Genomic DNA, 54098 nt, shown 5'->3' with positions numbered 1-54098 from the left:
ACTGGTCCGCGCGTGCGCGGCGGCCGGCACACCGCTGCTGGGCGTGTGCCTGGGCCACCAGGCGATCGGGGTGGCCTTCGGCGGAACGGTGGATCGCGCGCCCGAGCTGCTGCACGGCAAGACCAGCACCGTCTACCACACGAACACCGGTGTGCTGCACGGTCTTCCGAACCCCTTCACGGCCACCCGGTATCACTCGCTGACGATCCTGCCCGAGACGGTGCCGGCCCAGCTCGAGGTGACCGGACGGACGAAGAGCGGGGTCATCATGGCGGTGCGGCATGCCGAGCTGCCGATCCACGGTGTTCAGTTCCACCCGGAGTCGATCCTGACCGAGGGCGGTCACCGGATGCTGGCGAACTGGCTGGGCTACTGCGGGACGGCCCCCGAAGAGACGTTGGTGCGCCGCCTCGAGCAGGAGGTCGCCGACACGGTGCGGCACGCCCTCGGAGGGCAGGAGCTCTCGGCTACGACGCAAAGCTGAGGGTGATCGGGTCACCGAATTTCAGCGGTGTACCCGCCGGTGGGCTTTGTGTGACCACGGCGTTGGAGCGCTGACCGCTGTTCTGCACGTCGGGACCCTTGATCAGCTGGCCTGTCCAGCCGTACGCGTTGCGCAGGTTGGCCTCGACGTCGGTCCAGAACCCGCCACGGACGTCGGGCATCACGAACTGGTTGCCCTTGGACACCCGCAGCTGGATGACGGTGTCGATCGGCGCCATCTGCCCCGCGGGCGGATCGGTGTCGACGATCTGATCCTTGGGGTCGGCGCTGTCGACCGGGACCACCACGCCGGGCGGAAAACGCGACGCCTGCAGCACCGTGTTGGCGGTGTCGACGGTCTGGCCCTTGAGGTCGGGTACCAGAGCCGATTCCGGTCCGTTGCCGACGACGATGGTGATCTCGTTGGTGATCGGCGCCGACTGGTTGGCCGGCGGCACCGTACCGAGAACCTTGTCCTTCTTCTCCGGCGTGGACGGCGAGTCCGCCCGCTTGAACTTCCCGAAGCCGGCGTCGGTGAGCTTCTTGACGCAGTCGGCGTAACTCGAGCTGGTGCTGCAGTCCGGCACCTCGCGCTGCGGGGGGCCGCTGGACACGTTGATGGTGATGTCGTCACCGGCGCTGGCCATCGAGTTGGCCGGCGGATCGGTCCCGACCACCTTCTCCGGCGGCACGGTGTTGTCGCTGGTCGGCTGGGTGCGAATCTTGAAACCCTTGTTCTGCAGGGTGGCGATCGCATCCTGCTGCGACTGGCCGCGCACGTCGGGGATCTGCACGTCGCGCGGGCTGCCGCTGACCATGTTGATGGCGACGGTGACTACGACGGTCAGGATCGCCAGCACCGCCACCGCGATCAGCCAGCGCCCGATCGATCCGCTGGCGCGGTCGGTGTCGACCACCGCACCCTGGCGGGGGATCTCGTCGGTGTGATCGCCGTGCGGGGCGCGGGGGGTGGCCGACAGCAGCGAGGTCCGCTCGGCGGCGCTGAGCACCTTGGGCGCCTCGGGCGCTTCGCCGTTGTGCACCCGGACCAGGTCGGTCCGCATCTCGGCGGCCGTCTGGTAGCGGTTGTCGGGGTTCTTGGCCAGCGCCTTGAGCACCACCGCATCCAACTCCGGCGAAATCCCCGGATTCTTGTGTGACGGTGGTACCGGATCCTCGCGGACGTGCTGGTAGGCCACCGCGACCGGGGAATCGCCGACGAACGGCGGCTCACCGGTGAGGATTTCGTAGAGCACGCAGCCCAGCGAGTAGACGTCGGAGCGGGCGTCGACGGGCTCGCCGCGGGCCTGCTCGGGCGACAGGTACTGGGCAGTGCCGATCACGGCGGCGGTCTGGGTGACGCTGTTGCCGGCGTCGGCCAGCGCCCGCGCGATCCCGAAGTCCATCACCTTCACCGCGCCGGTCTTGGAGATCATGATGTTCGCCGGCTTGACGTCGCGGTGGATGATGCCGTGCTGGTGGCTGAAGTTCAGGGCCTGGCAGGCGTCGGCGATGATCTCGATCGCCCGCCGAGGCGGGATCGGGCCGTCGGTGTGCACGATGTCGCGCAGGGTCACCCCGTCGACGTACTCCATCACGATGTAAGGCAGCGGACCGTTGCTGGTCTCGGCCTCGCCGGTGTCGTAGACGGCGACGATCGCGGGATGGTTCAGCGCCGCGGCGTTTTGTGCTTCGCGGCGAAACCGCAGATAGAAGCTGGGATCGCGGGCCAGGTCGGCGCGCAGCACCTTGACCGCGACGTCCCGGTGCAGCCGGGTGTCGCGGGCCATGTGCACCTCGGACATGCCACCGAAGCCGAGGATCTCGCCCAGTTCGTAGCGGTCGGACAGGTGCTGTGGGGTGGTCATCGCGGTTTCTCGTCGTGTCGATCAGGCTGCGTCAGGGCAGCAATAGCCACGCTGGCGGAGGTGAATCGGATTGGCCCGATCTGCCCTCCAGGATTACCGGTGCGGGGGCCTTCCGTCCAACCGCTCGGAGCCGCTTCGCTGGTGGGGGTCACGGTGTCGGTGACGGTCTGCTCGACGGGCCGGTTGTCTTTGCGGTCTTTGTCGGCGAGCACGATCAGGATGGCGCTGATGATCGCCAGCGCCCCCAGCACGCCGGCCGCCCACAGCAGGGCCCGCTGACCCGACGAGAACGTGCGCCGCGGCGGCGGCGGACGGTGACTGCCGGTGTTGGCGCGCGGCCGCATCCCGGTGGCGGGGGCGGCGGGCAGCCGTGGCGAGCTGCCCGGGATCGCCGCCGGGGTGGCACGGATGGTCGGCGCGGAGTTCGGCCGGGGCGGCCGGCGTCCGGCCCGCACCGCGGCCACCGCGTCGGCGAACTGGCCGCCGTTGCGGTAGCGCATGCCCGGATTCTTCACCAGGGTGATCTCGATCAGCTCGCGCACATTGGGCGGCAGGTCGGCCGGCAGCGGCGCGGGCGTCTCCTTGATGTGCTTCATCGCCACCGTCAGCGCACCGTCGCCGATGAACGGCCGCTTGCCCGAAACAGCCTCGTAGCCAACAACTCCCAGCGAATACACGTCGCTGGCGGCGGTGGCGTCATGGCCGAGTGCCTGTTCGGGGGCGATGTACTGCGCGGTGCCCATCACCATGCCGGTCTGGGTGACCGGTGCCGCGTCGACGGCCTTGGCGATGCCGAAGTCGGTGAGCTTCACCTGGCCGGTCGGGGTGATCAGGATGTTGCCCGGCTTCACGTCGCGGTGCACCAGTCCGGCAGCGTGCGCCACCTGCAGGGCGCGTCCGGTCTGCTCGAGCATGTCCAGGGCGTGCCGCAGCGAGAGCCGGCCGGTGCGCTTGATCACCGAGTTCAGCGGTTCGCCGTTGATCAGCTCCATCACCAGGTAGGCGGTGCGTCCCTCGCCCTCCATGTCGGTCTCGCCGTAGTCGTGCACGGCGGCGATGCCGGGATGGTTGAGCATGGCGACGGTGCGGGCCTCGGCGCGGAACCGCTCGACGAACTCCGGATCCGAGGTGAACTCCTGCTTGAGCACCTTGACGGCGACCCGGCGCCCCAGGCGACTGTCGACGGCCTCCCAGACCTGGCCCATCCCGCCGGTGGCGATCAGCCGCTGCAGCCGGTAGCGGCCCGACAGCGTGACCCCCACGCGCGGGCTCATTGCTTGCCTCGCTTCGCTCGCCTGCTGAGGCTCATTGCTTGCCTCGCTTCGCTCGCCTGCGCGGACTCATGACGCCCCCTGCAATGCCGCTGCGATCGTCGCCCGGCCGACCGGGGCGGCCAGCGCGCCGCCGGTGGCGTTCAACCGGTCGCCACCGTTCTCGATCAGCACCGCCACCGCCACCTTGGGGCTCTGCGCCGGCGCGAACGCGATGTACCAGGCGTGCGGCGGGGTGTTGCGCGGGTCGGTGCCGTGCTCGGCAGTGCCGGTCTTGGATGCGATCTGCACGCCGGGAATCGCCCCCTTCTGCTGGGTCATCTGCTCGGCGCCGATCATCAAATCCGTTAGCTTAGCCGCGACCTGTTGGGACACGGCCCGCCTGCTCTCCTGCGGCGCCGCAGTGCTGATGTTGGACAGGTCGGGCCCCTTGAGGCTATCCACCAGGTAAGGCCGCATCATCACCCCGGAATTGGCGATCGTCGCCGCCACCAACGCGTTCTGCAAGGGTGTCACCGCCACGTCTTTCTGACCCATGCTCGACATTCCCAGGGCAGCGGCGTCGGAGATCGGGCCGATTGTCGACTCCGCGACTTCCAGCGGGATCGGCGCTGGTGGGCTGTCGAACCCGAACGCCTGCGCGGTGTTGCGCAGGGCGTCGGCACCCACTCGGATACCCAGTTCGACGAAAGCTGTATTGCAGGATCGGGCGAACGCCTCCCGCAGCGAGGCCGTCGGACCGCTGCCGCACGGCGTGCCGCCGTAGTTCTCCAAGGTGGCGGTGCTGTTCGGCAGCTGGATCTGCGGCGCGCTGGTCAGCTGGTCGTTGTCGGTCATACCGGATTGCAACGCCGCCGCGGTGGTGATCACCTTGAACGTCGATCCCGGGGGGAACGTCTCGGCGATGGCGCGGTTGGTCAGCGGTGAGTTCGGGTCGTCGCGCAGTTGCTGCCAGGCGGTGCCCTGCTCCTCGCTGTCGTGGGTGGCCAGCAGATTGGGGTCATACGACGGGGAGGACACCATGGCCAGCACCTTGCCGGTGGACGGCTCCAGCGCCACCACCGAACCGCGGCAGCCTCCGCTGCAGCCCTGCTGCATCGCCTCCCAGGCGGCCTGCTGAATCCGCGGCACAATCGTGGTGTCGACGTTGCCGCCGCGCGGGTCGCGCCCGGTGAAGAAGTCGGCCAGCCGGCGGCCGAACAGCCGTTGGTCCGAACCGTTGAGAATGCCGTCCTCCGCGCGCTCCAGCCCGGCGCTGGAGTAACGCAGCGAGTAGAACCCGGTGACCGGGGCATAGACGTAGGGATTCGGGTAGACCCGCAGGAACCGGTAGTGGCCGTTGGTGGACACCGAATAGGCCAGCAGCTGCCCGCCCGCGGTGATCTGGCCGCGTTGACGCGAATACTCGTCGAGCAGCACCCGCTGGTTGCGCGGGTCGGCTCGCAGGCCGTCGGCCCGGAACACCTGGGTGATCGTCGCGTTGACCAGCAACAGCACGATCAGGGCCATGATCATCACCGATATCCGGCGCAGGGAGGTGTTCATACCCGCTCGATCACCTCCGTGCTGGAGGCCGCGATGGAGGTGGGCGGGTTGGTCATGAGCGGGCGACGGGCGGCGTGCGAGATCTTCACCAGGATCGCCAGCAGGATGTAGTTGGCCACCAGCGACGAGCCGCCGTAGGACATCCACGGTGTGGTCAGGCCGGTCAGCGGGATCAGCCCGGTGACACCGCCCACGACGATGAACAGCTGGATCGCCAGCGTCGAGGCCAGCCCGGCGGCCAGCAGCTTGCCGAAACTGTCCCGCACGGCGATCGCGGTGCGCAGGCCGCGCACGATCACGATCGTGTAGAGCATCAGCACCCCGGCCAAGCCGACCAGGCCGAGCTCCTCACCGACGGCGGCGATGATGAAGTCGGTCGAGGCGGCCGGCACCGTGCCCGGCTGACCGTTGCCCAGTCCGGTGCCGAAGATGCCGCCGGTGGCAAAGCTGAACTGCGACTGCACCATCTGGTAGCCGGCGCCCTCGGGGTCGCTGAACGGGTCGAGCCAGGTCTGCACCCGGACCCGCACGTGGCCGAACAGGTAGTACGCCGCCACGCTGCCCGCGGCGAACAGCGTCAGGCCGATCACCACCCAGCTGATCCGCTCGGTGGCGATGTAGACCATCACCAGGAAGGAGGCGTACAGCAGCAGCGAGGTACCGAGATCCTTCTCGAAGACCATGACGCCGACCGAGATGATCCAGGCCGCCAGCAGCGGGGCCAGATCGCGCGGTCGCGGCACGTCGGTGCCCAGGAAATGCTTGCCGGCGCCGGTGAACACCTCGCGCTTGGCCACCAGCACGGCGGCGAAGAAGATCAGCAGCAGGATCTTGGAGAACTCGGCGGGCTGAATACTGAAGCCGGGGAACCGAATCCAGATCTTGGCGCCGTTGGTCTCGGAGAAGCGGGCGGGCAGCAGCGCCGGAATCGCCAGCAGCACAAGCCCGGCCAGTCCGCAGGTGTATCCGTAGCGGGCCAGGATGCGGTGATCCTTGAGGAACACCACGACCAGCGAGAAGCCGACGACCCCGACCAGGGTCCACAACATCTGCTGCTCTTCGCTGGGGCCGCGCTGCGGGGACAGCGCGCCGCCGATCAGGTCGAGGCGGTGGATCATCACCAGGCCCAGGCCGTTGAGCAGCGCCACCACCGGCAGCAGCACCGGGTCGGCGTAGGGAGCGAAGCGGCGCACGGCCAGGTGCGCGCAGACGAACAGGGTCAGGAACGCCAGCGTGGAGCTGGCCAGGTCCCAGCTGATGCCCTGCTCCTGGTTGGCTTCCACGATCAGCAGCGCCACGACGGTGATCAGGGTGGCGAAGCAGAGCAAGGCGAGCTCGGCGTTGCGGCGGGTCGGTGTCGCCGGCGCCAGCGTGACCGGAGCCTGGGGCTGGGTGCTCATGCCGCCGTCCGGCAGTCGGTGCCCGGTTTCTGCGGCGCCGCGGGCAGCTGCGTCACGGTCGGCGCCGGGCTGGGCGGTGGCAGCGGGGTGGCGGAACCCGTTGTGGTGGTAACGCTTTCACTCGGCGCTGCGCTGGGTGTGGCGGACGGCGTGGTCGACGGCGCGGGGGCCGGCGCCGACGTCGTCACCGTGGTCGTGGCCGGCGCGGGCGACGCAGGGGTGGGCGACGGTCCCGGTGCGGCGGTTGCGCTCGGCGCGGGAGTGGGCGCGGGCGCCGGGGGGGCCGGCGCCTTGGTCGGCGGCGGTGCACACGGTGGTAACAGCGAGCTGTGCGCCAGCTCGCGCAGCTGACCGATCGCGTCATCGAGGCTGCCGGCGGGCAGCCCGGCCGACACCTGAGCGCGCTCGGAGGGCCGCAGGTCCTGCAGCCGCATCAGCTGGCAGCCGAGTGCGGAGGTGGCCTGGTCGTAGCTGATCTGGGACAGCTCGTTGCGGTCGTTGAGGCAGCCCAACAGGTAGGGCTCCTGGAGCGGATAGCCCAGGATCGACCCTTCGATCCCGCGCATGATCGCCACCGTGCCGTCGTAGGCGCTGACGTAGTAGTTGCTGCGGATGATCTGGCGGCCCACCGCGAGACCGGCCAGCGCCAGCAGCAACACCACCGCGACGGCGATGATCATCCGTCTGCGCGAGCGCGGCTTGGCCGGCGGCTCGGGTTCGGCCACCACCCGCTTGGCGGCCGGGGGCCTGGGCGTGATCGCCGAGGCCCGGCCGGCGGCGGTGTTGGGCGGCGCGGCGTTGTCGTCGTCGCCGGAGACCGCTCCGGCCAGGATCGGCTGGGTCTGGCCGCCGTAGTCGTGGTCGACGACATCGGCGACCACCACGGTGACGTTGTCCGGGCCGCCGCCGCGCAGCGCCAGCTCGATCAACCGGTCGGCGCTCTCGGCGACGTCGGGGATCTGCAGCGCCTCCAGGATGGTCTCCTGGCTGACCGGGTCCGACAGGCCGTCGGAGCACAGCAGGTAGCGGTCGCCTTCCTTGGCTTCCCGCATGATCAGCGTCGGCTCCACCTCGTGGCCGGTCAGCGCCCGCATGATCAGCGAGCGCTGCGGGTGGCTGTGGGCTTCCTCGGCGGTGATGCGGCCCTCGTCGACGAGGGTCTGCACGAACGTGTCGTCCTTGGTGATCTGCGTCAGTTCGCCGTCGCGCAGCAGATAGCCGCGCGAGTCGCCGATGTGGACCAGCCCAAGTCTGTTGCCCGCGAACAGGATTGCGGTCAGGGTGGTGCCCATGCCCTCGAGCTCGGGCTCGAGTTCGACGTGGGCGGCGATCGCCGAGTTGCCTTCGTGCACCGCATCGTCGAGCTTGGACAGCAGGTCGCCGCCGGGCTCGTCGTCGTCGAGGTGGGCCAGCGCGGCGATCACCAATTGGGAGGCCACCTCGCCGGCGGCGTGCCCGCCCATACCGTCGGCCAGTGCGAGCAGCCGGGCGCCGGCGTACACCGAGTCTTCGTTGTTGGCGCGCACCAGACCGCGGTCGCTGCGGGCGGCGTAGCGAAGGACGAGGGTCACGGGCGCAGCTCGATTACCGTCTTGCCGATGTGTACCGGCGTGCCAATCGGAACCCGTACTGCCGTCGTCACCTTCGCCCTGTCGAGGTATGTGCCGTTGGTCGATCCTAGGTCTTCGACGTACCAGTCGGAACCGCGCGGCGAGAGCCGGGCGTGGCGGGTGGAGGAATAGTCGTCGGTCAGTACCAGCGTGGAGTCGTCGGCGCGCCCGATCAGCACGGGTTGGCTGCCCAGCGTGATGCGGGTGCCGGCCAGGGTGCCCTCGGTGACCACCAGGTAGCGGGCAGAGTGACGCTGCTGGCGCGGCGGCAGCAGCGTGCCGCGCAGGGCCAGGCCGCGGCGGACCATCACCGCGCCGGTGGGCGCATAGATGTCGTTGCGCAGGATCCGCAGCACAGACCAGATGAACAGCCACAGCAACAGCAGGAAACCGGCACGCGTCAGCTGCAGTACTAGTCCCTGCATCCGGCGTCCTCTCCGTCCTCGTGCCCCGCTTGCCGTGAAACCGATACCAGCAGGCACCGGGCCGACTTCGGCACCGTCACGATACTTGGACGCCGGTGGACGCGCGGGTGAAGCCAGTCCGCGTCGGCCAAGCCGCGGCCCCCGCCGACCTCAGTGAACGCGGACGATGATCTCGGAATGACCCAGCCGGATGACATCGCCGTCGGCCAGCTGCCACTCCTGCACGGGCGCGTTGTTCACCGTGGTTCCGTTGGTCGAGTTGAGGTCGGAGAGCAGCGCGACCTGACCGTCCCAGCGGATCTCCAGATGCCGGCGGGACACCCCGGTGTCGGGCAGCCGGAACTGGGCGTCCTGGCCGCGGCCGATGACGTTGGCGCCTTCGCGCAGCTGGTAGGTGCGCCCGCTGCCGTCGTCGAGTTGCAGGGTGACGGCATGCCCGGTGCTGGGGTAATCGCCCTGGGCGGGCGGCTGGGCGTAGCCGCCGTAGCCGCCGCCGGCGGGCTGACCGTAGTCGTAGTCGCGACCGGCGGGCTCGGCGTAGCCGCCCTGCTCGTAGCCACGGCCGGCCGGCTGGCCGTAGTCGGGCTGGCCGTAGTCGGGCTGGCCGTAGTCGGGGCGACCGTAGCCGCCCTGCTGGCCGTAGCCCTGGTCGTAGCCGCCCTGGTCGGGGTAGGCGGGACGGGGCTCGGGCCGGCCGTAGCCGGCGTCCTCGTGCCGTCCGGGGCCGCGGCCGTAGTCGTAGTCACTGCTCGGCGGGGCCGCGGGTGCGTAGCCCCCGCCTTGCGGCGGACCGTAGGACGGTGCGCCGTAGCCGGGCGGCGGGCCCTGCCGGTAGCCCTGGTCGTAGCCTGGGCCGCCGTAGCCGCCGCCGGCCGGGGGACGCTGCTCGTAGCCCTGGCCGTAACCCTGGCCGCCGTAGCCACCCTGCTCGGGGTAGCCCGGCCGCTGGCCGTAGCCCTGCTCGCCGGGCGGGGGTGCGTAGCCGCCCTGCTCGGGCGGGTACGGGCCGCGCTGCTCTGGCGCGCCGGCGCGCGGTTCCTCCGGGCGCGGGTAGCGGTCGTCGTAGTAGTCGTCGCCGGGCCGCCCCTGACCCTGGTCGCCACGGTAGGTGGGGTTGTCGCTCATCGCTGGTACTCCTGGTTCTGCGGTGTACGCCTGGTTCGATTGTGGTGGGGCGGTGTTGGCTCGGGACGGGTGGGGGTCGACGTCAGGATTGACGACGCCGCGCGCACGGTATTGGCCGGTGTGCAGGCTCGGCGACTGCTCGAACCTGACAACCACATCACCATACGTTTGCCACCCCTGATCTCGGATGTATCCGCCCAAGTGTTTGGCAAAAGTGTCCGTGGTGAGATCGCGGTCGGCGCTGACCTTCTCGAAGTCGGATGCACTGAGAGTAATGACGTATTCATTGGGGGCCAAAAATCGTTCGCGGGGCAGCGCCTGGACACCGGCGGAGGCTTCCCGCCGCAGCGCCGCTTCTACCTCCGCCGGGACGATTGATCCGCCGAACACCCGGGCGAAGGCGTCGCCGACGGTGTTCTCGAGTCTGCGCTCGATGCGTTGAACCAGACCCCTCTGGTTACTCATCTCACCGCCTGCCTCGAGTCCGCCGCGTGTCGCATCGGCGCATGCTTTGTCTCGATGGTATCGGCCCAGGTCGGCGCCACGTACCCCTGAGAATTCTGAGAATCGCGTTACGCCAGGTCAGGGGCACGGTGGCCGGGGTGTGACGGCGGTCGCTAGGCTGGTCGCAGCCGCGGGCGCGAGTTGAGGTCCACCCCCTGGACCGTGATACGCTCCCCCGGTTGTTTTGGGCGAGTGGCGGAATGGCAGACGCGCTGGCTTCAGGTGCCAGTGTCCTTCGGGACGTGGGGGTTCAAGTCCCCCTTCGCCCACACAGTGGAGAAAAACCCCGGCTTCCGGCCGGGGTTTTTCCGTGTGTGGGGCCGCACGGTCAGCCGCCATGCTCGGAATCCTCGCGGGCGAACATCTCGGTTGCCTCGCACACCTGGTTTCCGCCGGCGCGTTTGGCGCGGTACATCGCCGCGTCGGCGGCCTCGATGAGCTCGTCGAGCAGCTGCAGGTTCAGATCGGGCCCGCTGCTCAGCGGTGCGCAGGCGGTGCCGATACTGGCCGTCAGCGGCACCGGCAGCTCGGCGATCGCCCGGCGCACCTTTTCGGCGGTGCCGTCCGGGGACGCCGCGTGGAGCACGTCGGCGATGACGAACTCTTCTCCCCCGGCCCGTCCGATCACCGCCGACGGTCGGCAGCTGTCGGCCAGCGAGGCGCTGATCCGGATCAGCGCGGCGTCGCCGGCGGCGTGGCCGCGGGTGTCGTTGAGCTGCTTGAAGTTGTCCAGATCGATCACCACCACGATGAGCAGGCTGCCGGCGGGGTGGTGGCCCATCATCAGTTCGTGGGTCGACTGCTGGAAGGACCGCCGGTTGTGCAACCCGGTCAGCGGGTCGCGCCCAGAGCTGCGCAGGTCGACACGCAGAGTCTGGACCAGCGACAGAATGCCGAACGGCAGGGCGGCGTTGAGCGTGATCACGATCGCCACCCCGGCGGCGGCCAGATAGCTGTCGCCGGAGGCGTCGACCATGCGGATGGCCAGGATGGCCGCGCAGACCCCGGCGACCGCACTGATGGCCACCACTTCGTAGGCGGTGTGAAAGTAGGCGACGAATCCGCCGATCACCGCGAACGTCACGCAGCCCACCAGCCCCACGTACGGGTTGGTATAGGAGAGGCAGGCGGCGGCGATCGTGACCGTCGAGGTCACCGAAAACACGATCGACTGCCTGCGGGTGGGCCAGTGCAGGAGGAACGGCACCGCCGAGGCCATCGCCGCCGCCGCCGCGACCGCGCAGACGATGAGCGTCATCCGGTCGGCCGGCCCCTGCGGGCTGCGGGTCATCAATGCGGTCGAGCTGGCCAGCAGCACGGTGGCCGCGAAGATCGAGAGCCGCCATAGTCGCTGCAGTCCGCGCTCATGCAGGTAGGCGCTGATCCAGTCGTACTGGTCGGGGTAACGGGTCAGCAGCGGTCCCCACTGAGGCATGTATCGACCCCCATTCCGGTCGGGGAGGTGTCGCCAGTGGTGTGAGATACCGATTTTGCCAGCGGGCTGCGGCACTCGCTTCGGAAGGCGCCCGAATCTGGCCGTCAGCCGCCGACCCGGACGGGTCGGCAGATCCGCGTCTGGTTGCCGCCGGCCCGCTTGGCGGCGTACATCGCGGCGTCGGCGGAGCGGATCAAATCGTCCACCGCCGAACCACATCCCCACCGCACGACGGCCGCCCCCACACTCGCGGTGACCGGGTGCGGCAGTGCCGCGATCGCGGCGCACAGCTGGGTGGGCAACCGCTCGGCCGCGTCGGCGGAGACGGCGTCGACGACGATGAATTCCTCGCCGCCGAAGCGGCCGATGATCGCCGTACTGTTGCTGGCTTCCCGCAGCACCCAGCCGACCGCGGTCAGCGCCTGATCGCCGGCCAGATGGCCGTAGAGGTCGTTGAGCGTCTTGAACTTGTCCAGGTCGATCATCACGACGACCAGATGCAGGTCGTCGGCGGGCGAGGTGAACAACGTCTTCGCCCGCTGGTAGAACGCCCGGCGGTTCAGCACACCGGTCAGCGGATCCTGGTCGGAGCGCACGACGTCGGTGCCCAGCGTCCGGATCACCGCCTGGATCGCCAGCGGCACAGCGAGGTTGAGTTCGACCACCAGCCACAGCCCCGCGACCGCGATCACCCAGCCCTCGGTCGCGACCATCCGTGCCGCGCACGCCGCACCGGCCGCGACACCGATCACGACGACGACGGCGATCGCCTTGGTGTTGTGCATGAACGCGGCATAGCCGCCCAGGATCGCCACCCCGGTGCAGCCCAGCAGAGCGACCACGGGCTGCGGCTGCATCACGCACCCCGCGGCGACCAGCGCCCCGCCCAGCCAGGCCATCGCCACCGATTGCCGGCGGGTCGGCCAGCCGCGCACCCACACCGCGGCATACCCGACCCCGGTGAGCACCGAGGCGACACTGAACGCCACCTTGACCGCCGGCGGCAGGTCGTGCGACGTCAGCGCGGCCACGGCCATCAGCGTCAAGGCGCCCGAGGCGATCGCCATCAGGATCCGGGTGGGTGTACCAAGGCCGCGGGCGCGCAAGTACTCGGTGAGCCAGTCGAATTGGTCGGGCTGGCGCCACCACCGGGCGATCCGCCCGCCGGCCTGGCCACCCTGCCAGGACGCTCGCTCGTCGTTCACCGCGCTGCCCTCCCTACGCGGATCACGGTAGTCCGGCGGCGTTGCCGGCGAGGCGAAATATCGGTGACGGCTAACCTGGCGGAATGGGCACGCAGTTGGTTCCGGGCGGGGTGGTCCATGAGCTGCCGGCGGATCTGCGCTCGGCATTGCTCGGCAACGACACCGCGCTGGCGGCGTGGCGCGACATCACGCCGTTGGCGCGCAACGAATTCATCTGCTGGGTCGAAGACGCCAAACAGGACAAGACCCGGCAGCGCCGCATTCGTCGCACGCAGGAAGAACTCGAGGAAGGTATGCGCCGGCCGTGCTGCTGGCCGGGCTGCAAACACCGGGAGCGCACCGGCAAGGCCTAGGGCTAGGACGGCCGCACGGCACGCAGCCCGTACATGTACGTGGTCAGGTACTCGTCGATGAAGGGCCGCCGGAACTTCGGCGCCCGTGGGATTGTCATCAGCAGCGCGTAGAGGCCGACCAGGAACGACACGCCGTTGTGCAGCACGTCGACGTCGGCGGGGATCTCACCGCGGTCGCGGGCGCGGCCCAGTTCGTCGACCACGGTCACGATCACCGGATGGTTGCGCCACTCGTCATCGGTTGGTCGACTGGTGGAAAAGTGCAGCGCCAGAAAGTCTTTGAACAGCGGTCCGCCCAGCCGGCGTTCCAGCTTCGCCAGGGTGCGAAAGCACTCGCCGAGGGTGTCGCCGACCGTGTGCGGCTTGCCGAACGCGCGAGTCAGCTCGGCGGCCATCCGCTCTTCTTCGCGCTTCTCGAGCTCGATCAGCACATGCTCCTTGGTGGGGAAATGGAAGAAGAACGTGGCATGCGCGACGCCGGCAGCCGTGGCGATCGCGGCGGTGTCCGCGGCGGCCATGCCCGCCCGCTTGAACTCCGCGGTGGCCGCGGCCAGTAGCCGTTCGCGGGTCTGCACACCTTTGCGGACCGGCTTGTCGGTCAACACAGAACTGACTCCACTCAGAAAATGCTACCGTTCGTAGAAATCTGAGTCGACTCAGTTTGGAGGTGCGACGGTGCAGATCCTCGAGCAGGCCCAGGACCTGCCGAAAGCCGGAAACATCAAGGCACAGTGGGTGAGCCTGTGGACCGGACCGGTGGCCGCCGTGGTGCTGCTGGTCGCGGCGCTGGCCTTCCCGGGATTCTGGCCGCCGATGCCCCCGACGCTGAGCGCGCAGCAGGTGGCGTCGTTCTACGCCGAGCACACCGCCTGGATCCGGTTCAGCCAGGTGACGTTCAACCTGTGCGGCATCCTGATCGTGCCCCTGCTCATGGTCATCGTCGTGCAGATGAAGCGGATGAAGGGCCAGACCCACGTCTTCGCGTACTGCTACCTGACGGCGGTGGTCAGCGGCGCGACGATCTTCGCGCTGTCCAACGTCTGCTTCCTGGTGGCGGCCTTTCGGCCGGACCGCGATCCGGCACTGATCCAATTGCTCAACGATCTGGCGTGGATCGTGTTCATCGCGCCGGTCGGCATGGTGGTCGCCCAGTTCGTGCTGCTGTCGCTGGCGGTGTATTTCGATGACCGCACCGCCCCGGTCTTCCCCAGGTGGGTCGGGCATTTCTCGTTGGTGGTGGCCGCGGCGATGGTGCCGGCCGCGGGGGCGGCGGTGTTCCAGACCGGCCCGTTGGCGTGGGACGGGTTGTGGTCATTCTGGGTGCGCAACGGCGCCTACGCGGCGTTCGTCGTCGTCATGTTCCTCGTCCTGCGCCGGGCGGTGTACCGGCAGGCTGTCGACGACGGCGTGGTGGCCGCGTGAGTGTCCTTAGCCCGGGCCGGCTTTCGTCGACCACCGCCGGCGGTGGCAATCGCGACGTCTGGTGGATGACGTGGTTCTTTCCCGCCTGGTATGCGGTGTTCGGTGTCATCATCTGCCTGCTGACCAGGGTCACGCCACCACCGCGGCCGGACGTGACCGCCACGGACAAGGTGGCCTTCTTCGCTCAGCACCACCTCACCATCCAGATCGGTTTCACGGTGCTGCTGGTCCTGCTCGGCGGTGCAGCGATGACCAACGGGCTGGTCGCCTACCAGATGAAGCGGATGTCGGTGGGGTCGGTGTTCGCCTACGGCTACCTCGGCGGGATGAGCGTCGGTGCGCTGCCCGGTTTCCTCTTGGTGACGGTGTGCTTCCTGACCGCGGCGTTTCGCCCGGACCGCGATCCGGAGTTGATCAGCCTGCTCTATGACCTCGGAATGCTGTCCTACAACGGTTCATTGGGCTGCTTCTCGGCCGCGTATCTGGTGCTGGCGATCGCGATCCTCTACGACCGCAACCACATCTTCCCCACCTGGTTCGCCTACGTCTCGATCTGGCAGATCGTCACCGAGGTGATCGCCACCCAGATGTTCGTGTTTCCGTCCGGGCCGTTCGCCTGGAACGGCTCGATCGCCTTCTGGTGGGCGGTCGTGGTGTTCTCGGTCTGGCTGGGCGCGCTGATCATGTTGCTGCGCAACGCCGCCGCCCGGTCCGGGGCCGATACGGCCCCCGCGGAGGAGACCGCGTGACGGTGTCAGAACACACGGCACGCCGGGGCACGCATCTGCCCGGCGACGGGAACATGTGGGTGATGGTCCTCGGCGACCTGGTCATCTTCGGCGGCTACTTCGTCGTCTACATGATCTACCGCTCGATGAACCGCGCCCGGTTCCTGGCCGCACAACAGCATCTGGACATCACCGTCGGAGTGATCAACACCGTGATCCTGCTGACCAGTTCCTGGTTCGTGGCCCAGGCGGTGCTGTGTGCCCGCGCCGGCGACTCCCAGCGGGCGGTTCGGCTGCTGTGCGCCGGGGCCGTGTGCGGGTCGGGGTTCGTCGTACTGAAGTGCACCGAGTGGTTTCGTGAAATCGTTGCCGGACAGACGAATTCGGACCTGTTCTACTCGTTCTACTACGTCATCACCGGCGTGCATCTGGTGCATGTCCTGATGGGCCTGATCGTGCTGGGCGTGCTGGTGCGTGAGCTGCGGACGCCGGGGCGGCGGCGGATCTGGATGGTGGAATCCGGCGCGACGTACTGGCACATGGTCGATCTGTTGTGGGTGATCATCTTCGCGCTGCTGTACGTGGTGAGGTGACCGATGACCAACACGCGGACGATCACGTGGACCTGGCTGGTGCTGGTGGTCATCACGGTCGGATCGGGGTGGCTTGCCCCGGCGCATTCCCGGGGGGTGGCTTCGGCCAGCGTGGCGGTGACGGGTGTGGTGCTCGCCCTCGCACTCGTCAAGGCGCGCCTGATCATTCGACACTTCATGGAGGTCAGGGCCGGGCCGGGCTGGCTCAAGATTGCGACCGACGCCTGGCTGGTGGTGCTGGGGGTGTCGGTGCTCGTGATCTATCTGGTGTGAGTCCGCGCAGCAGCACCGCCAACCCGAACTCGAACGCGTCGTCGGCCCGTCCGGGTTTGGGCCCGCCGGTGGCCAGCGCCGCCGCCAGCTCCGGGCCGACTTCGGCCCCGGATTCCCACGGCTCTTCGGGCGCGGCCAGGTCCAGCGCCGACCCCAGCACGAAGCAGTCCATCAAGGTGATCGCACGCAGCGTGTCGGCGGCGTCGAACCCGGCCCGGCGCAGCGTCACCGCCAGCACGTTGTACATCCGGATGGCGTGGCTGCTGTTCACGGCGTACGCGGTCAGCAGCGGAATCAGCCGGGGATAGCGCGCATAGCTACGCCGGTAGGACCGCAAGATGTCGGCGACCACGTCGGCCCACGGGCGAGAAGGCTGGTCCTCGGGGAGTTGCACCTCCGACATCGCGCGCTCGCGGAGCAGCTCGACGATCTGGTCGCGCCCGGTCACGTGGTTGTACAGCGAGGAGGGGCTGACCTGGAGCTTTCGTGCCAGGTCCGGCATCGTGAAGCCGCCGGTGGTGGTGACCAGGTCCATGGCGGCGGACGCGATCCGGTCGGTGGACAACAGCGGTGTCGGCGGCCGGCCCATGAGAGTCTCCTCTTCCTCTTGCGAAGAATTATGAGCCAGTTCACACTAAAACGAAACACATTCGTTTTAGGAGTCGGATGATCACCCTGACCGCGTCTGCACCCGAGCCGCTGTCCCGCTCGGGCCCGTCCCACCGCGCCCCGTTGCGGGTCGGTCTGGTCCAGCACCGCTGGCGCCCGGACCGTGGCGAACTCGTCACCGCGCTGCGGTCCGGTATCGACCGCGCGGCCGCCGAAGGCGCCGCGGTGGTCTTCCTGCCCGAGATCACCCTGCTGCGCTATCCCGCCGACACCCCGGCCGGGGCCAACCCCGCAGCGCTGGCCGAGGAGCTGGCGAACGGGCCGACCTTCGAGCTGGCCGCCGACGCCGCCCGGACCCACGGGATCTTCGTGCACGCCTCGCTCTACGAGCGGGCACCCGGCGATCCCGACCGGTTGGGCTACAACACCGCGATCCTGGTCTCCCCCGCCGGCGAGCTCGTCGGGCGCACCCGCAAGCTGCACATCCCGATCTCGGCGGGGTACTACGAGGACACCTACTTCCGGCCCGGGCCCGACGCCGAGCCTTACCCGGTCTATGCGCCCGCCGGCCTCGACGCGCGCATCGGCATGCCGACCTGCTGGGACGAATGGTTCCCCGAGGTCGCCCGGTCCTACTCGCTGGCCGGTGCCGAGATCGTCGTCTACCCCACCGCCATCGGCTCTGAACCGGTCTTCCCGGACTTCGACACCCGGCCGCTGTGGCAGCAGGTGATCGTCGCCAACGGCATCAACAGCGGTCTGTTCATGGTGGTGCCCAACCGGGTCGGTGACGAGGGCAAGGTGAACTTCTACGGCTCCTCGTTCATCTCCGATCCCTACGGCCGCGTCCTGGTTCAGGCGCCCCGCGACGAGGAGGCCGTGCTGGTCGCCGATCTCGATCTCGACCAGCGCCGCGACTGGCTGGAGCTGTTCCCGTTCCTGCTCACCCGCCGCCCCGACACCTACGCCGCGCTGACCCGGCCGGTCGTCACCGGCGAGCCCTACGGCGCCGGTCATGCCGCGACGGCGGTGGTGAAATGAGCTCCACGCTGTTCACCAACGGGGTGGTGTGGACCGGAACCGGCACCGACGCCGACGCCCTGCTCGTCACCGACGGCCTGGTGCGCGCGCTGGGGGACGAAGCCCGGGAGCTGGCCGCCGGAATCGACTGCGAGCAAGTCGATCTCGACGGTGGATTCCTGATGCCGTCATTCGGTGACGGCCACGCCCATCCGCTCTACGGTGGCCTGGAGTCGGTCGGCCCCGCCGTGCGTGGCTGCGGCACGGTCGACGAGATCGTCACCGCGGTCAAGATCTACGCCGAAGAGCACCCCGACGAGGAGTGGATCGTCGGCGCCTCCTACGACGGCAGCCTGGCCCCCGGCGGTCTGTTCGACGCCACGTGGCTTGATGCCGCGGTGCCGGACCGCCCGGTGGTGTTGCGGGCCTGGGACTACCACACGGTGTGGTGCAACACCGCGGCCATCGAACGCGCCGGGATCACCGCGGACACCCCCGACCCGGTGCTCGGCGAGATCCCACACCGGTCCGACGGATCCGTCCTTGGCACGTTACGGGAATGGGGCGCAACCGATCTGGTGATGAACGTGATGCCGCCCCGCGACGAGCGCCAGCGCATCGAGGCCCTCGGCACCGCGGCGGACTACTTCCTGGCCCGGGGTGTCACCTGGGTACAGGACGCCTGGGTCGAGCCCGGCGATGTCGCGACCTATGTCGCTGCCGCTCGCCAGGACGCGTTGCGGATGCGGTTCAACCTGGCGCTGTACGCCGACCCGCGCCATTTCGATTCGCAGATCACGCAATTCGCCGCCTCGCGGCGGGCGGTCGAGGAGGCAGGATCGCCGCTGCTGACCGCGAACACGGTCAAATTCTTCGCCGACGGCGTCGTGGAGAACGAGACCGGCGCGCTGCTGGCCCCGTACTGCTCTGGAATGCATGACCACGGCATGCAGAACTGGGAGGGCGACTCGCTGGCCGAGGCCGCCCGTCGCGTCGACGAGCTCGGCCTGCAGATCCACATCCACGCCATCGGTGACGCCGCCGTCCGCCAGGCCCTCGACGCCATCGAATACGTGCAGCAGCGCAACGGATCTCGTGATCGCCGACCGGTGATCGCGCACGTCCAGCTGGTCGACGAGACCGACATCGGGCGGTTCGCCGCGCTGGGGGTGATCCCCAACATGCAACCGCTGTGGGCGCAGATGGATGCGCTGATGACGGTGCTGACCATCCCCCGCCTCGGCGTGGAACGCAGCGACCGGCAGTACCAGCTGCAGACGCTGAACCGATCCGGTGCCGCGCTCGCGTTCGGCTCGGACTGGCCGGTGTCCTCCGGTGCCCCATTGGATGGCATCGCCGTGGCGACGTCGCGGCTCACCTCCGAAGGCCAGCCGAAGGGAGGGTGGACGCCACACGAGATCGTGCCGATCGAGCGGGCGCTGTCGTCCTACACCGGCGCAGTCGCCTATCAGGCGTTTGCGCAAGACACGTGGGGACGCATCACGACCGGCGCCAGTGCCGACCTGGTGTGGCTCGACCACGATCCGCGGGACACCCCACCGCTGGAACTGCCGGGCGTGGGCATCCGCGCCACCTATCTGCGCGGTGCGCAGGCCTACCGGGCCAACGACTGAAGGGTACGACGACCATGACCGCGGAATTCATCACCGGCCCGCACGAGGGCCACCTGAAACGGGCGCTGGGGCTGCCGTCGCTCGTGCTGTTCGGCCTGGTGTACATGGTGCCGCTGACGGTGTTCACCACCTACGGCATCGTCACCGAAACCTCGGGTGGCCGACTGCCACTGGCCTACATCGTCACGCTCATCACGATGGTGTTCACCGCGCTGTCCTACGCGCGGATGGCGGCGGCGATCCCCGTCGCCGGTTCGGCCTACACCTACACCCAGCGCACCTTCGGGGCACCGGTCGGCTTCCTGGCCGGATGGTCGCTGCTGCTGGACTATCTGTTCCTGCCGATGCTGAACTATCTGGTCATCGGGCTCTACCTGAACGCGGCGCTGCCCGCGTTGCCGGCGTGGGTCATCGTGCTGGTCTCGATCGCGATCGTCACGGTGCTCAACATCGTCGGCATCGTGTCCGTCGCCCGGGCGAACTTCCTGATCATCGCGATCCAGGCGATCTTCATCGTGGTGTTCGTCGCCCTCGCGGTCGCCAAGACCACCGGCTATGGCAACGTCGACCTGCTGGCGCCCTTCACCGGCGACGGCACCGCCGGCGGCCTGAGCCCCATCCTGGCCGGTGCGGCAATTCTGTGCCTGTCGTTCCTCGGCTTCGACGCGGTCTCCACGCTGTCGGAGGAGGCGCGCGACGCCCGGCGCACCGTCCCGCAGGCCATCATGATCGCGACCATCGTCTCGGGGATCATCTTCATCCTGCTGTCCTACGTGTCGCAGTTGGTGTTCCCGTCCAACACGTTCGCCGACGTGGACACCGGTTCGACCGACGTGATGGTGGCCGCCGGCGGCGCGTTCGTCAACACGTTCTTCACCGCGGCCTACGTGGCCGGTGCGCTCGGATCGGCGTTGACCTCGCAGGCGTCGGTGGCCCGCATCCTGTACGCGATGGGCCGCGACGGCATCCTGCCGCGCAAGGTGTTCGGGCATGTGTCGGCCAAGTTCAGCACACCCGTCTATGCCATCCTGACCGTCAGCGCCATCTCGCTGCTCGCGATCTGGATCGACCTGGCGATCCTCGCCTCGGTGGTCAGCTTCGGCGCGCTGGTGGCCTTCTCGGTGGTGAACCTGTCGGTGATCAAGCACTACTTCGTCGACATGCGGGAACGCAACATCGTGCTCAACGTGATCGCTCCGCTGATCGGCTTCCTGCTCACCGCGTGGTTGTGGACAAGCCTGTCGGGTACCGCGCTCACGATCGGATTGATCTGGCTGGCAATCGGATTCGTGTGGTTGCTGGTCGTCACCCACGGTTTCCGGCGGCCCACCCCGGTGCTCGACCTGGACTACGAGTAACCGGTGGGCGACCCGCTCGCGGGCTACCCGGTCGACGCCCCGCCGCTGGCCGGCCGGACCTGGATCGACCAGAGCTGGCTGGACCTGACCTTCGTGCACTGGCCGGTGCGCCCCGATGACGTCGCCCACCTGTACCCGCCGGGCACCCGCCCGGACGTGTTCGGTCCGCTGACCTACGTAGGGCTGATCCCGTTCCGGATGGGCCACACCGCCCTGGCTACGACCGCGGCGCTGCCGTACTTCGGCACGTTCGCGGAGACCAACGTGCGGTTGTACTCCATCGACGACGCCGGGCGCCACGGCGTGCTGTTCCGGTCGCTGGAGACGGCCCGGCTGGCCGTGGTTCCCGCCGTTCGGGCGACGCTGGGAGTGCCCTACAGCTGGGCGCGGATGCGGATCACCCGTGCCGGGGCGGACATCACCTACGACAGTGTGCGGCGCTGGCCGCACCGTGGTCTGCGCAGCCGGGTCGCGGTGCGGGTCGGCGCTCCGGTCGAACCCACCCCACTGGAGATCTGGCTGACCGCACGCTGGGGTGCGCACACCCGCAAGGCCGGGCGCACCTGGTGGGTCCCCAACGAACACGAGCGGTGGCCGCTGCAGTCGGCGCAGCTGCTCGAGCTGGACGACGAACTGGTCGCCGCGGCCGGGGTCCGCACCGCCGGGGACCCGCTGCGGGTGCTCTACTCCCCCGGCACGCGGACCCGGTTCGGCCGGCCGAACGTGGTCGCCGAGGGAGCGGTCTCGCAGTAAGCTCACCCAGATGGTTGTGCGGGCGATTTCCAGGACACTGCTGGCCGCCGCGTGCGGTGCACTGTTCGTCGCCGCCCCGATCGTCGTCGCCGCACCCGCCAGTGCCTGCCCGACCGGGCACCTGGCCGACCCGATCACCGGCCGGTGCTTCGTGGCCAACGGCGTGCCGAGCGTAGGCGGAATCCCTTGTATCCCCGGCAAATCGGTGGGTACCTGCCTGGGCATCCTGCAGAACCAGTCGCCCCCTGGTGGCGGTCCGCCGGTGGGCGGGTTCTGGCCCTAGCGGGCCTTGGGGACCGCCGTCAGTCGTCGAAGATGGCGACCGCGCGGGTCCACCCCGCCGACGCGGCGTGCACCTTCACCGGAAAGCAGGACACCTCGAAACCGCTGGGCGGCAACGACTCCAGATTGTGGAGCTTCTCGATGTGGGAGTAGCCGATGGTCCGGCCCGCGCGGTGGCCCTCCCAGATGATCGACGCGTCGTGGTCGCGGGCGTAGCGCTGCGCGGTGTAGGAGAACGGCGCGTCCCAGCTCCACGCGTCTGTCCCGGTCAGCCGCACCCCTCGCTCGAGCAGGTAGAGGGTGGCGTCGCGGCCCATGCCGCAGCCCTTCCCGACATAGTCGGGCTGCCCGTATCGCACGCCGGCGCTGGTGTTGACCAGCACGATCTCCAGCGGGGAGAGGGTGTGGCCGATACGGGCCAACTCCTGTTCGACATCGGCGGCGGTGACCACGTAGCCGTCCGGGAAGTGCCGGAAGTCGAGCTTGACCGCCGGCTGCAGGCACCATTCCAGGGGCACCTCGTCGATGGTGATGGCGCGGTGGCCGCCGTCCATCGTCGACGCGTAGTGGTAGGGGGCGTCCAGGTGGGTGCCGTTGTGGGTGGTGATCCGGACTCGCTCGATCGCCCAGCCCTCGCCGTCGGGTAGATCGTCGACGGTCGCGCCGGGGAAGAACGACACCACCTCGGCGGCGGTCTGCCGGTGGTCGTAGTAGTCGATCTCCGGCAGGTGCCCGGGCGGGTCCGAGGCGATGCCGGCCTGCAACGGGACCGAGATGTCGACGAACCGTCTCATCTGCTCTCCTACCGCATCCCGCCCGGGCGGAACGATTCCGCCGGATTCACCAGCGCCACCGCCATCGCGTTGCCGATCGGTCCGTACTCGTCGAAGACGGCCGCCGACCCCGAGGCGATACCGTCGTGGCTGCTGTGCACCACCGCCGCCATCCCGATGTTCGGACCCTGCGGCAGCCGGCTCAGGCTCAGCGTGTAGTCGACGTTGATATACTGCAAACCCGTTGTCCCCCAATGAGTCAGGGCACTGGTCGCGTCAGCGGCCATGGTCGCCTCGACGAACGGGCTCAACGCCTCGCCGGCGACCAGGGGCCGGCGCTGGCGAATCCAGATGTGCTTGGGGCCGTGCTCGTGCCACTCGGCGAAGCCGAACGCCCCGCCGGTGGAGCCGTGGCCGCCATAACCCCAGACGAACATCGGCAGGTCGTCGGGCAGCGGGCCCGGGTCTGGCGGCATCGGCGGCATCTGGATGTCGGAGGTCCAGATGTCACCGGTGTGCTGTTCCCCGCGCCGCAGGAACACCCCGCTGGCGCGGGACACCACGACGTCGTCCTGCACCACCTCGGCGTCGACCAGCCGGATCCGGCGGCCTTCCCGTTGCACCGATGCGCGCACCTCCATCGGCGCGATCGCGGTGGGCCGCAGCAGGTCGACGGTCACCCGGGCCGGTTGGAAGCCCTCGCTGTGCCCGGCGCGCTCCAGCGCGCGGGCCAGCACCCCGCCGATGACGTGGCCGCTGATCGTCGGCCCCCAGGGTCCCTGGCTGACCGGGTCGGGCAGCAGGATGTCGCCGTCGCACACGAAGTAGGCCAGCGATGAGTGCTCGTTGCCGGAGTCCGCCACGACCTCACACGATAGCGCCGGCGCCGCGGCTCACCCGCCGTGCGCCACGAGACGCTCGGCGTCGGCGGTCACCGGATCCACGGCGTCGTCGAAATCGTGATGTTTGTCGAGGTAGTTGGCCACCATCGGGCACACCGCCACGATCCGCAGCCCGGCGTCGCGGGTGGCGGTCAGCGCTTCGGACACCAGGATGCTCGCCAGTCCGCGCCCCTCGAACGCGTCGTCGACTTCGGTGTGGTGGAAGATCCGCCGGCCGTCGTGGTCGACGAAGGCGAGCAGGCCGACCTGCTGACCGTCCACCGCAATCGTGAAGCGGTCGGTGCCGGCGGTGACGGTGGTCGGTGCGCCGGTCTTGTCGGTGGCCATGAGAACTCCTTCAGGTTCGGCGGCGTGGCCGCAGGCGGGTGGCCGGCAGGATGGGTGCCGGCAACCGTGGGACGGAACCGGTGTACCCGCTCACGGCACCGAACCTGTCATCGCCGTCCTGCCACAGCTGGCGGTAGGCGACGATCTCGTCATGGCTGCGCCCGACGAAGTTCCACCACATCAGCAGTTCTTCGGCGAACGGTGCCCCGCCCAGCACCAGGGTCCGGGCGGCCATCCCGGCCGGGTTGTGCAGTCGCAGGGTGCTCGACCCTGATCCCAGGTAGGCCAGCTGACCGGAGTCCAGTGCCCGGCCGGCCAGCTCGACCCGGCCGAGGTCGGAGAGCACCCCGTGCTCGAATCCCGGATCGACATCGAGCTCGACGGTGCCTCCGGCGGCCAGGTCGAGCTGGGCGCCTAGCAGCGGGGTGAACGTGTGCACCGGCGAGCGCTGACCCGCCAGCTCGCCGAGGAACACCCGGATGGTGCTGTCGTCACGCGAAACCGGTTCGGGCACATAGTGATCGAAGTCGCGGCCGGTGTTGCGGTCGGCATCGGGCAGTGCCACCCACAGTTGCACCCCGTGCAGGATGGCGGTCGCGGGCGTCGACACCTCGGAGTGGCAGATCCCGGCCCCGGCGGTCATCAGGTTCAGTTCGCCCGGCCGCACCATCTGGTGCACGCCGGCACTGTCGCGGTGTTCGATCTCGCCGCGGAACAACCAGCTGACGGTCTGCAGGCCGGTGTGCGGATGGGGCGGCACGTCCATTCCCGCGGACTGGCGCACGTCCTGCGGGCCGTAGTGATCGGCAAAGCACCACGCGCCGATCATGGACCGCTGCCGCTGCGGCAGGGTCCGGCGAACCGGGAGAGCACGCGGACCGCCGAGCGGGACCTCTCGTGGATCCAGCACCTCGAGATCGTCGAACCGCTTTGCGCTGCAGGGCACTTCACGTGGAGCGGTGTCGAGGTTGCTCACCACTGCGAATGTACTCGCCTCCGCGGCGGCTCAGGCTGCGAGCGGCCGGGTCATCGCCGAGCGGATCAGCGTGAAGTCTGGCTCCTCGATCCGGAACACTCCGAAACGGAACTTGTAGCCCCAGCGCTTGGCGTCGACGATGAAGCCCAGCTGGTCCAGCAGCGGCCGGATCGGTGTCGCCGTGCTGGGCAGGAACTCCATCGCCCGCCGCCACGGGCCGCCGGGCTGGTCCTGGTAGGGCTCGTCGTCGACGATTCGCCCGAGTGCGGTGAACGCCTGCAGCGGTTCCCCGTGATCGAGGGCGGTTTTCGGTGAATAGAAGACGATCCAGTCGCCACGCTGCATCGTGCGCAGCATGTGTGGCTTGCCGTGATTGGCCTGCGTGAAGCCGCCGGCGACGCCACGCTGCACGTGATCGGCGCTGACGGTGTTGATCCAGTACGTCATGGACCCACGCTAGGGCGGAGGTACGACAGCTCTGCGGGTCGGCGCGCAGCGCTGCCCCGTCAGTCGGCGCGGGCGTCCGACGACGGCCCGCGGCCGTCGGCGGAGATGTCCGGGGCGAACATCTCCGGGCTCATCGTGGGGTCGACCTGCTCGGCAACGGCCACGTCGGTCTCGGCGGCGGCCTCGACGGCCGGTTGCCGACGGTCGGAGCGCCAGTCGCGTACCAGCAGCAGGATGCCAAGGGCGGCCAGCCCGATCACACCCACCGCGACGAAGGTGTTGTCGGTCAGGATCGCCACCAGAAGAGCGACCAGCCCGGCCGCGGCCACCACCACAACGATCCGCACGGACCCGCCTCCCGTCGTCAGCCAGTGCTCACAGTTCTATCCGGATACCCACTGCACCGGCGGGAACTACCGCGCTCAGCGCGTCGCCGCGGCGGCCACCGGAGCGGCGGTCAGCATCGCGGCCAGCATCGTCACGATCTCCTCGAGGCTGTCCTCGTCGGCGGCCTCGTCGGCGCCGGCGGTCTCGCCGGACTCGACCTGCCGTTCGTGGTCGGCCAGCAGGGCGAACATCGCGGTCGCGACCGCCCCGACCCGGCCCTCCCGGGCGCTGCGCTCCTTGAGCGGGACCAGCCGGGCCAGCGCGTCGAGGATGCGCGGCCAGGCCGACTCCTCCGGGCTCTGCGGCTCGCGGTTCAGTCGGATGCGCACCACCTCGAGGAACCGGGCGTAATGCGTGCCTTCGCTGTGGAAGAAGGGCCCGACCAGGATGCGCAGCACCGCGTGCGCGTCGGCCATCTGGTCGGCCGACATGTGGTCCAGTAGCGCCTGCCGCTCGACCTCCATCGGGACCAGCCGGCGGGCCACCACCGCGTCGATGAGGTCCTGTCGGCTGCGGAAGTAGTAGTTGACCGCCGAGTTGTTGCGTTGGCCGGCCGCTTTGGCGATCTCGCGCAGGGGCACCTCGAAGCCGTGTTCGGCGATCAGCCGTTCGGCGGCGTCGAGCAACTCGGCTCGAGATCGGGTGCCGCGGTCCACGTCGAGCAGTCTAAATGCATGCTAGGCAGATTTAAGCACTTGTGCTTAAATTAGGCCCGGGTGCTGTTTGTTGTTCAGACCAGAGCGAGAAGGATGCGCCACATGACCGAGATCCGGGAGATCGACACCGGCACGCCGATGACGCGTTTCGCGCGCGGTTGGCACTGCCTGGGACTGGCCGAGAATTTCCGCGACGGCAAGCCGCACGGGATCCAGGCCTTCGGCGGCAAGCTCGTCGTATACGCCGATTCCAAGGGCGACATCCACGTGCTCGACGGCTACTGCCGGCATCTGGGCGCCGACCTCGCGATGGGTTCGGTCAAGGGCGACAACATCGCCTGCGCGTTCCACGACTGGCGCTGGAACGGCGCGACCGGACGCTGCGTCGAGATCCCTTACGCGCGCCGCGTGCCCAAGCTCGCCCGCACCCGCAAGTGGCAGACCTTGGAGGTCAACGGGCAGCTACTGGTGTGGCACGACCCCGAAGGCTCGACACCGTCGGACGACCTCAACCCGCCGCAGATCGAAGGCATGGGCACCGACCAGTGGTCGAAGTGGACGTGGAACTCGATCCTGATCGAGGGCGCGCACTGCCGCGAGATCGTCGACAACAACGTCGACATGGCGCACTTCTTCTACATCCACTACGCCTACCCGACGTACTTCAAGAACGTCTTCGAGGGCCACACCGCCAGCCAGTTCATGGAATCCAAAGGGCGCCAGGACTTCACCGAGCATCCGGAGCGGCTGTGGGAGGGCACCAAGCTGCGTTCGGAGGCCACCTATTTCGGGCCGGCGTACATGATCAACTGGCTGCACAACGACTTGGCGCCGGACTTCACCATCAACTCGGTGCTGATCAACTGCCATTACCCGATCAGCCAGAACTCCTTCATGCTGCAGTTCGGCGTCTCGGTCGAGGTGCCGGAGGGAATGACCAAGGAGAAGGCCGACAAGCTCGCGCAGTCGTATTCCAAGGTCTACGAGGTGGGCTTCCTGCAGGACGTGGAGATCTGGAAGCACAAGACCCGGATCGAGAACCCGCTGTTGTGCGAGGAGGACGGGGCGCTCTATCAGTACCGGCGGTGGTACGAGCAGTTCTACGTCGACGCCGCCGACGTCACCCCGGACATGACCAACCGGTTCGAGCTCGAGGTGGACACCACGCACGCCTACGACGTGTGGCAGCGTGAGGTGGACGACAATCTCCAAAAGCGCGCCGAGGCAACACTATCCGGCTAGGCCGGATCAATGGCGGAAGCCCGGCTAGGGCTAGGCGGCGGTGCGCGGCCGGCCCAGCGGGAGATGGACCACGGTCGCGACCTGTTCGGGCAGCGCCTCGCTGCGTGCCAGCAGTTCGGCGCTCTCGGGTAGTTCGCGCGGGTTGAGCCGGCCGTCGGCGATCCGCCGCAGTACGTCGTGGGCGTGGGCGAGCTGATGGCGCTTGCGGTATTGGCCGCCGGGCAGCTTCACCCCAGCCCACACCCCGTACTCCTCGCCACCCTCGACCGCGCTGCGGGCGCAGGCGCGCTGCTGGGCCAGCGGGCACCGACGCAGGCAGATGGTGCGAGCGCGGGTGGCGGACTGCTCGTAGACACGTGCCTTGGCCGCGCCATCGCTGGCGTCGTCGTCGGCGTAACCGAACCAGAGGTCGGGCTCGACGGAGCAGGGGCGGTGGTTCATGGTGGCCTCCTTGGGCGAGATTCAATGACGAAAGCGTATAGACCATGACGGGTCGGCGCAAGAGGAACGTAGACAAAAACGTATATACGACGAGTGCTGTGTACGATCCGTATATGGCTGGAGCCCCCCGTTGAGCCGAGAGGCGGCGGGTGCGGCCATCCGGACGTTGCGGGAGGCCCGGGACTGGTCGCTGGCCGATCTGGCCGCCGCCACCGGGGTCAGCATCATGGGCCTGAGCTTTTTGGAGCGCGGCGCCCGTAAACCTCACAAAGGCACAGTTCAGAAGATCGAAAACGGGCTCGGCCTGCCGCCGGGAACCTACGCACGGCTGGTCATCGCCGACGATCCGGACGCCGAGATCGCCCACTTACTCGCCGGCTCCCCCGCCGAGTCGACCCCGCCGCGGGCTGTCCCCGGGATCGTCGTCAACCGCCACAGCGATGCCGACGTCCTCGAGGCGCACGCCGAGGCGCACCTGGAATCGCTCAACTCGTTGATAGCGCGGCTACCAGCGGAGACGTCAAACGAATATGAAACGTATATTCAGTCCGTGATCGAGCAATGCGTCAAGGCGGAACTGCTGGCGGCCAACTCGTGGCGGGTCGCCGTCAACGCGGGGGCTCCGTCCACCGAGCGCCTGATGACCCATCTGAAATCGCTGGAAGCCATCCGAACCAGTCTGCTGGCCCGGATGCCGGGCAGTATCAGCGCACGCTTCGACCAGGCCTGCGCCCGCTCGGACCTGCCGGAGTCGGTGATCGCAACCCTGCTCGGCGTCGGCGTCGAGCAGGTGTGGGACATCCGCAACCGCGGCGCCGTACCGCCGGGCGCGCTCCCCCGGGTGCGGGCGTTCCTCGAGGAGTACGCATGACCGCCCCCGACCTGGACATCCTGACCCGGGCCCAGGCGCTGTTCGCCGGGTATCCCGCCATGCCGGTGCTCGATGCGTCATCGGCTCCTCCGCCGGCGCCGACCGAGGGGATACCGGCGGCCTACCGCCGCGCCGCCGGCCGACACGGCGACGACCTCGAGTCCGCCCGGCGGGTGGACACCGAACTGTCGGCGATCCTGGCGCGCGCGCAGCGCGACCATCGCCTGGCGCAGCGCCAGACCCGCGCCGTGGTGGACGCCGCCCGCGCGGATGCCGCTGTGGCAGCGGACAATCCGGTCGCCCAACGCGAGCTGATGCGGCGTCGGGCCGCCCGGCTGCGCGCCCAGCACGCACACGTCCTGGCCGCCCGCCGGCGGGCCAGGCGCCGGCTTGCGCTGCTGCGCGCGTTGACGTACCGACGGCGACGCCAGCGGCCACCGCTGCCGAGCTCACGTGCGGGGCTGGCCGTGCGCGCGGCGTTGTCGCGGCTGGGCTGCCCCTATGTGTGGGGCGCGACCGGGCCGGACCGGTTCGACTGCTCGGGGCTGGTGAAGTGGGCCTATGCCCAGGCCGGGGTGCGGCTGGATCGCACCACCTACGACCAGATCAACGACGGGGTGCCGGTGGCCCGGTCCCAGGTCCGGCCCGGTGACCTGGTTTTCCCGCACGCCGGACATGTGCAGATGGCAATCGGCAACGGCCTGGTGGTCGAGGCACCCCATGCCGGCGCCACCGTGCAGATCAGCCGGCTCGGGTCCGCCGGCGTGATCCGGCGGCCGGTCGCGGCGCAGTGAGTTGTTCGGCGAAATCTCGCTGAGTACCGTCGACGCATGGCAGAGCACGCCGGAGCGTCGGCCGACGCCCTCGAATCGGCCCGGTCGTGGCTCGCCGCCCGCGATCGCGAGCTCGCCGAGGCGGACGCCCAGCTGGCCGATGTGGTCTCCAGTGCCCATGCCGCCGCCACCGAGGCCATCCGCAGGCTCGACGCCGTCAACGCCGAGATCGAAGCGGCCGTGGCTCAGCGCGCCGAGCTCGCTCCGCCCGAAGGGCGTGAACTGGCACGCTTTCTGCTTGCCAAACAACGCGAGGTCAGCGATATCTTGACCGCCGCGCGCGCCGATTCTGCAGCCAAAGCCGTTGTGCTCCAGCACCTTCTCGACCGATACCGGGTGTCGTCCCCAGCGCGGTGACCGGGTGAATTGTCGGCCGTTTGGCCGCTGGATACAGTCGCGGGCATGAGAGGCCAGCGGTGGCGAGCTACCAAGAACTGCTCGACGTCATAGCGCGCGTCGGGGCCGTCACCGGAGACGACCGGGCGTGGATGATGGGCTTGTCCGGTGCCGACCTGGCCGTGGTCACCAACCCGGTCAGCGTGGTGTCGCCGAGCGCAATCGACAATGTGGTGGCCGCAATTCGCGCTCAGCACCGCGCCGTGTTCGATCGAGTCTCGCCCGCCGCACAGCCTCCGGTGATGGGGGAGGGCCGCGCCGCCCAGGCCATCCGATCCGCCGAAACATCACTGGCGCAGCAGCATTCGACCAGTGCACAGCTGGACCTCCAGGTCATCGCCGCGGTGCTCAACGCACACACCAGTCATGGCGCGGGCCGGGCGGCACTCGACGCCCTGCAGGCCGACATCGAGACCGCCGTCGCCACCCGTACCGATCTCGACACCCCTACGGGCGCCCGCGCCTTCCAGCGCTATCTGATCGGCAAGCTGCGCGACATCAAGACGGTGGTGGAAACCGCGGGCCTGGACGACACCTCCCAAGCCGCGCTGGCCGCGGCGCTGGCGTCGCTGTACGCCGGTGCCACCGCGGAGAACCCGGATATCGCAGGGGACCGCGGTGCGGAATCCAAGCCGCCGGCCCCGGCTGGGGTCGTGCAGCCGGCCCCGGCCGCCGACATCCCGGCCGATCTCCTCGTCGACCCGCTGCTCGCGGACGATCTCGCACCCGCATCCGAGCCGAGCGCGCCCGCTCAACCAGTGGCGGCACCGATGGCGCCGCCGGTGGCCGGGATGCCCGCTCTCGGTGGTGCCGGCCCGCCCGCGGCGCTGCCGCTGCCGTCCGGACTTGCCGGGCTCGCCAGTCCGCCGCCGCCGCGGCTGACCGGCGAGGACAGCCTGCTCGGCGATCCGCTGCTGGACGAACCCCTGCACGAACCCGGCGAACCCGGCGAAACCGACGCGGAGGGCGAGGACCTGTCGGCCGCGGACAAGGACGCCGGCATGGGGGACGAGCCCGCCGGCCCGGCGCCGGACGGCGAGACGTCGGTGCGTCTGCCCAACGGTGAAACCGTGACCGCGCCCAGCCCGCAGCTGGCCGCCGCGATCACCGCTGCGGTGGCGGGCACGCCGATCGCCGAGGCGTTCCGGCAGCAGGGCATCGCGATCCCGGCGCCGGGCACGCCGGTGCCGCATCCGGTCGATCCCGCGCAGGTGATCCCCGGTGACATCGGCATGCTGACCGACCGGCACGCGGTCGCCCTGGGCAACGGCAAGGCCGTGTTCAACAACCAGATCCAACCCATTGCCAGCGTCAGCGGCCCGAGCTTCCTAGGGTGGGAGCATCCGCCGGAACCGGGCGCCGGCATCTCGACCACCCGTACCGACCAGCCGACGCCCACCCGGCCGGCCGTCACGGCCGGCCCGCCGATAGGAGAGTGAGATGGCCGAGCGCATCCATGTGGTGCCCGACGAACTGCGCAGGGCGGCCCGCCTGCATCAGGACACCGCCGAGCAGCTCGGCGCTGCGCCGGCGCGGCACGCGGACATCCTGGCCAGTCTCGAGTCGCTCGGGCCGATCTTCGCCGAGCTGCGCGACGCCGGTCGGGAACTGCTCGACCAGCGCCGGGCTTGTTACGAACAGCAGGCCGCCGCGCACGCGGAGCTCGCGACCAACCTGCACCACGCCGCTCAGGTGTGGGAGCACCAGGACAGCGTCGCCGCGGCCGAGTTCGGCCGGGTCACCGAGGACGGTCCGTGACCGCACCGGATCCCGAGTTCGACGCCGTTCATCCCAGCGGGCACATCCTGTTCCGGTCGTGCCGGGGCGGCTATCTGCACAGTGTGGCGCTGGCCGAGCCGGCCATGGATGCCGACGCGCACACGCTGGCCCAGGCGATCCTGCTGACCGCTGACGTGTCGTATCTGAAGGCGCTGATGCAGATTCGGGCCGAGATCGTGGCTGCGGGCCAGACGCCCTCCGATGACGTGGCCGGCCACCGCGAACTCGCACTCGCCAGTGAGGCACTGGCCCGCCATCGGCTGCGGCCCGACGGCTGAGCAGCTGCGTAGTTCTGCGCCGCCTACGGCTCGCGCGGTGTCTGCGCATCCGGAGCGATGATCTCCGGTGGTGCAACGGGATTGGTGCCGAACAGTTCCCGGGCCCGCTGTAGCAGGGCGCGCACTTCGTCGAGCTGCTGCTGCAGCAGCGAGTCACCCATGACCGGTACGTTATCCGCCGCACCGGACGGGCACAATTCACCCGCCGGTGCGCGGGATCTCGGCGTTGATGCGGTCGAGCAGTGCGGTGTAGCGCCCGGCTTCGCGGTGCCGGCCGGGCTTGCCGCTGCTGATCAGCCCGACCGACAGGTGGCGTTCGGGATCGGCCCAGACCGCGACGTTGGTCAGGCCGGTGTGACCGAACGCGGCGGGTGCATTGCGGCCGAACGGCCCGAACCGGACCGAGCCCAGCATGTAGCCGGTACCCCAGCGGATGGGTGCCAAGCCGGTCGCGATGTCGGGGCGCAGCCGCCGGGCCGGGGCCGCCGCGGCCCGCAGCGTCTCCTCCCGCATGATCCGCACACCGTCGAGCTCGCCCCCGCGACAAAGTATCTCGGCGAACCGGGACAGTTCGTCGGCCGTGGAGACGGTGCTCGACGACGGGATGACCCCGGTGAGGAACAGCGGGGTGTTCGAGAACGGGATGATCTGCTGTGGCGTGCCGCCGACGGCAGTGCGAAATGCCGCCGCCAGCGGGGCGGGCAGCGGCCTGCCGGTCACATGGCTCGGCGCGACCAGGGGAACATCCTGTTCGGCGACACCGTAATTGGTCCAGCGAAAGCCCAGCGGGTCGAGGATCTGCTGCGCCAGGATGTCGCGAATGCTGCGCCCGGTCGCGGCCGAGACGATCTCGCGGACCAGCGGCCCCCACGTCAGACCGTGGTAGATGTGCATCAGCCCGGGCCGGTGGATGGGTTTGAGCTCGCCGAGTTTGGTCCGGGCGTAATCGCTTTCGTTCATCCGCTTGAGGTTCGGGCGTGGACCGGTCGCGAACGGCACTCCCGCGCTGTGGGTGACCACGTGGCGGATGGTGGTGCGGTCCTTGCCGTGGCCGGTGTAGTTCGGCAGGTAGTCGCACACCCGGTCGTCGAGCGAGAAGTGGCCCTGCTCGACCAGCATGTGCACCACCGTGGTGCTGATGGCCTTGGCGGCTGAGTACACGCAGAAGGGTGTCCCGACGGTGACCGGCACCTGCTCGGCATCCGGGGGGTCGGCGGGACCGTTACCCCAACCGTGTCCGATCGCCCGATTGAGCACCACGGTGCCGTTGTGCCGCAGGCACAGCTGGATCGCCGGGTGCATGCCCGCGGCGTACCAGTGCCGCACCGCCTGCCAGATCCGGTCGACGGCCGCAGCGGACACGGAGCTGTGGTCCTCGGCGCCGATGTCGGTGACGGCGTCCAGGTCGGCCGGAACGCGGATACGGCCGTCGGGGGAGTCGCTCACCCCAGCTGCCTGTGCAGGGTCGCGGCCAGATGGTGGGTAAGTGGCACACCGACCGCGGCCATTCGCAGGCTGTAGGTCAGGGTGTCGCCCCGAAGGAGGAAGGAACGACTCACGGCGGTAACGCTTTTCGCCGACCCAGTCAGCCCGACGCAGGTTGAGTCCACGTCGATGGCCAGGCCATCGCGGTCGACGGTCAGCGAGCCTTCATCGATCTCGGTGACACCGGTGGGGTGCACAACGACAAGTTCGATGCGGCCGGGAGTCGGCAGCCGGAGGTAGCCGGTTTCGGCGTGCAGGGGCCGCCCGTCGTCGGTGGCGCGGGTCCGCTGCGTGTAGGTCAGGAACGGCTTGCCGACGTGGCCGATCGCGATCTCCTCGCGATAGCCGAACGGATCGATCGTCGGGTACTCGCCGGCGCCGGCGCCGGTCCAGGTGCCCAGCAGGGGGGCCAGCGCCGAGAGGTCGGGATGCAGGTCGGGCACGCCCCCAGGGTACGGGTCGCCGGGATCAGAGCGGGCCGACGAGCTCGACCCAGTTTCCGTCCGGGTCCGCGACGAACATCCACCCCATGCCGGGGACCGGGGCGAACTCGGCCAGTTCCTGGACGATCTCGTATCCGGCGGCCTTGACCTGCTCGGCGGCCTTGGTGGTGCTCGCCACGACGACGGTGTAGTACCGGATACCGGCGGCGGCGGGACCGCCGCCCGGCGTTGCCGGTGCGGCCGGCGGCTCGTCGAGGGTGACCAGCTTGAGCACGTTGTTGCCGATGGCATAGCGCTTCATGGTGCCGCCGGGGAAGTCCAGGTCGCCCTGGTGGGGCAGGCCAAGGAAGTTCTCGTAGAACTCGACCATCGCCTCGAGGTTGGTGGTGACCAAACCGACTTCGATGTTCGTCGCGAGCAGATCGATGGCCATGGTGTTCCTCTGCGCTCGGTGGGGCTGACGTCGGAAGGATAGACGGTGCGCGGGTCAGATCGGCCCGGCGAGTTCCACCCAGTTGCCGTCCGGGTCGGCGACGAACAGCCAGCCGATGCCGGGCAGGGCGGTGAACTCGGTCAGCGGTTCGACGATCTCGTACCCTGCGGCGCGGACCTGTTCGGCGGCCTCGGACACGTTCTTGACGACCAGCGACAGGTACCGCACGCCGGTTTGAGCACGGCCGCCGCCGGGGGTCACCTCGGCGGGCGGCGGCTGGTCGTAGGTGACCAGCTTGAGGGTGTTGTCGCCGATCAGGTAGCGCTTCATGGTGCCGCCCGGGAAATCGAGGTCGAGCTGGAACGGCAGGCCGAGGAAGTTCCCGTAGAACTCGACCATCGGGTCCAGGTTCGTGGTGACCAGTCCGATTTCCACACTGGAGGCGAGCAGTTCGACGGCCATCGGCTCAGCGTATCGACGGCCGATTCACAGCAAACGTCAGCCCTTCTCGCCGACGGTGATCAGGTCCCACACCCCACGGGTCCACAGTGGCCGGTGGACGCGGTGCTGGTCGGTGATGGCGAACCCGGCATCGGTGAACAGGGTGCGCATCTCCTGCGCCGAGGGGTTGTGCGCGGCGCTGGACGGCGAACTGGTCAGCCGGCTCAGCAGCGGGAGCTGGGGAGGGCTGATGGTCGCGACGGCGGCCAGCCCGCCGCGGCGCAGCACCCGGTGGAACTCGCGCATGGCCGCGGGCTGGTCGAAGAAGTGGAATGCCGATGTCGAGACGACGGCGTCCAGCGACTCGTCGTCGAAGGGCAACTGTTCGGCGGGCCCCTTGCGCCAGTCCACCCGCGGCGAGCGCGCTCGGGCCTGGCGCAGCATGCCGTCGGACATGTCGACGCCGTAGATCTCCTCGGGCTCCAGTTCGTCGGCAATGCGTGCTGCGAGAATCCCTGTGCCACAGGCGATATCGGCGATCTTGCGGGCACCGTGGGCGCGCAGCTCGTCGATCACCTCGTCCTGGGCCGGGCGGTACACCCACTGTTGCAGAGCTGGTTGGTCGTACAGTGGCGCGGCGACGGTCCAGAACCGCGTCACGAGGTCGTTGAGATTGCGACCGTATGTCGCCATGGCTGCCCGCTTCCGCTCGAACTGACTGCGACCAGTCTAGGAAGCGGGCGTGCGGTTACTTATTTCGGCAGCGGGGCCAGCTGCAGGTGGGTGTGCGGGCCCCGGGCCAAGGCGGCCACGGCCGAGACGATGTTGCCGGCGGTGTTCAGCTGCTGCTCGGGGTCACAGACGCGCAGGACCCGGGCAACCTCGGGGCCGGGGACCAGCACCCAGTCGACGCCGCGTCGTGCGCAGCGCACGTCGAGCGAGTGCAGGGTCGAGACACCGTCGGTGCCGAAGAAACTCAGCCGCGACAGATCCAGCACCAGCTGGTCGTATCCGGGCAGCAGCTTGTCGAGATAGCTCAGCAGCTCGGAGGAATTCGCTGCGTCGATCTCGCCGACGGCGGCGACCAGAACGGTGGTTGCGCTGAGCTCCCTGGCCCGGAACAGCCCGCGATCGGCGGGTTCGCGGTCCACGCGGGTGATGGACAGGGGTGCCGCGGTGGTGGCTACAGACATCACGCCTCCAACTTCATGCGTTTTTCGTTTCGCAATGCTGCCGGGATGGCCGGGACGAGTCCCGAATCGAGACTTCGCTGCGAGAGTTCTTCAGACCCTCGCCGCATTGGCATCTCCGGGCGGCTGTGAACTCAACCTGGTGGAAATGTACTACGGATTTCGTTGCGCGGCCAGAAATTGTTTCGGATACCTATATCCGCACGTCAAACATCATGTGAAAGGCCTGAGAAAGCGGCACCGAGGAAGAGTTCTGGCAAATATTTACGTCAATAACAATTGAATCCGTAGGCCGGTATGGCCAACGGGCTGTGATGACAGTTTTGGAATTGTGTCTACCCATTGTCTGTGACCCGCATTACTCTGGCTGTCGGCGCACCGTCGAGGAGGCACAGATGTATGACCTGACGATCACTGGCGGCACTGTCGTGGACGGCACCGGGGACAAGCCGTTCCGCGCCGACATCGGCATCAAGGACGGCCGGGTCGTCGAGGTCCGCCGCCGCGACGGTGACGACGCCGGGTTGCAGGGCGAGTCCGCCGAGAGCATCGACGCCACCGGCAAGATCGTCACCCCTGGGTTCGTGGACATCCATACCCACTACGACGGACAGATCAGCTGGGACGGACTGCTCGAGCCCAGCAGCATGCACGGCGTGACCACCGTGGTCAGCGGCAACTGTGGCGTGGGTTTCGCCCCAGTGCAACCGGGCCGCGAGCAGTGGCTGATCGAGCTGATGGAAGGGGTCGAGGACATCCCGGGCACGGCACTGACCGAGGGCATCACCTGGGGCTGGGAAAGCTTCCCGCAGTACCTCGACGCCATCGAAAAGCAGTCGCTGGCAGTCGATTTCGGAACCCAGATCGCGCACGGAGCGGTCCGCGGCTACGCCATGGGCGATCGCGGCGCCCGCAACGAGGCCGCCACCGAGGACGATATCGCCGCGATGGCCCGCATCGTCCAGGAAGCCGTCGAGGCCGGGGCGCTGGGATTCTCGACTTCGCGGACCGAAGCCCACCGGGCCATCGACGGTGAGCCGGTGCCCGGCACCTACGCCGCCGAGGACGAGCTGTTCGCGCTCGGCCGGGCGATGGCCGCGGGCGGGCAAGCGGTATTCGAGGTCGCGCCGGCGGGAACGGCGGGGGAGAGCCTCGACGGTCCGCTGCGGGAGCTGGACTGGATGGTCCGGCTCGCGGCCGAGATCGACCGGCCGCTGTCGTTCGCGATGGTGCAGACGCAGTCCGCGCCCGACCTGTGGAAAAAGCAGCTCGACATCGCGGGGCAGGCACTCGACGACGGAATCCGGGTGCACCCGCAATTCGCCGCCCGCCCGTTCGGCATGCTGTTCGGTTTCGAGGGCTACCACGCCTTCACCCACCGGCCGACGTTCCGGACGTTGAAGGCCGAGCTGAGCCCCGCGGATCTGCGTGCCCGGCTTGCCGATCCGGCCGTGCGGGCCGCGATCCTGGCCGATGTCGATCTGCCGCCGCAACCGATTCCGTTGTTCGACGCCCTCTACGCGATGATCCAGCACAGCGCGGACAGCATCTACGCGATCGGCGACCCGCCGGACTACGAGCCGACCCCGGATCGGACCGTCGGCGCGATCGCCCGGGCCCGGGGTGAGGACCCGTTGGCCACGATGTACGACCTGATGCTGGAGTCCGACGGCACCGCGATGCTGATGATGCCGTTCTTCAACTACGTCGAGGGCAATCACGAGGCGATCTACGAGATGATGACCCACCGCGCCGCGGTGTCCGGGCTCTCCGACGGCGGCGCGCACTGCGGGTTGATCTGTGACGCGTCGTATCCGACGTTCATGCTCACCCACTGGGCCCGCGACCGCAGACGCGGACCGAAGTTCCCGATCGAGTACGTGGTGCGTAAGCAGACCCTCGACACCGCAACCCTCTTCGGCCTGACCGACCGGGGAGTGCTGAGCGTTGGCAAGAAGGCCGACGTCAACGTGATCGACCTGGATGCGCTGACCCTGGGTGTGCCCCGGATGGCCTATGACCTGCCGGCCGGCGGGAACCGGCTGATGCAGGGCGCCAGCGGCTACGAGGCCACCGTCGTCAGCGGCGTGGTCACCCGCCGCCACGGCGCCGACACGGGAGCCCGCCCGGGCAAAGTACTGCGCGGCGTGCGCTGAGTGCCGTGCCGCGCGCGCGGCACAGTATCTTCGGTGGCAGGACTATGAGCATCCCCTACACACCGCAAACCCCCGCGGGCACACCGACCTGTTACCGGCATCCCGACCGCCCGACCTACGTGTCGTGTGCGCGCTGTCAGCGACCCATCTGTCCGGACTGCATGCGCAGCGCGTCGGTCGGCCACCAGTGCGTGGACTGTGTGGCCACCGGTGCCCGCAGCGTGCGCCCGATCCGCACCGCTGCGGGGGGTATCGCGCGCTCCGGTCAACCCGTGATCACCTATGGGCTGATCGCCGTCAATGTGGTGATGTTCGTGCTGACGATGGTGTCGAGGGATTTGCAGCGCGAACTCGTGCTGTGGGCGCCCGCCGTCGCCGGCGGCGAGTACTACCGCCTGGTGACGTCGGCGTTCCTGCACAACGACGTCCTGCACATCCTGTTCAACATGTGGGCGCTGTACGTGCTCGGGCCGCCGCTGGAGGCCTGGCTTGCCCGGCTGCGGTTCGGCGCGCTCTACGGGCTCAGCGCGCTCGGCGGCTCGGTGCTGGTGTACTGGCTGGCACCGTTCGGATCCGCTACGGCAGGTGCTTCAGGGGCGATCTTCGGGCTGTTCGGGGCCACGCTGGTCCTCGCCAAGCACCTGCGACTCGACATGCGCTGGCTGGTCGCGATCATCGCCGCCAACCTGATCCTGACGTTCACGGTGCCCGGGATCAGCTGGCAGGGTCATATCGGCGGCCTGGTCACCGGGGCATTGATCGCCGCGCTGTTCGTCAATACGCCGCGTGAACGCCACCGCAACCTGGTCCAAGCCGGCGTGTGCGCGGTCGTGCTGGTGGTGTTCGTGGCGCTGATCTACTGGCGCACAGCCGAGTTGGTGTCCCAGTACGGGGCACTCATCACCGGCTAGAGCCGGGTCAGCCAGAACGGATAGGTGAAGGTGCCGCCCGGCGCCCCGTCACAGCCGGCGTCGAACGAGGACTGCAGCGTTCCCGACAGGGTGGTGGCATCCCAGGTGTAGACGTCGTGGGTGGGGATCACCGGTCCGTAGTAGATGTCGCCGCACCGCAGCCCGTCCGGAACGTCGACGGTCATCGTGTACTGGCCGTTCTCCAGGGTGGCGATGCCGTACCAGGCATAGGCCTTGGCGATCGGCATGGGGTTGGCCGAGATCCGCACGCACGTCGGCGAGAACACGATCTGCTGCGGGCAGGGGTTGGCCGCCCACGCCCAGGTATGGAAGTCACGCCGGTCCGGGATGATGAAGTTGTAGTTGCCCGGCCACAGCTCAGCGGAAGCCGGCGGAGCCAGCGTCACCGCGGCGGCGGCGAGCGCAACGCCCAATGTCAACGTCCGCACAGGCGGTTCCCTTCGTCTGGTGGTTCGACGAGAAATCTAAGCGGTGTGGTCACCTGAATCGACCGGAATCTGCAATGTCGCGGCCGTGACGAAGGCGATACACATCGGCTCCACCGTACGTGCACACAGGGATCTGACAGCTACCATTCACTGCACGTCGCCGGGGATCGACGCCAGGCGGACCGATCAAGAGGACTGACCTGTGAGCACAGACTTCGCGGTTCCGGTTCACGCGGTGGCGGGCAAGGCCCGAACCGGCATCGTCATCGGGGCGCTCGGCGTGGTGTTCGGCGATATCGGTACCAGCCCGATCTACACCGTGCAGACGCTGTTCAATCCCGGTGATCCGCACCCGGTGCCGATCACCCCGGCCAACGTGTACGGCGTGGTGTCGTTGATCTTCTGGTCGGTGATGATCATCGTCACCCTCACCTACGTCACCCTGGTCATGCGGGCCGACAACGAGGGTGAGGGCGGTGTCATGGCGCTCATCACGCTGGTGCGCAGGCTGGGCCGGCGGTCCAGTCCGCGGATCATCAGCGCCCTGTCCGCCCTCGGAATCCTCGGTGCGGCACTGTTTTTCGGTGACAGCATGATCACGCCGGCGATATCGGTGCTGTCGGCGGTGGAAGGCCTCAAGGTCGTCGACCCGTCGCTCTCGGAGCTGGTGGTACCGATCACCGCGCTGATCATCGTGGGGCTGTTCGCGGTACAACGACACGGCACCGCGGTGGTCGGGCGGTTCTTCGGGCCGGTGATGATCGTCTGGTTCCTGGTGATCGGCGCGTGCGGGGTGCGCGGCATCCTCGGCCACCCGCAGATTCTGAAAGCGCTGTCGCCGACCTATGCGCTCGAGTTCATGGTCGGCCACTTCCATATCGCCTTCTTCGCGCTCGCCGCCGTCGTCCTGGCGGTCACCGGTGCCGAGGCGCTCTATGCCGACATGGGGCACTTCGGCCGCAAGGCCATCACCTGGGGGTGGCTCGGCCTGGTGCTGCCGGCGCTGGTGCTCAACTACCTCGGCCAGGGCGCGCTGCTGCTCGGCAACCAGAGCGTGGTCAACGCCCCGTTCTTCCTTCTGGTGCCGGCCGGCTGGGAGTTGCCGATGATGATTCTGGCCACCGCGGCCACCGTGATCGCCTCCCAGGCGGTGATCACGGGCGCGTACTCGGTGGCCTCGCAGGCCGCCCAGCTCGGGTACCTGCCGAGGCTGCGGATTGCACACACCTCGGCGTCGTCGATCGGCCAGATCTACGTGCCGTGGATCAACGGCATGCTGATGGTGGCGGTGCTGATCCTGGTGTTCGCGTTCCGCAGTTCGGCGGCCCTGGGCTACGCCTACGGAATGGCGGTCACCGGCACGATCACCATCACCACCCTGCTGTTTCTCTACATCGCGCACACCCGCTGGCGGTGGCCGCTGTGGATGGTGATTGTCGGCGGCGGCGCTCTGCTGGTGGTCGATCTCATGTTCCTGGCGGCGAACCTGACCAAGCTCGTGCACGGCGCGTGGCTGCCGCTGCTGATCGGGGTGGTGACGTTCACGGTGTTGATCACCTGGCAGCGCGGCAGTGCGGTCGTCTCCAGTGCACGGGAGCGGGCCGAGGGACCGCTGCACCCGTTCATCGACGAGGTCGCCAACCACATCCCGCCGTTCCCCCGGGTTCCGGGCACTGCGGTGTTCCTCAACCGCGAGAGCGAGACTGCGCCGCTCTCGATGCGCGCCAACGTCCTCCACAATCATGTGGTCCACGAACGGGTGATCATCCTGTCGATCGTGGTGCCCCCGCTGCCCCGGGTCGCTGACGAGGACCGCATCACCGTCGACGACCTCGGTGATCCCGACGACGGCATCTACTACGTGGCCGCCCAGTTCGGCTACATGGAGCGCCCCGACGTCCCCGCGGCGCTGCGGATGGTGGACCCGGCGCTGATCGGCGGCCCGATCGACTGCGAGGGTGCTTCATACTTCCTGTCCAAGATCGAACTGGTGCCTGGCGATCAGCCCACGATGGCTCCGTGGCGCAAGCGGATCTTCATCGCGACCTCGTTCATGGCGGCCGATTCGGTGGGCTATTTCGGACTGCCCGGCGACCAGACCGTGCTGATCGGATCCCGAATACAGGTCTAGGGATACCCGGCGGACTACGGTGAGGCCATGACCGACTCCACCACATGTGCGATCGTCGGCGGCGGCCCCGCCGGCATGGTGCTCGGGTTGCTGTTGGCCAGGGCGGGCATCGAGGTCACCGTGCTGGAGAAGCACGCCGACTTCCTGCGCGACTTCCGCGGCGACACAGTGCATCCCAGCACTCTGCAGCTGCTTGACGAGTTGGGTCTGGGCCGGCGGTTCGACGCGATACCGCACAGCAAGGTTGATCACGCGGAATTCCCCATCGGCGGCCGGCAGGTGACGATGGTGGATTTCCGCCGGCTGCGCACCCCGCACCCCTATGTTGCGATGGTGCCGCAGTGGGATCTGCTGAATCTGCTTGCCGATGCCGGCCAGGCCGAGCCCACCTACACGCTGCGGCTGTGCCATGAGGTGACCGGCTTGCTGCGCGACGGCGGCCGGGTCACCGGCGTGCGGTACACCTCGCCGGACGGGGAAGGCGAGCTGCGGGCGGACCTGACGGTGGCCTGTGACGGACGGGGATCGATCCTGCGGCACAGCGCCGGATTGGCCGCGCGCGAATTCGCCGTGCCGTTCGATGTCTGGTGGTTCCGGCTGCCGCGAGAACAGGTGGGTCAATACACCCTGATTCCGCGGTTCAATCCCGGCCGCATGTTGATCATGATTCCGCGCGAGGGGTACTTCCAGATCGCGTTTCTGATTCCCAAGGGCAGCGATGCCGCGCTGCGGGCCCGAGGTCTGGGCACGTTCAAAGCCGAACTCGCCGAGCTGATGCCGGAGGCCGACGTCTCGTGCCTGACGTCGTGGGACGACGTGAAGTTCCTCGACGTGCGTCTCAACCGGCTGAACCGTTGGCACGTCGACGGGTTGCTCTGCATCGGTGACGCCGCGCACGCCATGTCCCCGGTCGGCGGCGTCGGCATCAACGTCGCGGTCCAGGATGCGGTCGCTGCGGCGGGACTGCTGGCCGAGCCGCTGCGCCGACGTGCCGTCACACCGGGTGATCTCGCTGCGGTGCGCCGCAGGCGGTTACCGCCCGCCGCGTTGACACAGGCGATCCAGCGGGTGATGCACCGGATGCTGGTGGCGCCGGTCATGGCCGGGGGCAGCGCCGAGCCGCCGGCGTTCATGGGCGCGGTGCTCCACCGTCTGCCCTGGCTGTCGGCCGTCCCGGCGTACTTCGTGGGCATGGGTATTCGTCCCGAGCACGCGCCGGAGTTCGCCCGTCGATAATTCGCGATTTCGGCGCGCTTTCGTTCGCTGAGCGACTGTTTCCGCGCCGAAATCGCTAGCCGCCGAGCATGATCAGCCCGCCGTCGACGGCGATCAGCTGGCCGGTGATGAAGTGTGAACCCTCGCCGGCCAGAAAGACCAGGACCGGCCCGAGGTCTCGGTCGGGATCGCCGAGCGCGCCACCCAGCGGAATGGTGGCCTTGATCTGTTGGTCGATGAACGGTGCCGCGTCCGGGCCGAGGAACTCACGCAATCGGTCGGCACCCCGGGTCTGCATCGCCGGAGCCAGCGCGTTGACCGTGACCCGGTCGGCGGCCCAGGCTTTGGCGGCCGAGCGGGTCCAGGCCGCGACCGCCCCCTTGGCCGCGGCGTACACCGCCGAGATCGGACTACCCATCACCGCCTCTGCCGAGCCGAAATTGATGATGCGCCCACCCGTGCGGCGCATCGCCGCGTACGCCGCCTGGTTGGTCAGAATCGTGGTCTTGACGTTGGTGTTCAGCGCGGCGTCGATGTCGGCGGCGGTGATGGTGCCCGGGACGCCCTGCTGCCACGAGCCTGCCGCGTTGACCAAGACATCGAGGCCGCCCATCGCGGCCACCGCGGCGTCGATCATCGCGTCCACCGCGGCGGGATCCCTGGCGTCGCAGGGCAGCCAGGTCGCCTGCGCCTGGTCGGCCGGCATGGTTTGGTGGTAGGTCGCGACGATCTGCGCGCCGGCGGCCGTCAGCGCCCGGACCGCTGCGGCACCCAGCCCGCTGGCCGCGCCGGTGACCACGACGCGGCGTCCGTCCAGGGGGAGGCTCATCGGGCGAACCGAGCCGACCCGGCGGCCGCGTGGCTTACCATAGCGGTCACGGTAGGGCGCGGCACCACGGGTGTCAACCGTCGAATATTCGAAAAGCTTTGTGCGAGTGGATCTGTGAGGACTCCGTGAGAGCAACCATGGTGACCGGGCCCGGTAGCACCGAGGTCGTCGAGGTTCCCGATCCGGAGGTCGGTCCGGGCGATGTCCTGGTGAAGATCAAAGCCTGCGGCGTCTGCGGCACCGATGCGCTGTACATCTCGATGGGCGGGCTGCCGCCGCATCAGGGGCGGATGGCACTCGGGCACGAGCCCGCCGGCGAGGTCGTCGAGATCGGCCGCGATGTCACCGACGTCCACGTCGGCGACCACGTGGTGATCAACCCGATCGGCGCGCCGAGCGGCATCATCGGCAACGGCGGTGCCACCGGCGCGCTGGCCGAGTATCTGCTGGTGGAAAGTGCCGTGCGGGGCCGGAGTTTGGAGGTGATCCCTGCCGAGATCCCGTACGAGGTCGCCGCCCTCAACGAACCGATGGCCGTGGCCAGACACGGGGTGAACCAGACCGCGCCGACGCCCGCGGACCGGGTCGCGGTATTCGGCGCCGGGCCGATCGGGCTCGGCGCCACCATGGCCTACAAGTCACTCGGGGTCGGCCACGTGACGGTGGTGGATCTGATCGAGTCGCGGTTGGACAAAGCGCTCGCCGTCGGTGCCGACGCGGTGATCAACGCCGCCGACGAGGACGTCTCGCGGCGTCTCGTCGAACTGCACGGCAAGGGCGAGGCGCAATGGCCGGGGAAGTCGGGGACCACCATCTACCTCGACGCCGCAGGGGCACCGTCGGTGATCAACACAGCGCTGGCGTCCGCCCAGCGCGGTGCCCGATTCGGGGTGGTGGCGGTGCACAAGGAGCCGGTCGCAGTCGATTTCCTCAACATCATGGCCAACGAGATCACCATCGTCGGGTCGATGGGCTATCCCACCGAAATATTCGAGGTGACAAAGGATCTCGTTGCCAACTGGAAGAAGTACGCGGTGATCGTCAGCCACACCTTCGGTTTCGACGAGGTCCAGGAAGCGTTGCGCACAGCCGCGACACCGGGGGCGGCCGACAAGGTCGTCGTCACCTTCGACTGACACTCACAGTTGTGGCAGCACCTCACCGGCCAGCAACTCCAGCGTTGCGTCCGACGCCCGGTCGTGGGTGAACAGCACCACCTGACCGAAACCCATCTCGCGCAGCTGACCGAGCCGGTCGACGATCGCTGGTGACGTCCCGATCAGGCCGCCGTCTTGTAGGCCGAAGCCCGGTGCGCCGAAGCGTTTTTCGGCGGTCCGCCGGACATCGCCCAAGGCGGCCTGGTCTGGGGCGATGGCCAGCACGGCCTCCACCGACATCACGATGGTCGCCGGGTCCCGCCCGATCTCGTCACACAGGCTGCGCAGGACGGCGAGCTTGCGCACCATGTCGCCCAGTGCGTAGGTGGGGACGTTCCAGACGTCGGCGTAGCGGGCCACCAGCGGCAGGGTGTACTTCTCGCCCGCCCCGCCGACCACGATGGGCGGGCGGGGCTGCTGTATCGGCCCGGGTCTGATCGGCATATCGTGGACCGTGTAATGCGTTCCGGCGAAGTCGATCCGCTGTTCGGCGAACGCCTGAGTGAGAATCTCGAGGGTCTCTCGCAGACGATCGGACCGCCGCGCGAACGAGCCCCAGTCCAGTCCTAGCCGGTGGTGTTCGTCGTCGAGGGAGCCGCTGCCGATGCCTAGCTGCAAACGGCCCTCGGAGATCTGATCCAGCGTGGTGGCCATCTTGGCCAGCACCGCTGGATGACGGAATTGGTTGCACAGCACCAGATGTCCGACGCGCAGCCGCTCGGTCCGGCTCAGCAGCGCGGTGGCCAGTGTCCACGCCTCCAGCGAGTCGATGTCGGGGAGTCCGGGGCCGTACATGTGGTCGTAAAGCCACAGTGAGCCGATGCCGAGCTCCTCGCAGCGTTTCGCGCGGTGCAACACGTCGCCGAAAGACAAACCCATCTGCGGGACGTAGACCCCGATGTCCAGGGGTGCCGTCACTGCTTGATGCCGACAGCGTGGCGCAGCTGAGCCAGGAACTGGGCGGCGTCGTCGCTGCGAACGACGTAGTGCGAAACCGCGATCCGAATCGCGGTGGCGGCCTTGATCTCGGCGTTGGGCCCGGTCAGCAGCCGTTGCAGCCGTGCGCGCATCACCGGCAGGATCCGCGACAGCTGGGCGATGACCACCTCGGGTTCGATGTCGATGAGCCGCACCCCGGAATAGGTCTGCTGGTAGGCAACGATGAACTGCAGTGCCGCGTCCAGCTTGTCGGTGCCGCGCAGCCCGGCGGTGGCGCGGCTGATGCCGGTGTCGAACAGCTCTCGTTCGTAGGCGCCGAACGCGTCGAGCAGTTCGGACTTGGATGCGAACCAGCGATACAGGGTGGGCCGCGAGACGCCGGCTTGCAGGGCAACCTCGGAGAGGCTGAGTTTGGTCTGGCCGTTTCGGGCGAGCACCTCGGCGGTGGCGTTGAGGATGCGACGACGCGACGAGGACTCGTCCTCCTCGGGTATCGCGGTGCTTCCCGCCTGCGCCTGGCCCACGTGTACAGGATTACAGGTCGACGCCGACGTGTCACGCCGGTTGGCGCATCCGAGACCGAAAACACTGTCTTTACAAAATCTGGGCAGAATGTCACGCTGGGCACGTGGCCGGGGACCAGCGTGCGTACAGCACCCACGACATCACGTCGCGGCAATTCTGGGCCCAGCCCTTCGACATCCGCGATCGGACCTTCGCCGCGCTGCGGGCCACCGACGGCCTCACCTGGCACCAGCCGTTTCCCTCGCTGTTCCCGCTGGAGGAGCCCGGCTACTGGGCGTTGACCCGCCGCGAGGACATCGTGCATGTCAGCCTGCATCCAGAACTGTTCAGCTCGGCGCAGGGCATCGCGCTCGACCCGATGCCCGCCGAGATCCAGCGCATCGCCACATTCTTCTTGATGATGGATCCGCCGCAGCACACCACGTACCGCCGGCTGATCAGTTCGGCGTTCACCCCGCGCAACGTGGCCCAGATCGACGAGCAGGTCCGCAAGAATGCGGCCACCGTGGTCGACGAACTCGTCGGCGCCGGCGAGGTTGACTTCGTGGCCGCCTGCTCGGCGCGGCTGCCGATGATGACGATCTCGGAGATGCTCGGGGTACCGAACTCCGAGCGGGAGGCCGTGGCCAAGGCCGCCGAGAAGCTGTTCTCGATGAGCGACGACGAGTACGCCACCATCGAGGAGCGGGCCGAAGCCACCGTCAACGAGATGTTTCTGTTGGCCGGTACCGGGATCGAGTTGGCCAAGTTCCGCCGCCGCCATCCGGGCGACGACCTGATGACCAGCATCGTCAACGCCGAGGTCGACGGGCACCGGCTCACCGACGAGGAAATCGGGGCGTTCCTGATCCTGCTCGCCTCGGCCGGCAACGACACCACCAAGCAGACGACATCGCACGCGATGCTCGCCTTGGCGGCCAATCCGGAGCAGCGGGCCTGGCTGATGGCCGACTTCGACAGCAGGATCGGGCCCGCGGTCGAGGAGTTCATCCGCTGGGCGACGCCGGTGCTGCAGTTCGCCCGGATCGTCACCGAGGACACCGACCTCGCGGGCCAGCGCCTGGCTGCCGGTGACAAGCTCGGGTTGTTCTACTGCTCGGCCAACCGGGACGAATCCGCCTTCGACCGGCCGGAGGTCTTCGACCTGGGGCGCTCGCCGAACCCGCACCTCGGCTTCGGTGGCGGTGGCCCGCACTTCTGCCTCGGCAACCAGCTCGCCCGCACAGAGTTGAGAAATCTGTTCCGCGAGTTGTTGTTCCGAGTGGATGTCGAACTCGGTGAGCCCGACTATCTGCTCAGTAGTTTCGTCCACGGGATCAAGCGGATCCCGGCGTTCGTGCGGTGAGGACGGGTTCGTACATGCGCATCGAAGTGGACCTGGGCAAGTGCACGGGGCACGGTATCTGCGAGACCATCGCCGAGGACGTCTTCTCGGTCGACGATGACGGCAGCGTCCGCATTCACGGCGATCAGCGGCCCGAGTCGGACCGGGCGCGGATGCAGCAGGCAGTCATTCAGTGTCCCGCCGCCGCGCTGCACCTGGTCGAGGACTGACCGGTGAAGAAGTTCTACAGCCATACCCTGCTGTACCTGCACGAGACGGTCGCGCTGGGCCGCGAGCGTAGCGACCGCTTCACCGAGACGTTCAGCGCCGTCTATCACCCGATGATGGAAGAGCTGGGAGCGCGGCTGTTCTCGATCTGGGAGACCACGCCGTACAACGGTCACTGGCCGCAGGTGACGATCATCTGGGAGATCGACACGTTCGCCGACTACGCCCGCATCGGCCGGGCGCAAAGCACCGGCGGGAGCCACCGAGCGGCCGCGGCGCAATGGGCGGACTACCTCGCCGGCGTCGGTGCGTCGGGGGAGGGGCGGATCATGTACGCCGGCCGCAGCAATCGGACACTCGCCGAGTTGACGGAGGCGAAGTTCGGTGCCGGGCTGGTGATCCAGGAGATCATGCAGACCAAACCGGGCCGCCAGGACGACTACATCCGCGAGTTGGAACGTCTGTACGTCCCGTGGTCGGAGCGCACCGGCAAACGCTGGCTCGGATCGTTCATCACGACGTTCCGGTTCAACGAGGTGATCCACTACTGGGCGCTCGACGACGGGTGGGCCTGCTTCGAGAACCACTATCCGTCGTGGAAAGACAGTCCGCCGGCCGAGATCGTCACCTGGATGAGCGTGGCACCGGCGTTACGGGACGGCTGGGAGGATTCGATTCTGCAAGCACTGCCCCCGTCTCCACTTCGGTAATGGCTGTGGCACAGTCCTTCTCGTACCACCCCTTCGACCCGGCGGTGATGACAGATCCGCGGCCGTACTACCGAACGCTGCGCGATCACCACCCGCTCTATTACATCGACGCCCTCGACACGTATGCGGTATCCCGTTTCGCCGATGTCTGGCAGGTGCTCGAGGTCAACGACGGGACGTTCGTGGCTTCCGAGGGGACGCTGCCGGCCGCCGCGGTGCTGGCCCGCCACAACGACGGGCCGGTCGCCGACCCGCCCTTGCACCCCTTGCCGTTTCATGCCAACTTCGACGCTCCGCTCTACGACGAGGTACGGCGGTGCACCGCCGGGCAGTTCCGGCCGAAGTCGGCCGCCGGTTGGCAGGACCGGATCCGGGAGCTGGCCAACGAGCGTCTCGACGACCTTCTGCCCCGGGCCTCCTTCGACCTGACTCAGGATTACGCAGGCATCGTCGCGGCCACGGTCGTCTGCGAACTGGTCGGCGTGCCGGCTGATCTGGCTGCCGACGTGCTGGCCACCGTGAATGCGGGCAGCCTGGCGCAGCCGGGCAGCGGGGTCGAGGTGGCCAACGCCAGGCCGGGCTACCTGGAATACCTGATCCCGGTGGTCGAGCGGGTGCGTGCCGGTGCGGTCGCCGACCCGCCGCCGATCGTGGAGAAGCTGCTGGCCTACCAGTTGCCGGACGGGTCGAGGCTGTCCGACAGTGAGATCGCCGTGCAGATGCTGGGGGTGTTCATCGGCGGGACCGAGACGGTGCCGAAGATCGTCGCCCATGGGCTGTGGGAACTCAGCCGCCATCCCGACCAGCTGGCCGCGGTGCGGGCCGATCCGGCGGCCACCGTGCCGGTGGCCCGCGAGGAGATCATCCGCTATTGCGCGCCGGCCCAGTGGTTCGCTCGAACCCTACGGCGGCCCTTCACTATCCACCACACGACGATCCGGCCCGGGCAGCGCATCATCACCTTGCTGGCGTCGGCCAACGCCGACGAGCGGGAGTTCCCCGAGCCGGAGACGTTCCGCTGGGACAGGCCCATCGCACGGTCGTTGGCATTCGGTCGCGGCCAGCACTTCTGCCTGGGCTATCACTTGGCCCGGTTGGAGATCGCGGTCATGCTGCAGGAATGGCTGCGCCGCGTGCCGGCCTACCACGTTGTCGCCGAGCAGGCGTCGCGACCGCCGTCGAGCTTCCAGTGGGGCTGGAACAGCGTGCCCGTGCAGGTGTGAGGAGCACTGGTCCGGGCTTGATTTAGGTGTGGGCCTTGTGTTCACTGACAGCGGTGAGCCCCGCCAAGGACCCGAGCACGGACCGGTCGTCGGTCACCCGGGTTGCGCTGTTGGTGGCCGCAGAGCGACTCTTTGCCGAGAACGGCGTGCACGCGGTGTCGAACCGCCAGATCAGCGAGGCGGCCGGCCAAGGCAACAACGCCGCAGCCTGCTACCACTTCGGGTCGCGAGCCGACCTGCTGCGCGCGATCGAGTCTCGCCACCACGGCGCCATCGACGAGATTCGGCGGCGCAGGCTCGCCGACCTGCCCGCGGCTCCGCAGCTGCGGGACTGGATCGGCATCCTGGTCTACCCGCTGACCGAGCATCTGGAGTCTCTCGGATCACCCACGACGTACGCGCGTTTCGCGGCTCAGGTGATGGCCGACCCCGCCTGTCGGGAGCAGGTCGGGTCGGAGGCGATGACGTCCGAGCTCATGGTCAAGACGGTGCGGGGGATCAACCGTTGCCTGCCTGAGCGCCCCAAGCGGGTCCGGGTGATCCGCTGGACGATGGCGCGAAATCTGTTGATGCACACCTGCGCCGAGATTGAAGGCGAGCGTGCCGGCGGCCCGGCTGCCGGTCCGAGCTGGTCGGTGGTGGGTGACGAACTGGTCGACGCACTGGTCGGATTGTGGGAGGCCCCCGATGTCCCGGCGCGGGGAGCCAGGGTCAGGGCTTCCTACGCCCGGAGTGGCTGAGTCGCCACTCCGGCGGGAAGTTCAGGTCGTTGTCCTTGACGACGTTGTTCAGCCCCTTCTCGAAGGTGCCCTCGGTCAGGTCGGGGTAGTTGGGCCGGTCGTTGGTCATCATCGGCAGCATGCCTTCGACCACACCGGTCAGCAGGCTGCCGAAGTACTCACCCTTGTGCTGCTTGTAGAGCTCGAGGAAGCTTTTCTGCACCACCACGGTGTCGGTGGGACGTGACTTGGAGCAGGCCATCGCGTACTTGAGCGTCTCGGCCTCGAGTTGTTCGCGTGGAACCACACTGTTGATGAAGCCGCAGTCGTACATCTCCGCTGCGGTGAACGGCCTTCCGGTGAAGAGCATTTCGGAGAACTTGCGCAGGCCCATGGTCTCGGCCCACCACCACAGCCGCGGGCCCCAGCCGACATACCGGAACGCCGGGTGGCCGAACAGCGCGTCGTCGGAGGACACCACGAGGTCCGCGTCGCCGGCCTGGTAGAAGTGCCAGCCGTAGCAGTACCCTTTGGCCTCCACGATCGTGACCTTCTTGCACTCCTGAAGTGGCCGGTTGCCGGCCCGGGCTTTGGCGTAGTGGTCGGTCAGGGTGTAGAGGTAGCGGTAGGAATCACCGGGCGGATACTTCACGCTGTCGTCGTTGATCGAAAGCTCATGCAGCAGAGGAGTTCCCGGATTCTCCAGCATCTCCCGCTGCTCGGGCAGGTCACCGCCGCTGCCGAAGTCGTTGCCCTCGCCCCGGATCACCACGACCTTGACGTCGTCGTCGACATTGCACTTGTGGATCATGTCGGCGAAGTTCTGCCGCATCCCCATGGTGGTCGAGTTCAACTCGTCGGGCCGGTCGAAGGTGATGTAGGCGATCCGGTTCGCGACATCCTTCTCGAACCTAATGAACGGCTCGACTTCCTTCTTCATCTCCTCGAAGTCGTGCTGCATCGTCATTGCTCCTGTCCTGGCGGCCGGCACGGCTGCCGGGCGACCGGCAGCGCCATGCCTGCAACCTAACGGGACCGGTCGACCGCGCGCAGTAAATCAAGCGATTTATTTACAGCGGGAGCAAGCCCGGGCGCTCAGCCGGCGGCGACCAGGCCGGCCGGTATCGCCTCGATGCGCGCGGGGACGTGCTTGTGCCACGGCGTGCCGGCGTAGGGGTCGCGCCAGTCGGTGGAGGTCAGTGCGTTCGGTGCGACGCCGGGAACCCGGCGCCGGCCGTCGGCGTCGACGTAATCCAGGCCGAAGCCGTTGGGCAGGGCGGCATGTCCAGGCAGCATGGTGTCGCTGATCTCGACCGTGGCCTCGGCGCTGCCCGCGGCGGTGGTGATTCGGGCCCGGCCGCCGTCGACCAGGCCGAGTGCGACGGCGTCGGCGGCGCTGACCCGCAGCGCCCCGTCGGCGTCGCGCTTTCGCCACGACGGGTCGCGCAGGATGTCGTTGGCGGTGAACGCCCGACGCTCCCCGGCCGACAGCACGATCGGGAACTCGGTGGTGGTCAACTCCGGCGGGGAGTCGGCCAAGGCCCGGATGTCGTCGAGCATCTCGGGGATCACCAGGGCGATCTTGCGGTCGGGAGGGTTCATCAGTGCCCAGTCGTCGGCGTATTCGTGCTCGGTGAACGTCACCCCGGATCTACTGGTGAGGATGGCCTCGAAGAGCGCGTTTCCGTCGGCATGACCCGCACGGCGTACCGCGTCCGGGTAGGCGGCGAAGGCTTTCTGGGCCAGCCCCCACAGGGCCGCCGCCCCGGCCAGGCCCTCGGGCAGAGTGGGCCCCAGCGTCTCGTAGAGCACGTGCGGCAACACCTTGCCCAGCGCCGGGTTGGCGGCCAGTTCGGTGAAGAACGCCTGGGCGTAGGCGTCGAGCCCTTGGCCGGCCGCCTCGCGCAGTGGGCGCAAGTCGTCGTCGCTGACCACACCGAGCGCACGGACCAGTCGGGCCCAGATCTCGGGTTCGGGCAGCGTGCCCGGTGTGGGTTCGAACAACCGGTGGCGCAGGTGAAACTCGTTGCGGGGGAACTCGAAGTTGAAGAAGGTGGCTTCCGGCTTCTCGAACTGGCTGGCCGCGGGCAGCACGTAGTGGGCCAGCCGCGCGGTCTCGGTCATAGCGACGTCGATCACCACGAGCAGTTCCAGCGATTCGAAGGCGGCGTGGCAGTTCTGCGAGTCGGCGATCGAATGAGCCGGGTTTGCGCTCTCGACCAGCATGGCCCGGAACCGGTCGGGGTGATCGGTCAGGATCTCTTCCGGCACCACATTCGACGGCATCAGGCCGGCGATGATCGGTGCGCCGGTCACCGGGCTGCGCCCGACCCCGCTGAGACTGAACAACGGCGCGAACGACGAATGGAGGTGTTGCCCACCGCGTTTGGCGAAGCTGCCGGTCAGGATCCACAACAGTTTGTTGAGGTAGGAGCACAGGGTGCTGTTGGGTGCCTGCTGGACGCCGAGGTCCTCGAAGACCGCCACCGAATCGGCCGCGGCGATCCGGCGCGCGGCCGCGCGTACCAATTCCTCGTCGACCCCGCTGCGCTGGGCGTATTCGCCGACGGGGATCGTCGCCAGCACCGCGCGGACGTCGTCGGCGCCCTGCACGTGCTCGGCGAGAAAGGCTTCGTCACAGAGGTTCTCCTGCACCAGCACCGCGGCCAGCGCGGCCAGGCACCAGGCGTCGGTGCCGGGCCGCACCCGCAGATGGAAGTCGGCCATCTTGGCGGTGTCGGTGACCACCGGGTCGATCACCACCATCGAGCGGGCCGGGTCCTTGGCGATGTCGTTGAGCACCGTGCGCGCCCGCGGGAAGCTCTGCGACATCCACGGGTTCTTGCCGACGAACACCGAGACCTCGGCGTGCTCGAACTCGCCCCGGGTATGGCCGCCGTAGAGCTGCATGTCCACCCAGTTCTCACCGGTCTTCTCCTGCGCCAGCGCATTGGACCGGTACCGGGAGCCGAGCAGCTTGAGGAAGGAGCTGCTGTAGGCGCCGCCCAGGTGGTTTCCCTGTCCGCCGCCGCCGTAGTAGAAGATCTTCTCCCCGCCGTAGGTGTCGGCGATGCGCCGAAAGCCCGCCGCGATCTCGGTGATCGCAGTGTCCCAGTCGATTTCCTCGTAGTCGCCGTCAGCAGTGCGGCGCATCGGCGAGGTGAGCCGGGCGCGGTTGTTCTGGTAGTGGTCCAGGCGCAACGCCTTGTTGCAGGTGTAGCCCTGCGAAGCGGGGTTGTCCTTGTCGCCGCGGATGCGGGCCAGGGTGCGGATCCCGTCCACAACGTCGGTCTGCACCACGATGCCGCAGTTGCATTCGCACAGGATGCAGGCCGTCGGTTGCCAGTCAGCGGACATCGGAACTTCCTTCCTCACTCGGCCTGCAG

Annotated in this window: 61 protein-coding genes and 1 tRNA gene (2 of these 62 running past the window's edge); 29 read left to right on the top strand and 33 right to left on the bottom strand. The window is 68.5% G+C overall.

The window, feature by feature from the left end; genetic code table 11:
- On the top strand, positions 1-484 hold the 3' portion of the coding sequence (locus tag MSZK_RS03640; protein WP_099244913.1) for an aminodeoxychorismate/anthranilate synthase component II. It extends 200 nt beyond the left edge of the window; the window shows 484 of its 684 coding nt (coding positions 201-684); the start codon falls outside the window, past its left edge; its stop codon occupies positions 482-484.
- Here the strand turns inward: MSZK_RS03640 and pknB are convergent.
- The 7 genes from pknB to MSZK_RS03605 all read right to left on the bottom strand — a co-directional run bounded on the left by pknB (position 468) and on the right by MSZK_RS03605 (position 10192).
- Entirely contained in the window at positions 468-2351 is a 1884-nt protein-coding gene (gene pknB, locus MSZK_RS03635; RefSeq protein ID WP_099244911.1) for a Stk1 family PASTA domain-containing Ser/Thr kinase, read from the bottom strand. The genes MSZK_RS03640 and pknB overlap by 17 nt on opposite strands.
- Positions 2348-3625, bottom strand: coding sequence for a serine/threonine-protein kinase (locus MSZK_RS03630; protein WP_099244909.1), 1278 nt, complete (start codon positions 3623-3625; stop codon positions 2348-2350). The genes pknB and MSZK_RS03630 overlap by 4 nt, the downstream gene beginning before the upstream one ends.
- A 66-nt stretch (positions 3626-3691) precedes the next feature.
- Complete coding sequence (gene pbpA, locus MSZK_RS03625; RefSeq protein WP_099244906.1) at positions 3692-5167, bottom strand: D,D-transpeptidase PbpA; 1476 nt, start codon at positions 5165-5167, stop codon at positions 3692-3694.
- On the bottom strand, positions 5164-6567 hold the full coding sequence (locus MSZK_RS03620; protein WP_099244904.1) for an FtsW/RodA/SpoVE family cell cycle protein: 1404 nt from the start codon (positions 6565-6567) through the stop codon (positions 5164-5166). Before MSZK_RS03620 ends, pbpA begins: the two co-directional genes overlap by 4 nt.
- Positions 6564-8138 carry a PP2C family serine/threonine-protein phosphatase gene (locus MSZK_RS03615; RefSeq protein WP_099244902.1) on the bottom strand — a complete coding sequence of 525 codons (1575 nt, stop codon included), beginning with the start codon at positions 8136-8138 and terminating at the stop codon, positions 6564-6566. Before MSZK_RS03615 ends, MSZK_RS03620 begins: the two co-directional genes overlap by 4 nt.
- Positions 8135-8602 carry an FHA domain-containing protein gene (locus MSZK_RS03610; RefSeq protein ID WP_099244900.1) on the bottom strand — a complete coding sequence of 156 codons (468 nt, stop codon included), beginning with the start codon at positions 8600-8602 and terminating at the stop codon, positions 8135-8137. Before MSZK_RS03610 ends, MSZK_RS03615 begins: the two co-directional genes overlap by 4 nt.
- Before the next feature lie 150 nt (positions 8603-8752).
- A complete protein-coding gene (locus tag MSZK_RS03605) occupies positions 8753-10192 on the bottom strand; it encodes an FhaA domain-containing protein (protein WP_099244898.1) in 1440 nt (479 codons plus the stop codon).
- 225 nt (positions 10193-10417) lie between these two features.
- Between MSZK_RS03605 and MSZK_RS03600 the strand changes: the two genes are divergently transcribed.
- A tRNA-Leu gene (locus tag MSZK_RS03600) sits at positions 10418-10500 on the top strand.
- Between the two features lie 59 nt (positions 10501-10559).
- On the opposite strand, the gene MSZK_RS03595 is transcribed toward MSZK_RS03600, so the two are convergent.
- Together MSZK_RS03595 and MSZK_RS03590 are read right to left on the bottom strand one after the other, a co-directional pair.
- Positions 10560-11666 (bottom strand): GGDEF domain-containing protein, encoded by a 1107-nt coding sequence (locus MSZK_RS03595; RefSeq protein ID WP_099244895.1) that lies wholly within the window; start codon positions 11664-11666, stop codon positions 10560-10562.
- A gap of 104 nt (positions 11667-11770) precedes the next feature.
- Complete coding sequence (locus tag MSZK_RS03590) at positions 11771-12871, bottom strand: diguanylate cyclase (RefSeq protein WP_199203175.1); 1101 nt, start codon at positions 12869-12871, stop codon at positions 11771-11773.
- Positions 12872-12954: 83 nt separating this feature from the next.
- Between MSZK_RS03590 and MSZK_RS03585 the strand changes: the two genes are divergently transcribed.
- Complete coding sequence (locus MSZK_RS03585; protein WP_099244972.1) at positions 12955-13224, top strand: YdeI/OmpD-associated family protein; 270 nt, start codon at positions 12955-12957, stop codon at positions 13222-13224.
- Positions 13225-13226: 2 nt separating this feature from the next.
- Here MSZK_RS03585 and MSZK_RS03580 read toward each other — a convergent pair whose 3' ends face one another.
- Positions 13227-13829: a TetR family transcriptional regulator gene (locus MSZK_RS03580; protein WP_099244891.1), complete on the bottom strand. Its 603-nt coding sequence runs from the start codon at positions 13827-13829 to the stop codon at positions 13227-13229.
- A 70-nt stretch (positions 13830-13899) separates the two neighbouring features.
- Between MSZK_RS03580 and MSZK_RS03575 the strand changes: the two genes are divergently transcribed.
- Genes MSZK_RS03575 through MSZK_RS03560 form a run of 4 tightly spaced genes read left to right on the top strand, consistent with a single transcriptional unit; the run spans position 13900 to position 16240 of the window.
- The gene (locus tag MSZK_RS03575; RefSeq protein WP_099244889.1) at positions 13900-14646 is read left to right on the top strand and encodes a hypothetical protein; all 747 of its coding nucleotides are present in this window, start codon (positions 13900-13902) and stop codon (positions 14644-14646) included.
- Positions 14643-15395 carry a hypothetical protein gene (locus MSZK_RS03570; RefSeq protein WP_099244887.1) on the top strand — a complete coding sequence of 251 codons (753 nt, stop codon included), beginning with the start codon at positions 14643-14645 and terminating at the stop codon, positions 15393-15395. Before MSZK_RS03575 ends, MSZK_RS03570 begins: the two co-directional genes overlap by 4 nt.
- Positions 15396-15448: 53 nt before the next feature.
- Entirely contained in the window at positions 15449-15967 is a 519-nt protein-coding gene (locus MSZK_RS03565; protein WP_099244971.1) for a cytochrome c oxidase subunit 3, read from the top strand.
- Between the two features lie 3 nt (positions 15968-15970).
- The gene (locus MSZK_RS03560) at positions 15971-16240 is read left to right on the top strand and encodes a cytochrome C oxidase subunit IV family protein (protein WP_099244885.1); all 270 of its coding nucleotides are present in this window, start codon (positions 15971-15973) and stop codon (positions 16238-16240) included.
- Here MSZK_RS03560 and MSZK_RS03555 read toward each other — a convergent pair.
- Positions 16173-16829 (bottom strand): TetR/AcrR family transcriptional regulator C-terminal domain-containing protein, encoded by a 657-nt coding sequence (locus tag MSZK_RS03555; protein ID WP_099244883.1) that lies wholly within the window; start codon positions 16827-16829, stop codon positions 16173-16175. The two genes, MSZK_RS03560 and MSZK_RS03555, sit on opposite strands and share 68 nt — an antisense overlap.
- 77 nt (positions 16830-16906) lie before the next feature.
- On the opposite strand from MSZK_RS03555, the gene MSZK_RS03550 reads away from it, so the two are divergent.
- Genes MSZK_RS03550 through MSZK_RS03530 form a run of 5 tightly spaced genes read left to right on the top strand, consistent with a single transcriptional unit; the run spans position 16907 to position 21897 of the window.
- The gene (locus MSZK_RS03550) at positions 16907-17890 is read left to right on the top strand and encodes a nitrilase-related carbon-nitrogen hydrolase (RefSeq protein WP_099244881.1); all 984 of its coding nucleotides are present in this window, start codon (positions 16907-16909) and stop codon (positions 17888-17890) included.
- Positions 17887-19503, top strand: coding sequence for an amidohydrolase (locus MSZK_RS03545; protein ID WP_099244879.1), 1617 nt, complete (start codon positions 17887-17889; stop codon positions 19501-19503). Before MSZK_RS03550 ends, MSZK_RS03545 begins: the two co-directional genes overlap by 4 nt.
- 14 nt (positions 19504-19517) lie before the next feature.
- The gene (locus tag MSZK_RS03540; protein WP_099244877.1) at positions 19518-20861 is read left to right on the top strand and encodes an APC family permease; all 1344 of its coding nucleotides are present in this window, start codon (positions 19518-19520) and stop codon (positions 20859-20861) included.
- Positions 20862-20864: 3 nt separating this feature from the next.
- Positions 20865-21614 (top strand): YqjF family protein, encoded by a 750-nt coding sequence (locus tag MSZK_RS03535; RefSeq protein ID WP_099244875.1) that lies wholly within the window; start codon positions 20865-20867, stop codon positions 21612-21614.
- Positions 21615-21624: 10 nt separating this feature from the next.
- Positions 21625-21897: a hypothetical protein gene (locus tag MSZK_RS03530; RefSeq protein ID WP_099244873.1), complete on the top strand. Its 273-nt coding sequence runs from the start codon at positions 21625-21627 to the stop codon at positions 21895-21897.
- A gap of 19 nt (positions 21898-21916) precedes the next feature.
- Here MSZK_RS03530 and MSZK_RS03525 read toward each other — a convergent pair whose 3' ends face one another.
- The 7 genes from MSZK_RS03525 to MSZK_RS03495 form a co-directional block, all read right to left on the bottom strand.
- Positions 21917-22690 (bottom strand): cyclase family protein, encoded by a 774-nt coding sequence (locus tag MSZK_RS03525; RefSeq protein WP_099244871.1) that lies wholly within the window; start codon positions 22688-22690, stop codon positions 21917-21919.
- Positions 22691-22698: 8 nt separating this feature from the next.
- Positions 22699-23532: an acyl-CoA thioesterase domain-containing protein gene (locus tag MSZK_RS03520; RefSeq protein ID WP_099244869.1), complete on the bottom strand. Its 834-nt coding sequence runs from the start codon at positions 23530-23532 to the stop codon at positions 22699-22701.
- Positions 23533-23562: 30 nt separating this feature from the next.
- A complete protein-coding gene (locus MSZK_RS03515; protein WP_099244867.1) occupies positions 23563-23898 on the bottom strand; it encodes a GNAT family N-acetyltransferase in 336 nt (111 codons plus the stop codon).
- A 10-nt stretch (positions 23899-23908) separates the two neighbouring features.
- Positions 23909-24874 carry a pirin family protein gene (locus tag MSZK_RS03510; RefSeq protein ID WP_099244970.1) on the bottom strand — a complete coding sequence of 322 codons (966 nt, stop codon included), beginning with the start codon at positions 24872-24874 and terminating at the stop codon, positions 23909-23911.
- A 30-nt stretch (positions 24875-24904) separates the two neighbouring features.
- Positions 24905-25321, bottom strand: coding sequence for an EVE domain-containing protein (locus tag MSZK_RS03505; RefSeq protein WP_099244865.1), 417 nt, complete (start codon positions 25319-25321; stop codon positions 24905-24907).
- 59 nt (positions 25322-25380) lie between these two features.
- Complete coding sequence (locus tag MSZK_RS03500) at positions 25381-25668, bottom strand: hypothetical protein (RefSeq protein ID WP_142389849.1); 288 nt, start codon at positions 25666-25668, stop codon at positions 25381-25383.
- A gap of 75 nt (positions 25669-25743) precedes the next feature.
- Positions 25744-26364: a TetR/AcrR family transcriptional regulator gene (locus tag MSZK_RS03495; RefSeq protein ID WP_099244861.1), complete on the bottom strand. Its 621-nt coding sequence runs from the start codon at positions 26362-26364 to the stop codon at positions 25744-25746.
- 102 nt (positions 26365-26466) lie between these two features.
- Between MSZK_RS03495 and MSZK_RS03490 the strand changes: the two genes are divergently transcribed.
- Complete coding sequence (locus MSZK_RS03490) at positions 26467-27606, top strand: Rieske 2Fe-2S domain-containing protein (RefSeq protein ID WP_099244859.1); 1140 nt, start codon at positions 26467-26469, stop codon at positions 27604-27606.
- 30 nt (positions 27607-27636) lie between these two features.
- On the opposite strand, the gene MSZK_RS03485 is transcribed toward MSZK_RS03490, so the two are convergent.
- Positions 27637-28047 (bottom strand): WhiB family transcriptional regulator, encoded by a 411-nt coding sequence (locus tag MSZK_RS03485; protein ID WP_099244857.1) that lies wholly within the window; start codon positions 28045-28047, stop codon positions 27637-27639.
- Positions 28048-28177: 130 nt separating this feature from the next.
- Between MSZK_RS03485 and MSZK_RS03480 the strand changes: the two genes are divergently transcribed.
- From MSZK_RS03480 to MSZK_RS03455, 6 genes are read left to right on the top strand one after another with little or no spacing between them, the layout of a single operon-like run.
- A complete protein-coding gene (locus tag MSZK_RS03480) occupies positions 28178-28918 on the top strand; it encodes a helix-turn-helix domain-containing protein (RefSeq protein WP_099244855.1) in 741 nt (246 codons plus the stop codon).
- Positions 28915-29712, top strand: coding sequence for a C40 family peptidase (locus tag MSZK_RS03475; protein ID WP_099244853.1), 798 nt, complete (start codon positions 28915-28917; stop codon positions 29710-29712). Before MSZK_RS03480 ends, MSZK_RS03475 begins: the two co-directional genes overlap by 4 nt.
- A gap of 36 nt (positions 29713-29748) precedes the next feature.
- Complete coding sequence (locus tag MSZK_RS03470; RefSeq protein ID WP_099244851.1) at positions 29749-30108, top strand: DUF4226 domain-containing protein; 360 nt, start codon at positions 29749-29751, stop codon at positions 30106-30108.
- Positions 30109-30167: 59 nt separating this feature from the next.
- Entirely contained in the window at positions 30168-31586 is a 1419-nt protein-coding gene (locus tag MSZK_RS03465; RefSeq protein ID WP_099244849.1) for a DUF4226 domain-containing protein, read from the top strand.
- Between the two features lies 1 nt (position 31587).
- The gene (locus tag MSZK_RS03460; protein ID WP_099244848.1) at positions 31588-31905 is read left to right on the top strand and encodes an ESX-1 secretion-associated protein; all 318 of its coding nucleotides are present in this window, start codon (positions 31588-31590) and stop codon (positions 31903-31905) included.
- Positions 31902-32204 (top strand): DUF2694 family protein, encoded by a 303-nt coding sequence (locus tag MSZK_RS03455; protein ID WP_099244846.1) that lies wholly within the window; start codon positions 31902-31904, stop codon positions 32202-32204. The genes MSZK_RS03460 and MSZK_RS03455 overlap by 4 nt, the downstream gene beginning before the upstream one ends.
- A gap of 23 nt (positions 32205-32227) precedes the next feature.
- Here MSZK_RS03455 and MSZK_RS32555 read toward each other — a convergent pair whose 3' ends face one another.
- From MSZK_RS32555 to MSZK_RS03425, 7 genes are read right to left on the bottom strand one after another with little or no spacing between them, the layout of a single operon-like run.
- Positions 32228-32365 (bottom strand): hypothetical protein, encoded by a 138-nt coding sequence (locus MSZK_RS32555; protein ID WP_199203174.1) that lies wholly within the window; start codon positions 32363-32365, stop codon positions 32228-32230.
- A gap of 37 nt (positions 32366-32402) precedes the next feature.
- Complete coding sequence (gene lipE, locus MSZK_RS03450; protein WP_099244844.1) at positions 32403-33650, bottom strand: lipase LipE; 1248 nt, start codon at positions 33648-33650, stop codon at positions 32403-32405.
- Positions 33647-34132 carry a peroxynitrite isomerase gene (locus tag MSZK_RS03445; protein ID WP_099244842.1) on the bottom strand — a complete coding sequence of 162 codons (486 nt, stop codon included), beginning with the start codon at positions 34130-34132 and terminating at the stop codon, positions 33647-33649. Before MSZK_RS03445 ends, lipE begins: the two co-directional genes overlap by 4 nt.
- A 25-nt stretch (positions 34133-34157) precedes the next feature.
- Positions 34158-34565: a VOC family protein gene (locus MSZK_RS03440; protein ID WP_099244840.1), complete on the bottom strand. Its 408-nt coding sequence runs from the start codon at positions 34563-34565 to the stop codon at positions 34158-34160.
- 54 nt (positions 34566-34619) lie between these two features.
- Positions 34620-35027, bottom strand: coding sequence for a VOC family protein (locus MSZK_RS03435; protein ID WP_099244838.1), 408 nt, complete (start codon positions 35025-35027; stop codon positions 34620-34622).
- A gap of 36 nt (positions 35028-35063) precedes the next feature.
- Complete coding sequence (locus tag MSZK_RS03430) at positions 35064-35699, bottom strand: class I SAM-dependent methyltransferase (protein WP_099244836.1); 636 nt, start codon at positions 35697-35699, stop codon at positions 35064-35066.
- Between the two features lie 59 nt (positions 35700-35758).
- Positions 35759-36199, bottom strand: a complete 441-nt coding sequence (locus MSZK_RS03425) for an STAS domain-containing protein (protein WP_099244834.1) — start codon at positions 36197-36199, stop codon at positions 35759-35761.
- 392 nt (positions 36200-36591) lie between these two features.
- Here MSZK_RS03425 and MSZK_RS03420 point away from each other — a divergent pair, with 392 nt between their 5' ends.
- Complete coding sequence (locus tag MSZK_RS03420; RefSeq protein ID WP_099244832.1) at positions 36592-38352, top strand: amidohydrolase family protein; 1761 nt, start codon at positions 36592-36594, stop codon at positions 38350-38352.
- Positions 38353-38396: 44 nt separating this feature from the next.
- Entirely contained in the window at positions 38397-39263 is an 867-nt protein-coding gene (locus MSZK_RS03415; protein WP_099244830.1) for a rhomboid family intramembrane serine protease, read from the top strand.
- Here MSZK_RS03415 and MSZK_RS03410 read toward each other — a convergent pair.
- Positions 39260-39712, bottom strand: a complete 453-nt coding sequence (locus tag MSZK_RS03410) for a hypothetical protein (protein WP_099244828.1) — start codon at positions 39710-39712, stop codon at positions 39260-39262. The genes MSZK_RS03415 and MSZK_RS03410 overlap by 4 nt on opposite strands.
- A gap of 202 nt (positions 39713-39914) precedes the next feature.
- Between MSZK_RS03410 and MSZK_RS03405 the strand changes: the two genes are divergently transcribed.
- Both MSZK_RS03405 and MSZK_RS03400 read left to right on the top strand, forming a co-directional pair.
- Positions 39915-41843 carry a potassium transporter Kup gene (locus MSZK_RS03405; protein ID WP_099244826.1) on the top strand — a complete coding sequence of 643 codons (1929 nt, stop codon included), beginning with the start codon at positions 39915-39917 and terminating at the stop codon, positions 41841-41843.
- Between the two features lie 27 nt (positions 41844-41870).
- A complete protein-coding gene (locus tag MSZK_RS03400; protein ID WP_099244824.1) occupies positions 41871-43079 on the top strand; it encodes an FAD-dependent oxidoreductase in 1209 nt (402 codons plus the stop codon).
- A gap of 55 nt (positions 43080-43134) precedes the next feature.
- On the opposite strand, the gene MSZK_RS03395 is transcribed toward MSZK_RS03400, so the two are convergent.
- Positions 43135-43887 (bottom strand): SDR family NAD(P)-dependent oxidoreductase, encoded by a 753-nt coding sequence (locus tag MSZK_RS03395; RefSeq protein WP_099244822.1) that lies wholly within the window; start codon positions 43885-43887, stop codon positions 43135-43137.
- Between the two features lie 125 nt (positions 43888-44012).
- Here MSZK_RS03395 and MSZK_RS03390 point away from each other — a divergent pair, with 125 nt between their 5' ends.
- Entirely contained in the window at positions 44013-45023 is a 1011-nt protein-coding gene (locus tag MSZK_RS03390; RefSeq protein ID WP_099244820.1) for a zinc-binding dehydrogenase, read from the top strand.
- 3 nt (positions 45024-45026) lie between these two features.
- Here MSZK_RS03390 and MSZK_RS03385 read toward each other — a convergent pair whose 3' ends face one another.
- Together MSZK_RS03385 and MSZK_RS03380 are read right to left on the bottom strand one after the other, a co-directional pair.
- Positions 45027-45923 carry an LLM class flavin-dependent oxidoreductase gene (locus tag MSZK_RS03385; protein ID WP_371411284.1) on the bottom strand — a complete coding sequence of 299 codons (897 nt, stop codon included), beginning with the start codon at positions 45921-45923 and terminating at the stop codon, positions 45027-45029.
- A gap of 35 nt (positions 45924-45958) precedes the next feature.
- Positions 45959-46507 carry a TetR/AcrR family transcriptional regulator gene (locus tag MSZK_RS03380; RefSeq protein WP_199203173.1) on the bottom strand — a complete coding sequence of 183 codons (549 nt, stop codon included), beginning with the start codon at positions 46505-46507 and terminating at the stop codon, positions 45959-45961.
- A gap of 104 nt (positions 46508-46611) precedes the next feature.
- Between MSZK_RS03380 and MSZK_RS03375 the strand changes: the two genes are divergently transcribed.
- Genes MSZK_RS03375 through MSZK_RS03355 form a run of 5 tightly spaced genes read left to right on the top strand, consistent with a single transcriptional unit; the run spans position 46612 to position 50733 of the window.
- Positions 46612-47853, top strand: coding sequence for a cytochrome P450 (locus tag MSZK_RS03375; protein WP_099244816.1), 1242 nt, complete (start codon positions 46612-46614; stop codon positions 47851-47853).
- Between the two features lie 14 nt (positions 47854-47867).
- Entirely contained in the window at positions 47868-48062 is a 195-nt protein-coding gene (locus MSZK_RS03370; RefSeq protein ID WP_099244814.1) for a ferredoxin, read from the top strand.
- A 3-nt stretch (positions 48063-48065) separates the two neighbouring features.
- The gene (locus MSZK_RS03365) at positions 48066-48770 is read left to right on the top strand and encodes an NIPSNAP family protein (RefSeq protein WP_099244812.1); all 705 of its coding nucleotides are present in this window, start codon (positions 48066-48068) and stop codon (positions 48768-48770) included.
- Entirely contained in the window at positions 48770-49993 is a 1224-nt protein-coding gene (locus tag MSZK_RS03360) for a cytochrome P450 (RefSeq protein ID WP_099244809.1), read from the top strand. Before MSZK_RS03365 ends, MSZK_RS03360 begins: the two co-directional genes overlap by 1 nt.
- 53 nt (positions 49994-50046) lie before the next feature.
- Positions 50047-50733 carry a TetR/AcrR family transcriptional regulator gene (locus MSZK_RS03355; protein WP_233211100.1) on the top strand — a complete coding sequence of 229 codons (687 nt, stop codon included), beginning with the start codon at positions 50047-50049 and terminating at the stop codon, positions 50731-50733.
- On the opposite strand, the gene MSZK_RS03350 is transcribed toward MSZK_RS03355, so the two are convergent.
- The 3 genes from MSZK_RS03350 to MSZK_RS03340 form a co-directional block, all read right to left on the bottom strand.
- Complete coding sequence (locus MSZK_RS03350; RefSeq protein ID WP_099244967.1) at positions 50705-51673, bottom strand: enoyl-CoA hydratase/isomerase family protein; 969 nt, start codon at positions 51671-51673, stop codon at positions 50705-50707. The genes MSZK_RS03355 and MSZK_RS03350 overlap by 29 nt on opposite strands.
- A 134-nt stretch (positions 51674-51807) precedes the next feature.
- Complete coding sequence (locus MSZK_RS03345) at positions 51808-54069, bottom strand: molybdopterin-dependent oxidoreductase (protein ID WP_099244965.1); 2262 nt, start codon at positions 54067-54069, stop codon at positions 51808-51810.
- 14 nt (positions 54070-54083) lie between these two features.
- Positions 54084-54098, bottom strand: the 3' end of a protein-coding gene (locus MSZK_RS03340) for a TetR/AcrR family transcriptional regulator (RefSeq protein ID WP_099244807.1). Its footprint extends 543 nt past the window's final position; only the last 15 of its 558 coding nucleotides appear in the window; the start codon falls outside the window, past its right edge; its stop codon occupies positions 54084-54086.

The sequence above is a fragment of the Mycobacterium sp. shizuoka-1 genome (genome assembly GCF_002723835.1).
GTDB lineage: Bacteria > Actinomycetota > Actinomycetes > Mycobacteriales > Mycobacteriaceae > Mycobacterium.
The sequence above is the reverse complement of the archived record's forward strand: the minus strand, read 5'-3'. Positions and strand labels throughout refer to the sequence as shown.

What these genes read in the sequence shown, in the direction of transcription:
- MSZK_RS03400 (WP_099244824.1), top strand. Translation starts at nt 41,871, where the DNA reads ATGACCGACTCCACCACATGTGCGATCGTCGGCGGCGGCCCCGCCGGC.
- MSZK_RS03630 (WP_099244909.1), bottom strand. Translation starts at nt 3,625, where the DNA reads ATGAGCCCGCGCGTGGGGGTCACGCTGTCGGGCCGCTACCGGCTGCAG.
- MSZK_RS03540 (WP_099244877.1), top strand. Translation starts at nt 19,518, where the DNA reads ATGACCGCGGAATTCATCACCGGCCCGCACGAGGGCCACCTGAAACGG.
- MSZK_RS32555 (WP_199203174.1), bottom strand. Translation starts at nt 32,365, where the DNA reads ATGGGTGACTCGCTGCTGCAGCAGCAGCTCGACGAAGTGCGCGCCCTG.
- MSZK_RS03530 (WP_099244873.1), top strand. Translation starts at nt 21,625, where the DNA reads ATGGTTGTGCGGGCGATTTCCAGGACACTGCTGGCCGCCGCGTGCGGT.
- pbpA (WP_099244906.1), bottom strand. Translation starts at nt 5,167, where the DNA reads ATGAACACCTCCCTGCGCCGGATATCGGTGATGATCATGGCCCTGATC.
- MSZK_RS03430 (WP_099244836.1), bottom strand. Translation starts at nt 35,699, where the DNA reads ATGGCGACATACGGTCGCAATCTCAACGACCTCGTGACGCGGTTCTGG.
- MSZK_RS03550 (WP_099244881.1), top strand. Translation starts at nt 16,907, where the DNA reads ATGATCACCCTGACCGCGTCTGCACCCGAGCCGCTGTCCCGCTCGGGC.
- MSZK_RS03515 (WP_099244867.1), bottom strand. Translation starts at nt 23,898, where the DNA reads ATGGCCACCGACAAGACCGGCGCACCGACCACCGTCACCGCCGGCACC.
- MSZK_RS03490 (WP_099244859.1), top strand. Translation starts at nt 26,467, where the DNA reads ATGACCGAGATCCGGGAGATCGACACCGGCACGCCGATGACGCGTTTC.
- MSZK_RS03545 (WP_099244879.1), top strand. Translation starts at nt 17,887, where the DNA reads ATGAGCTCCACGCTGTTCACCAACGGGGTGGTGTGGACCGGAACCGGC.
- MSZK_RS03610 (WP_099244900.1), bottom strand. Translation starts at nt 8,602, where the DNA reads ATGCAGGGACTAGTACTGCAGCTGACGCGTGCCGGTTTCCTGCTGTTG.
- MSZK_RS03525 (WP_099244871.1), bottom strand. Translation starts at nt 22,690, where the DNA reads ATGAGACGGTTCGTCGACATCTCGGTCCCGTTGCAGGCCGGCATCGCC.
- MSZK_RS03395 (WP_099244822.1), bottom strand. Translation starts at nt 43,887, where the DNA reads ATGAGCCTCCCCCTGGACGGACGCCGCGTCGTGGTCACCGGCGCGGCC.
- MSZK_RS03560 (WP_099244885.1), top strand. Translation starts at nt 15,971, where the DNA reads ATGACCAACACGCGGACGATCACGTGGACCTGGCTGGTGCTGGTGGTC.
- MSZK_RS03360 (WP_099244809.1), top strand. Translation starts at nt 48,770, where the DNA reads ATGGCTGTGGCACAGTCCTTCTCGTACCACCCCTTCGACCCGGCGGTG.
- MSZK_RS03425 (WP_099244834.1), bottom strand. Translation starts at nt 36,199, where the DNA reads ATGTCTGTAGCCACCACCGCGGCACCCCTGTCCATCACCCGCGTGGAC.
- MSZK_RS03415 (WP_099244830.1), top strand. Translation starts at nt 38,397, where the DNA reads ATGAGCATCCCCTACACACCGCAAACCCCCGCGGGCACACCGACCTGT.
- MSZK_RS03420 (WP_099244832.1), top strand. Translation starts at nt 36,592, where the DNA reads ATGTATGACCTGACGATCACTGGCGGCACTGTCGTGGACGGCACCGGG.
- MSZK_RS03595 (WP_099244895.1), bottom strand. Translation starts at nt 11,666, where the DNA reads ATGCCTCAGTGGGGACCGCTGCTGACCCGTTACCCCGACCAGTACGAC.
- MSZK_RS03620 (WP_099244904.1), bottom strand. Translation starts at nt 6,567, where the DNA reads ATGAGCACCCAGCCCCAGGCTCCGGTCACGCTGGCGCCGGCGACACCG.
- MSZK_RS03440 (WP_099244840.1), bottom strand. Translation starts at nt 34,565, where the DNA reads ATGGCCATCGATCTGCTCGCGACGAACATCGAAGTCGGTTTGGTCACC.
- MSZK_RS03435 (WP_099244838.1), bottom strand. Translation starts at nt 35,027, where the DNA reads ATGGCCGTCGAACTGCTCGCCTCCAGTGTGGAAATCGGACTGGTCACC.
- MSZK_RS03485 (WP_099244857.1), bottom strand. Translation starts at nt 28,047, where the DNA reads ATGAACCACCGCCCCTGCTCCGTCGAGCCCGACCTCTGGTTCGGTTAC.
- MSZK_RS03345 (WP_099244965.1), bottom strand. Translation starts at nt 54,069, where the DNA reads ATGTCCGCTGACTGGCAACCGACGGCCTGCATCCTGTGCGAATGCAAC.
- MSZK_RS03475 (WP_099244853.1), top strand. Translation starts at nt 28,915, where the DNA reads ATGACCGCCCCCGACCTGGACATCCTGACCCGGGCCCAGGCGCTGTTC.
- MSZK_RS03565 (WP_099244971.1), top strand. Translation starts at nt 15,449, where the DNA reads ATGTGGGTGATGGTCCTCGGCGACCTGGTCATCTTCGGCGGCTACTTC.
- MSZK_RS03470 (WP_099244851.1), top strand. Translation starts at nt 29,749, where the DNA reads ATGGCAGAGCACGCCGGAGCGTCGGCCGACGCCCTCGAATCGGCCCGG.
- MSZK_RS03585 (WP_099244972.1), top strand. Translation starts at nt 12,955, where the DNA reads ATGGGCACGCAGTTGGTTCCGGGCGGGGTGGTCCATGAGCTGCCGGCG.
- pknB (WP_099244911.1), bottom strand. Translation starts at nt 2,351, where the DNA reads ATGACCACCCCACAGCACCTGTCCGACCGCTACGAACTGGGCGAGATC.
- MSZK_RS03460 (WP_099244848.1), top strand. Translation starts at nt 31,588, where the DNA reads ATGGCCGAGCGCATCCATGTGGTGCCCGACGAACTGCGCAGGGCGGCC.
- MSZK_RS03350 (WP_099244967.1), bottom strand. Translation starts at nt 51,673, where the DNA reads ATGCAGCACGACTTCGAGGAGATGAAGAAGGAAGTCGAGCCGTTCATT.
- MSZK_RS03555 (WP_099244883.1), bottom strand. Translation starts at nt 16,829, where the DNA reads ATGGGCCGGCCGCCGACACCGCTGTTGTCCACCGACCGGATCGCGTCC.
- MSZK_RS03385 (WP_371411284.1), bottom strand. Translation starts at nt 45,923, where the DNA reads ATGGGTTTGTCTTTCGGCGACGTGTTGCACCGCGCGAAACGCTGCGAG.
- MSZK_RS03370 (WP_099244814.1), top strand. Translation starts at nt 47,868, where the DNA reads ATGCGCATCGAAGTGGACCTGGGCAAGTGCACGGGGCACGGTATCTGC.
- MSZK_RS03505 (WP_099244865.1), bottom strand. Translation starts at nt 25,321, where the DNA reads ATGACGTACTGGATCAACACCGTCAGCGCCGATCACGTGCAGCGTGGC.
- MSZK_RS03605 (WP_099244898.1), bottom strand. Translation starts at nt 10,192, where the DNA reads ATGAGTAACCAGAGGGGTCTGGTTCAACGCATCGAGCGCAGACTCGAG.